This is a genomic window from Glutamicibacter sp. (assembly GCF_032154645.1).
Taxonomy (GTDB): Bacteria; Actinomycetota; Actinomycetes; order Actinomycetales; family Micrococcaceae; genus Glutamicibacter.
In genome coordinates this window covers 1-57,671 of the sequence record NZ_JALDXV010000017.1, presented here as the reverse complement: position 1 = coordinate 57,671, position 57,671 = coordinate 1, and the positions used below count along the sequence as shown (strand labels likewise).

Sequence of the window (57,671 nt, the reverse complement as noted above, 5' to 3'; positions counted from 1 at the left end):
GGTTGCGTAGGAGGTGCCTGCCGCGGTGAACGCGGAAACTGCGCCAGCTTCGTTGATGCCCGGGTGGATCAGCTGACCCTGTGGGGATTCCTTGTACGCCAGTACCAGATCGCGGTCCACGGACAGGTAGTTCTGTCCGCCAGGGTTGTAGATCTTGGCGGTCGGGAAGAACGCATCCATACCGAAGGTGCGGGACTCATCAGGAACGATCGGCACAATTCGGTGGCCGAAGTCCTTGTCGCGCATTAGGTCCTTGAGCAGGCGAACGAAGGCCATGGTGGTGGCTGCCTGCTGCTTGCCCGAGCCGCGCTTGGCGATGGCGTAGGACTTCTCACCCGGCAGGGTGATCTGCGCATCGGACTCGCGGCGGCGGGTCGGCACAGCGCCGCCCAAAGCGTCGCGGCGCTCCATCAGGTACTTGTACTCGGCCGAATCTTCGGCTGGGCGGTAGTACGGTGGCAGGTAAGGGTTGGCCTCAAGCTGCTCGTCGGTGATCGGGATGCGCAGGTGATCGCGGAAGCCCTTCAGGTCTTCCAGGGTCATCTTCTTCATCTGGTGGGTCGCGTTGCGAGCCTCGAAGTGTGCACCCAGACCGTAGCCCTTGACGGTCTTGGTCAGGATGACGGTCGGCTTGCCCTTGAACTCGGTAGCTGCCTTGTAGGCTGCGTAGACCTTGTGGTAGTCGTGGCCGCCGCGCTTCAGGTTCCAGATCTGGTCGTCGGTCAGGTCGGCAACCAATTCCTTGGTCTCCGGACGCTGGCCGAAGAAGTGCTCGCGAACGAACGCACCGGACTCGGCCTTGTAGGTCTGGTAGTCGCCATCCGGGGTCTGGTTCATGATGTCAACCAGGGCGTTGGTCTTATCCGCTTCAAGCAGGGAATCCCACTCGCGGCCCCAGACAACCTTGATGACGTTCCAGCCGGCACCGCGGAAGAAGGCTTCCAGTTCCTGCATGATCTTGCCGTTACCGCGAACCGGGCCGTCGAGGCGCTGCAGGTTGCAGTTGATGACGAAGGTCAGGTTGTCCAGCTTCTCGTTGGCAGCAAGCTGCAGGAAGCCGCGCGACTCCGGCTCATCCATTTCACCGTCGCCCAGGAAGGCCCAGACGTGCTGATCGGAGGTGTCCTTGATGCCGCGGTTGTGCAGGTAGCGGTTCAGCTGCGCCTGGTAGATGGCGTTAGCCGGGCCGATGCCCATCGACACGGTTGGGAATTCCCAGAAGTCAGGCATCGAACGTGGGTGCGGGTAGGAAGGCAGTGCGTGGCCTTCCTTCGACTTCTCCTGGCGGAAGCCGTTCATGTCCTCTTCGGACAGGCGGCCTTCGACGAAGGCGCGTGCGTACATACCTGGTGAGGCGTGGCCCTGGAAGAATACCTGGTCGCCGCCGCCTGGGTGGTTCTTGCCGCGGAAGAAGTGGTTGAAGCCCACTTCGTACAGGGTCGCGGCACCAGCGTAGGTGGAGATGTGGCCGCCGACGCCGATGGATGGCTCCTGGGCGCGGTGCACCATGATCGCAGCGTTCCAGCGCATGAAGGCGCGGTAACGACGCTCGATGATTTCGTCGCCGGGGAACTCTGGTTCCTGATCGACGGGGATGGTGTTGACGTAGTCGGTGGTGGTGACCATCGGAACACCAACAGACTTGGCACCCGCACGCTGAAGCAGCGAACGAATGATGAACTGGGCACGCTCGGTGCCCTGGGTCTCTACGAGGGAGTCAAACGAGTCCAACCATTCCTGGGTTTCCTCGGGATCCCGATCGGATAGCTGGTAAGTCAACCCACTACGGATCTGGGAGATGTGTTCCTCTACAGCCACTGAAGCTCCTTGATTGAATTTGCGGCTCCGTCACGGCGCAGGCAGTTACCTGCATTGCGACGGTATTGGGACATCGGGTGCGCAGACACTGGTGTGATGTGTTCTGCTCGGTTCACTGCCTACTCTAGTGAATAAATCCACCCCGAAATGACGAGATTTTTGGGCAAAATAGCATTAAACATGTTTTATTGAGTGACTTGTACAACATTGTGCAGGAGCTATTATCTAGTTACTCCTGTCGCTGGGTGTTGGCTCACTTGGCGGCGGGTAATTTTGTTCGGCGTGTTATTGCCTTAGCGCTTGAATGGAGCGACGAAACCGTGTTTCGTTGGTACTAACGCTTTGCACCATCAGGAGGAATGAAGTGAGCGACGCCGTATCGGCAAATCTGGAACCCGCTAAGAAACTGGGGTTCAAGAATGAAGACCTTATTCAGGAACTGGGTTACGACGATGACGTTGATTACGATCTTCGTGACTCGATCGAGGACCTGATCGGTTCAGAGATGCTCACCGAAGAGGACCACGACGTAGTAGACGCAGTCGTTTTCTGGTGGCGCGAGGGTGATGGTGATCTAGTCGACGCCCTCATGGATTCTCTGAACTGTCTTGAAGACGGGGGAATCGTTTGGCTGTTAACCCCCAAGCAGGGGCGAGATGGGCACGTATCCCCAGCACTGATTCAGCAGGAAGCCCCAAGTGCTGGATTGCATGTCACGACCACCGAGGGCGTCTCGGCTGATTGGTCAGCAATTCGTCTGGCGCCTCGCAAGAAGAACTAATGATTCAAGCAGGCTCACCCCTGTTCGAATTTTCGCTGGAAAATCAACACGGCGAAACGATTACCAGCGCCGGACTCTCAGTGGGTCGGGTGCTGGTTGTCTTTTATCCTTGGGCGTTTTCGCGAGTTTGCGGCTCTGAACTAGCCGAACTTCAACAGAATTATGCATATCTCAGCGATGCCCAGGTGCGAGTGATCGCGATCTCTGTAGATCATAAGTTTGCGCTGCGTAATTATGCGCAGCAGCTGGGCGCGGAATTTGATCTGTTGGCTGATTTCTGGCCACATGGCCAAATCGCGCGGTTGGCAGGAGCGTTCGACGAACAACGTGGAGTGGCGACACGGTTATCTTTGTATGTAATCGATGGCCTAGTGCAGGACGTCTTCATTAGTGCAATGACTGAACCTCGCGATTTTCAAGACTACGTTCGAGCAATTGAGCGTGATCGCGCCTGAATAACTGTCGTGTCTTCAGGGCCGTTTCCAATGACGTGCGCGGGATTTGCATCGGTCAAAGAATCTCTGTAATGTAGTTCCTCGTTGGCCCACAAAGCCAATGTGGTTAGGGCCTTTAGCTCAGCTGGTAGAGCGTCACGTTTACACCGTGAATGTCATCGGTTCGATCCCGGTAGGGCCCACCAATCACGAATTCGCCTCGATTCTCCTGCGAGAATCGAGGCGAATTTTTTGTGTATTCGAACTCTTGGCTGCATGTTCTTGGCCCTGCCTGAATCTTTTCGTGATGTTTGTTTAAGCTTTTCCTAAAACTTGTTTTTGATCCCGCGACCTACTCGTGAATCCCTTCGCTCGGTAGTGCGATGCCTTCTTAATCGTTTGATTTCAATCGTAGTCAATCAAGAAGGTGCCGAGAATCCGAATGCTCGTATCAGGGCCGTGACCTTGCGCTCTAAGTCCTAGTTGACTTGGTTTCTTAGAGAGATGTAAGTCACTAGCTTTCAATTTGTGCTCCCGGGAAAGGTCAAGTAAAGTTATTTCCTGTTGGCGAGGAGAAATTCAAAAAGCCAATGTGGTTAGGGCCTTTAGCTCAGCTGGTAGAGCGTCACGTTTACACCGTGAATGTCATCGGTTCGATCCCGGTAGGGCCCACCAAATTTGAGATCCGCATCCATAGGGTGCGGATCTTTTCTATTTTGCGATTCGATTATTCCCAGTTGGGCAAGGAAAGTCAGCTGCAGATCTACCGAGTCCCCTGGAAAAGAATAAGGGGGATAGGGGGGCGCATTAGGTACGAGACCGGCAATTAGTTTTGCAACGAAACGTAGCTTTGCGTAGTGCTAGATGCTTTCGGTTTGATAGGCAACATCAAAACAGCAGGGCGGCAACACAATTGACCCTCAAGAGTTTCTGACATGGAGAAATATTCGGGTAGTACGTTCCATAGATGTGAAACCATGGTCAACAAGTGGCTCAATTCGGATCTAAGGAGTAGACATGGCCCAGCCGTCAGAAACAACCATGAGTCGCATAAGTGACTTGGTAGCTCTGGATACCACCAGTCGGGATTCAAACTTGGTTTTGATCGATCATGTGGAAGGTTTGTTGGGGGAGCATGGCGTAGCGTCGATACGCATTCCCAGCCCAGACGGGAATAAAGCAAACTTATTGGCGACGATCCCAGCTGCGGATGGTAGGCGCCAAGGTGGAATCGTGCTCTCGGGGCACACCGACGTTGTGCCGGTTGATGGTCAGAAATGGGCCAGCGATCCATTTGCCGTTGAGGTCCGGGACGGGAGGGTCTATGGACGCGGTACGTGTGACATGAAAGGTTTCCTAGGCGTTATTCTGGCGAAGTTGCCGAAGATGGTAGATGCAAAACTTCGCGAGCCAATCCATCTGGCTTTTTCTTATGATGAAGAAGTCGGATGCGTGGGTGCAGTCTCACTGGTCGACCGAATGGTGAAGGACGAACTGTCTCCCGGGGGCTGCTTTGTGGGCGAACCGAGCAGTATGAGGGCAATCCGAGGCCACAAATCAATGAATGTGTTCAAGGTGGAGTTCCATGGGATTGCTTCGCATTCGTCGTTACCCAGTGAGGGACTAAACGCGATTTCTTATGCATTGCGCTTTGCTTCGTTCGTCGAGGAATTAGCCAAAGAACTTCGAGTCGAGGGCCCATCGGATGACGCGTTTATCGAGCCTACGACAACTATGAACGTTAATCGCATCGACGGCGGAATTGCGGTAAACACCATCCCTTCTGAATGTGTAGTGTACTTCGAGTACCGCTCCCTGGCAGTCGTTGATAGGGAGGCACTGACTCAGAGAATCCGACAGTGTGCAGCCGATCTTGAGCAAGAGATGAAACATCGCAATAACGCTGCGTACGTTACCTTTGAGCAGCAGGCGGGCGCGCCAGGGCTGGAAACCAGTAAGGATGAACCCTTCGTCGGATTCGCGGCTGATTGTGGAGCCATCGCAACGGACGAGAAAGTGACTTATGGGACCGAAGCCGGGCTATTTTCGGCAGCTGGTATTCCCACGGTTGTTTGCGGCCCTGGCGATATCGCGCAGGCTCACGCTCCGGATGAATTCATTGAGCTGGATCAGCTTGTTGCCTGCGAAGAGTTCGTTGAAAAACTAATCGTCAAACTGAGCGACTAGCGGTCCTGCGCCAAAAACCGGCCGGGGACGGGGTATGGCGTTCTGAACATGCAGTGCGGTGCAAAAAAGTTGGTGCTTTTATGCGCCGCACTGTGATGCGCGCAAAGAGCTAATTGATCGCGACCAGAAGTACCGCTGTCCAGTGGCACAGAAAAGCGATGATGGTACATGAGTGAAAAAGTTCATGGAATCCGAAAACTTTGGGCAGCGGATTCGGTGACTTGGTTGCGTAGAATATAGCCCCCACTGTGTAGGCAAGCCCTCCAAGCACAATGAGAATCATTACGGCGGGATTGGCGGCCCAGAAAGCCGGAAGATACATGACTGCGCCCCAGCCGAGTAACAAATATAGGGATACACCGATCCATCGAGGAGCCCACGGCCACAGCAATTTCACTGCAATGCCAGATAGGGCCCCTGTCCAAATGATTGAAAGTACGGTGATCGCCTGTTTGGGCGCTAAAGTCAGTGCCGCGACGGGTGTGTAGGTGCCAGCGATCAGCAGAAAGATGTTTGCGTGATCGGCGCGGCGAAATAGCCCCATAACTTTATCCGTCCAGCGGCCGCGGTGATATAGCGCGGAGGTCCCGAACAGCGCAATCGAACTTAGTGCGAATACTGCGGTGGTCCATTCGGCTAAGTGGCTCTCGGCTAGGACGATCAGCAATAATCCCATGACGATAATTGCCGGCGTCGACCAGGCATGGATTAGCCCGCGCCATCGGGTCCGTTCGGTGCCTTGGATGTCAATTTTCCGACGCGAAACGCGTGGAGGGTTCTCTGTGGGCACAGTCGAGGAGGTCATCGGGTTCCTTTGGTCCTGCCGGGATAGCCACCCCTGCAGTTTGAAGCTTACGCCACTATGCTGATGGCCTACTGTGTCCGGGCGGTACAAAACTTACCGTTTCTAGGGAACGGGCGGGCTGCATACTTGCACGCTGACGATTGATGATTTTGGGTGTAGGGCAGTGCCTAGGCCACCACTATTTGTCCTTGTATTGGTGCAGTCGGAAGCTGATTTCTTCGTGCTAAAACCTACTGCCCTGTTTGAATTCTTCAACGACGCGTGTCATTAACCATGTAGTGGGGGAACGCTCCGCCCAAGCTGACGGGCACACCAGCTTGTTGTCTGAATGGCGCCAAGCTGACTTTCCCCAATGTTCGATGGGTGCGTCGGGTCTTGGAGCTTGTTTGCTGGGCAGCCTGAGCTGGTGAGGAGCGATGGTGATGAAACATTGATGCACATCGCGGACAATTCGTTCGTTTTGAGGCGCGGTATGGGTAGAAGCGCTGACCTTGACAGTGCAGGCGACAACTCATAGCCTTTTAAATATGATTTTATGAACATCTGGTTATCTAAAATCAGATAACAGAGTTCATGCACAACGGAGTGAAACATGACCAATAAGATTCCTCCCATCGTGGTGATGGGCGTTTCGGGAAGTGGCAAATCGACGATTGGAGCGATGCTCGCCTCCGAGCTTCGCTTAGAATTCATCGACGGCGACGCACTGCACCCGCAGTCCAATCGAGACAAGATGGCATCGGGGCAAGCGCTAAATGATGCCGATCGTAAGCCCTGGTTGGAAATCATTGGTGAGACATTGGCCGAGGCTCATGGACACGACCACTCGCTGGTGGTGGCATGCTCGGCCCTCAAGCGCTCATACCGTGACTTGATCCGCTCTCTTGAACCAACAACATTGTTCGTTCACCTTTCCGGTGGAAAGTCCCTGCTCAGTGATCGCATGGCGGGACGAACCCACGAGTTCATGCCCGTTTCGCTTCTCACTAGTCAGCTGGCAACGCTCGAAGAGCCTGATAGCGACGAACGTGTCCTCACGGCAGATATTTCGATGACGCCTCAGCAAATCGTTCGCAAGCTAATTGCTGAACTGCCTGCGTAAGCAGGCTGACTCGAATCCCATTTCGCTCAAATTGATCAAGGACGACAATGACACCTGAGCTTGAATTAAATTGGACGCTTGGAACCCCGGCGCTCCTTGGTATCGCGGCCGCGGCAATTGCCCTGCTCCTGGTGCTGATCATCCGTTTCCGGGTGCACGCATTCCTGGCATTGGTGGCGACGAGCCTGCTGACCGCGATTGCCGCAGGCATCCCTGCAAGCTCAGTGATCTCCACAATGACGCTTGGCTTTGGCAGTACGCTGGCAAGCGTGGCATTACTGGTGGGCCTCGGCGCGATGCTCGGACGCATGCTGGAAACCAGTGGCGGCGCCGATGTATTGACCAATTGGCTTATCAATAAGTTTGGCGAAGATCGCGCCCCTTTGGCTCTGTCTGTGGCATCTCTATTATTTGGTTTCCCGATCTTCTTTGATGCTGGCCTTGTAGTGATGCTTCCAATTATTTTCACGGTCGCACGCCGGCTCGGCGGCTCGCTGCTCTTCTACGCTATTCCTGCTGCTACCGCATTCTCGGTCATGCACGTCTTCGTCCCGCCGCATCCGGGGCCGGTGGCTGCTTCCGGACTGCTCAACGCCAATGTCGGGCTAGTGCTGATTCTGGGTCTATTAGTAGCCATTCCTACCTGGTTCTTCGCGGGCCAGCTTTTTGGAAAATTCATCGGCAAGAAGTTCGACGTTCCGGTGCCGCATATTTTGGATGCTGCATTGGGTGGCGCTGAAGGCGGACCGAAGGATCCGTTTAAGTCATCTCCTTCGGTCGGCACGGTATTCAGCCTGCTCTTACTGCCGCTGCTGTTGATTTTTATGAACACGGGCTTGAATATGCTGGGGTCTGCCGGTGTGGTGGATCCCGACGCAGGCTGGGTGCAGTGGTTGAGGCTGCTGGGTGAAACCCCCGTGGCTCTATTGCTCACGGTCTTCCTCGCCATGATTTTGCTGGGGTTCCGCAAGGGCAAGTCCAAGACCCTGATCGAGACAGTGGTTGATTCCGCTCTGGGTCCAGTGTGTTCAATCATTTTGATCACCGGAGCAGGTGGCATGTTCGGCGGCGTACTGCGTGCCAGCGGCATTGGACAGGCCATTGCCACGTCTTTGGATGCATTGGGCCTTCCGCTGATCATCGCCGGATTCCTCATCGCTGCGATTGTTCGCTTGGCCCAGGGGTCCGCGACGGTTGCATTGACCACAGCCGCTGCAATTATTCAGCCTGCGGTGCTGGCTGACTCGACGTTGACAGCTTTTCAGGTTGCCGCGATGGTTCTGGCTCTGGCGGCCGGATCGGTCTTCGCGGGGCACGTCAACGATTCCGGATTCTGGCTGGTGTCGCGCTTCTTCCAAATGGACGTTTCAACCACGCTGCGTGTTTGGACCGTTGGTCAGGCACTGGTTTCCGTCGTCGGCTTTGCCTTCGTGATGGTGCTTTACGGCGTGGCCACGGCGCTTGCCTAGCGTGAAGTTACCTGCATAAAAAGGAATCCCGTCGGATGCTTTAAATAGCATCCGACGGGATTCGATGATTAATTCAGCGTTGATACAACTCGTTGCGCGAAGGTTGAAGATCGAGGCTATTTTTGCTTCGCCGCGTCGACGAATAATCGTGGCTCGGCGTCCCATAGACCGGAAATTTCATTGTGCGTACGACGCATGATGCTCTCCATATTGCGCCGGGCCGCCGCCGGATCCGAGTTCGAAATCGCGTCGGCCACAGATTGATGCCACAGCAGTGCTTCCTCGTGGGGGCGCTCCGGCATTAGGCCAAGGTCTGTACGACCGCGGAGGATTGCTCCGATGGGAGTTGCCAGATTGGCGAACATTTCATTGCCTGACGCGGCCAGTACCGCCGAATGGAATCGGATGTCCAATTCTAGGAATCGGCGCAAATCGCCCATGCGTCCGTAGTGGTTCATTTGGGCCGACAACAGCATGAGTTCCTTGCGCAGCGACTCCGGGGCAACCTCCGCAGCCAGTTCGGCGGCCATCGGCTCGACGGCGATCCGCAGCTCGGTCAGGGATCGCAACTGGGCGCCCCTGTGATCGCTGGCCAGCCGCCAGCGGATGACATGGTCGTCGTAAGGGTTCCAATGCTCGGCGCTGAGGACCCGGATGCCAACGCGTTTGGTGCTGTTGACCAATCCGCATTGCGCCAAAACGCGTACGGCTTCGCGGATCACCGACCGAGATACCTGAAGTTTTTGCTCTAAATCGGCGGCCAAAATGATCGAGCCGTCGGGGATTTGTCCACTGACAATGCGAGAGCCGAGATGCTCAACCACATGAGCGTGCAGACTAGTTGCCATACGGCTAGTTTAGCCACAGCGTGGGCGTACTTCAGAAACTTGATACTTAAACAACAAACTAAAATCAGATTTATTTCGGCCCGAGGTCTGGGAATCGCGGCGTGAACACGAGTAGGATGGAATGGTCACGTGGTCGTGATCAGGGGCCGTGACTTTCCGGTCTCTATTGCGCCTCAACTCCCCGTAATTGATGGAGACTTATTTTTATGCCTGCACAGATTGGTGTCACAGGTCTGGCCGTGATGGGCGCGAACCTCGCACGGAACTTCGCCCGCAATGGATACACCGTAGCTCTGCACAACCGTTCGGTTGCCAAAACCGACGCATTGCTTGCAGCCCATGGCGATGAAGGCGATTTCATCCGTACCGAGACCCTGGAGGAGCTCGTAGCGAACCTTGAGTCCCCGCGTCGCGTGATGATCATGGTGAAGGCTGGCGGCCCGGTCGACTCGGTCATCGACCAGCTGGTCCCGCTGCTGGATGAGGGTGACATCATCATCGACGGCGGCAACTCGCACTACACCGATACCCGCCGCCGCGAAGCTGCCCTGGCTGCCAAGGGTCTGCACTTCGTCGGCGTCGGCGTCTCCGGCGGCGAAGAAGGTGCCCTGCTGGGTCCATCGATCATGCCGGGCGGCTCGGCCGAGTCCTACAAGGCCCTGGGGCCGCTGCTGGAGAAGATCTCCGCCAAGGCCGACGACGGCACCCCCTGCTGCGCCTGGATCTCCACCGACGGCGCCGGCCACTTTGTCAAGATGGTCCACAACGGCATCGAATACGCCGACATGCAGGTCATCGGCGAGGCCTACGACCTGCTGCGCAGCGCGGCAGGCCTGGAGCCGGCGGCACAGGCAGAAATCTTCTCGCAGTGGAACGAGGGCGAGCTCTCCAGCTTCCTCATTGAAATCACCGCCGAGGTTCTTGGCCACGTGGATACCGCCACCGGCAAACCGCTGGTCGACGTCATCCAGGACTCTGCGGGCCAGAAGGGCACCGGACGTTGGACCGTGCAGTCGGGCCTCGACATGGGATCGCCGGTATCCGCCATTGCCGAGTCCGTGTTCGCCCGTTCGCTGTCCTCCCAGCGTGATATCCGCGCCGTGGGCCAGCAGGTGCTGGCGGGCGAAACCACCGACGTCGCCCTGCCGGAGAACTTTGTTGAGGACGTCCGCCAGGCGCTATTCGCCTCCAAGCTGGTGTCCTACGCACAGGGCCTGGACATGCTCACCTCTGCCGCCGGTGAATACGGCTGGGAGCTGAAGCTCGATGAGATCGCAGGTTTGTGGCGTGAAGGCTGCATCATCCGTGCAGCGCTGCTCAAGGACATCATGGCCGCCTACAAGGGAGAGGCGCAGCCGGCGAACCTGCTGTTCACCCCCGCCTTCACCGAGGCGATCGCCAAGGCGCTGCCTGCATGGCGCCGAGTGGTCGCGGTGGCGGTACAGCTGGGCATCCCCGCTCCGGTCTTCTCGTCGTCCTTGGCCTACTACGACGGTCTGCGTCGCGACCGCCTGCCTGCGGCACTGACCCAGGGTCTGCGCGACTTCTTCGGCGCGCATACCTACCGCCGCACCGACAAGGAAGGCACCTTCCACACGTTGTGGAGCGGCGACCGTTCCGAGATCGCAGCGGAAGACACCCACTAGGATCATTCCGCGCATTTAGCCGGCCGCCTCGTTAGACAACGGGTGCGGCCGGCTTTTTCTCTGCCTAGATAACGCTGTGAATCTCAGCTCGGTCATAGTGCCGCCTAGGGCCGGGCATGGAACGGCAAAAAACGCACAGCAACGATTTATCCCCGGGAATGCGCGCCGATGCCCGGAATTCAAAAGCTCTTCAAACCTCTACACCCGCTGGGCCACAGGTGACGGTCATAGAAAATTTGCATGACCAAATTACCCGATGCCCCACTCGTCAAAAAGAAGCCGTCGCGGCGCACCTTCATCGCCGGTTCGCTCGCACTGTTGGCCGGAGCCGGTGGCACAGCCGGCTGGGCGCTGGACCGATTCGTCATCGAACACGTCGAACAGACCGACGTGTCAAGCGGCGAATCCTCCCCACCTACGACGACAGACAGCGGCAGCCACGGTGCTGATGCGGCGGTCCTCGACGAGAACAGTTACACCTCGGACCTTGCAACCATCACCATTACCGAAAAAACTATCGGAAGCGGTCAAGCAGCTGTCGTCTATTTTGTCGCCGACCTGAAACTCAGTGAGGCGAACGTTCTTCGATTGGCATTCGCCAAGGACAGTTTTGGTGAAAATATCATCGAAACCACCAGCCAAATTGCCCAAGAGCACGACGCGGTCTTCGCGGTGAATGGAGACTACTACGGTTTCCGAGACACAGGAATCGTGATCCGCAACGGCAAGGCCTACCGGGACAAGGGGGCGCGCGAGGCGCTGGCCTTCTATGCCGACGGATCGGTCAAGATCTACGACGAACGGCAGACTAACGCGTCAGCACTTGTGAACCAAGGGGTCATCAATACCCTCTCCTTCGGCCCCGCGATCGTCGCCGACGGCAAAGTGATCGACGGGATCGACTCGGTAGAGATCGACACGAACTTCGGAAACCACTCGATCCAAGGCAAACAGCCGCGCACCGCGGTAGGCGTGCTTGGGGACAACCATGTGGTTTTCGTCGTGGTGGATGGTCGTGCCGCGGGATACAGCGCGGGGGTGAGCATGCCTGAGCTCGCCTCGATCATGACAGATCTGGGAGCGAAGACCGCCTACAACATGGACGGCGGAGGATCGTCAACCATATACTTCAATGGGCGTCTGGTTAACAACCCTCTGGGCCGGGACAAAGAGCGTGGAACCTCAGATGTGTTCTATGTTGCGAAGCAGGGGCAGCAATGATCATTCTGATTCCTGCCTATCAACCCGACGCGAAAATGCTTGACCTGGTTGCCTCCCTGAGAGAGCACCTGCGCGACGCTCAGGTGCTTGTCATCGACGATGGAAGCGGAGAAAAATACGACGAAGTCTTCGCCGCCGTACAAAAGCTCGGTGCCGTGGTGCGGCGCTATCCGATCAACCAAGGCAAGGGAGCCGCGCTGAAACGCGGGTTCTTGTTCATCGAAGAGGAATTTCCCGGTCAAATTGTGGTCACGGCGGACTGCGACGGCCAGCACTGCGCCGCCGACATCGCCAGCGTTGCCTGCAGGGTCCTCGAATCCGGGAACCTCACGCTGGGGCAGCGCCGCTTTGGCGGAAAAATTCCATGGCGCAGTGCCCTGGGCAACAGGGCCACCACATTGTTCTTCGCCCTGTCCACCGGCAGCTGGCTGGCCGACACCCAAACGGGATTGCGGGCGTTTCCGCCAACGGCACTTCAGTGGCTGATACAGGTCCCCGGCGAGCGCTATGAGTATGAACTGAACATGTTGCTCGAAGCGCGGCGCAGGTCCCTGTTCATCGACAGTGTTGCGATCGAAGCGATCTACCTTGAGGGCAATAGGTCGTCTCATTTCAGGCCGATCACGGATTCGGCCCGAATTTATGCGCCCCTGCTGAAATTTACCGCCGCGTCTTTGGCAGGATTCGTCGTTGACACCGCATTACTCTTTGCATTCAGCTTAATCTCCGTCAACCTGCTCGCTTCGGTGGTGTTGGCACGGATTGGCAGCGCGGCGGTGAACTTCTGGATCAATCGTCAGTTGGTGTTCAGCGGTGCCCGCAACACCGAGCTGAAGTCCACCGCGTGGCGTTATGCGCTCTTAGCGGTGTGTCTGTTGGCGGCGAACTACGAGCTTCTGAGGTTGATGGTGCACACGGGGGTGCCACTGATCGCGGCGAAAATTCTGACGGAGATGGCCCTGTTCCTCATGAGCTACGCGGTTCAGAAACGATTCCTATTTAGTCGGGGTGCAGCTCTCAACAACCTCGCGAGTGGCCTGCCGCCGGGCGCAGGCCAGATAGCGCGCTCGGCGCGGTTGCGAGGCAAGGGGTAGGGCCCTTCGTGCCGGCCGCTGTTCAGTTCTAGCCGCTAGTGATCTGCTTCTGGTATTTCTGGTCCTTCATTGAGGTGGGAAAGCGTTTGGGCCGAACGGATCAGCTCTGTAGCTTCAGTAGGGCTGATGCGGACAAGTGTCAAGGCGGCAATGACCAATCCTGTGATCGATTCGGCGAGCAGCCGGTGTCGTGTTGCCGAAAGCGTTGGGTTCGCTGCCTGCAGTCCACGGGAGAATGCGGCATGTAATTCGGCCCTGTAGGCGGTGATTGCGCGGGTCACCTGCTCGTCGCGTGCTATTGGCGCCGAGGCGCTGTTAATGAGCAGGCAGCCGTGGGCTGCCGGGAGCGATTGGGGCTGATTGAAGGAGCGGATGATGGATTCCAAATATTCATCCAGGGCATCCGGTGCCACCTGGGGTTCCGTAAGTGGACGCAGGCGCGGTCGGATCAGCTCATCGAGGTAGCTGTTGACCGCGGCATCGAAAAGTCCACGTTTTGAGCCGAAGGAGTTGTAGATGCTTGATCGGCTTAAGCCGGTGGCGGATTCAAGTTCGGGAACAGATGCTGATTCGTAGCCGCGTTTCCAGAATACGGCGCGTGCTTGGCGGATTACCTCGTCGCGGTCGAAGGCCAATGTTCTAGCCATCACAGTCCTCCCTCTTTTTGTAATGACTATTTCAGTATATATTGGAAAGGTCGTTACAGAAACGGTATGCGACAGTTCCGGAGAGCTAAGGCGGACATCATGCTTATTGCAGCACAGTTGCTGGCACTGATTGCGGCGCTGATTCACTGCTACATCTTCCTCATGGAATCCCTGTGGTGGGAGAAGCCCAGTACCCGTCGGGTGTTCGGGATGAGTGTGGGTGAAGCGCGGACCACCAGGGCGCTGGCGTTCAATCAGGGTTTCTATAACCTCTTCCTCGCGCTGGCGGTCCTTGCTGGACTGGCATTTTTCCTCGCCGATCAACCACTGATCGGGTCCACGCTGCTTTACACGGGCCTGGGGTCGATGGCATTGGCGGCCCTGGTCTTGATCATTTCCAGCCCGGACAAGTCATCGGCGGCGATCAAACAGGGCACAGCCCCATTGCTCGGCCTGCTGGTCCTTGCCCTGGGGCAAGCTCTTTAAGCCGCGCCACGGAACGACCCCCAATTGATACAGCCATAGAAAGGCAAGGCATCCTCATGACCAACAACAGCACTCAAATTCTGCTGTCCTCCCGACCAGTAGGATGGCCCACCAGCGAAAACTTCGAGGTGCGTACGGTAGAGCTGCCCGAGCTTGAGCCCGGTCAGGTCCGAGTGCGCAACGAGTTCGTGTCAGTTGATCCGTATATGCGTGGCCGCATGAACGACACCCGCTCCTACGTGGCTCCCTACCAAATCGGTGAGCAGATCAGCGGGGGCGCGGTGGGACGCGTCGTTGAATCGAGGTCTTCGACCCTGCCTGTAGGAGCGCTGGTGACGCACCAGCATGGGTGGTCGGACACGGTGCAGGCCGATGCCGCGAGCTTCAACTCGGTCCCCGAAATCAAGGGCCTTCCCAATTCGCTGCGGCTGCACATGATGGGAATGACCGGCTTGACCGCATGGGTGGGCCTCACGGTCATCGCCCAGCTCAAGCAGGGTGACACCGTGTTCATTTCGGGTGCAGCCGGTGCGGTGGGCACCGCCGCCGGACAGATCGCCAAGCTCCTTGGCGCCAAGCGTGTCATTGGCTCGGCCGGCAGCGATGCAAAGGTTGCCCTGTTGCAGGACAAATATGGCTACGACGCAGCATTCAACTACAAGAACGGCGACGTGGCGGGCCAGCTGAAGGCGCTGGCTCCAGAAGGAATCGACGTATTCTTCGACAATGTCGGCGGCGAACACCTTCAGGCAGCATTGGATGCCTTCAACGACGGAGGCCGGGCTGCGCTGTGCGGGGCAATTTCCAGCTACAACACCACCGCATCGGTTCCAGGCCCCAATAATATGGCAAACCTGATTACCCGGGGCCTGAAACTTCAAGGTTTCACGCTCGCCAATTATCTGGGACACGCCTCCGAATTTTCGGCGCAGATGGGCCAGTGGTTCGCCCAGGGGGCCATCTCCTATGACGAGACCATCGTCGACGGCATTGAGCACACCGTTGATGCGTTCATCCAAATGATGCAGGGGAAGAACGTCGGCAAAATGCTTGTGCGCATCTAGCCGAACGCCAACAGAGCAAGGACCGTGCGTGAGACACTGGGGGTCATGAACGGACCAGAAGAAAACAAGTGGCTGGCGGCGGTGCGCGCAGACCCGCAGCATTCGAAGAACTTCGCCCAACGCTGGCGCACCCTTGAAGCGGAAGGCCACGATATCTACGGCGAGGCCAGGATGGTCGACGCCATGGCCGAACGGGGCAGCCGCATCCTTGATGCAGGATGCGGCACCGGACGGATCGGCGGCTGGCTCGCAGGCATCGGTCACAGCGTTGTCGGCGTCGACCTGGACCCTCACCTGATTGAGGTAGCCCAGCAGGAGCACCCCAGTGCGCGGTGGGTCGTCGGCAACCTCGCCGATTTCACGCTTCCCCAGACCGGCGGCGCACCACAGGAATTCGACCTGATCGTCAGCGCCGGCAATGTCGTGACCTTCCTGTCCGCCGCGGAGCGGATCCCGTCATTGAAGCGACTTCACGACGTACTTGCCACGCAGGGGCGGCTAATGGTCGGCTTCGGTGCCGGCCGCGGCTACGAATTTGAGCAGTTCCGGCAGGATGCGGCGGAAGCGGGGCTACGTATTCAGGGGGAGTATTCCACCTGGCAGTTGCATGAGCCCAACGACGAATTTCTGGTAGCGGTCCTCAGCCGCGCCTAGGAACCTGTGCCAGCAGACATTCATACACAGAACTGGCAGGGGAAACAGGGTAAGCACAGCAGGGGGCTCGAAGATTAAAGGGTCCATCAAAGCCCCCTGAACGTTACAAGGAACTACCCGTGAGTTCGTCCTCCCGCCTGCGGGCCGCAATTTCTGCGGCGGCCCTCATCCTCGCAGTTTCCCTCACGGGATGCGCCGCGGGGCCCGTCCAAACGGTCGCGGACGTGACAGGCAGCACTACCGTGCAAAGCGAGGCGCTGACGAGCCCCACCCCGGACCGCAGTTCCGTACCCCTGGCCCGGGTGGCTGAACACACCGGATTTATCGACGCCGATCTGGCATCGGATGCTGGAAAGCAGACACGTGTCACGCTAGATGATTCGCGCAGTTCCGCTTCGGGAAATGATGCATCATCGGTGGTCAGTAATGGACGTACCACGAGCATTACCGGGGCCGGGACCTATAAAATTTCGGGCAAGCTCAGCGACGGCCAACTGCGGGTGGATGCGTCGGGCAAGGACGCGGTGCGGCTGATCCTAGATGGCGTGCAGATTTCCTCGTCTCAGGGCCCAGCGCTGAGCATCCAAGGTGGACAAAAAGTTGTCGTCGAACTTGCCGCCGGCAGTCATAATTCATTAACGCAGGGCACCGAAGCGGCGCCCGGCGGTCCACCAAACCACGGCGCCGCCCTGTACTCCCAAACAGACCTGGCTATTACCGGGCGCGGGTCGCTGGCAGTGGGCGCAGATTACGGCGATGGGATTCGCAGCACCCAGGGTCTGCTGATCGCCGGCGGGCAGGTCATGGTCCGCGCGGCAGGAGACGGGCTGACGGGTGACAAGTTCGTGGCGATGACCGGGGGAAACTACACAGTCACCGCCGCCGCCCGCGGTGTGCACTCGTCCTCCAACGCGGAGCACGATTCGGGATGGGTGCACCAATATGCAGGTCAGCTAAGCATTTCAGCAGGAGTGAGCGGAATTTCTGGAGCGACGAACCTGACCCTGAGCTCGGGCAGCGTCATGGTCAGCGAGTCGGTGCAGGGGCTGCAGGGCCCCCGCGTCCAGATTACCGGGGGCCGGCAGACGATCTTCGCCAGCAAGCACGGCATTGAAGCGGAACAGCAGCTGTCACAGGCCGCCGGCGCGGTGCTGGAGAAGACCGACGGTCAACCCGAATTTCCGGGGGCAGAGGTCAGGGTCTCCGGTGGGCAGGTAGCGATCCTCGGCGCCGAACAGGCGATCGACAGCGATGGCGACATCTACCTGGACTCCGGCGATGTGTTGATCGCAGCACCCGAGGCGCGAATGGGTCAGCCACTGAGCTCCGATGGAACCATTCGCGTTGACCGGGCGGTGCTGGCACTGGACGGCGCGCAGAACCCAGCAATGAACTTGGGACAGAACTTCGGGCAGAACACGATCGAGGCGAGTTTCGACGTCCCTCCGCCGGCAGGGAACTCGCTGCAGATCATCGACGAGGCCTCTACCGTCATCGCGTCGTTCCCCATTAACAATGCGGTGCACAACCTGCAGGTGACCAGTGGACTGCTGGAGCAGGGCGAGAGTTATCAGCTCTACGCCGGAGCACCAAAAAAGCCCGGAAGCCAGCTGAGTGCCGAAGACTCGGGCTCGCAAACCTATCTGGCCACCTCAACGGCGCACCGGTGACTCGGATAGCGGACGCGGCTAGGAGCGGACCATGCGAGCATCGATGATCTGCGGGACGCGGGGGTCGTTGACCTGGGTGCCGTCGAACTCGAAGCCGTTGCGATGATAGAACGCGATGGCCCGCGGGTTATCCCGGGCAACCCAAAGCACCGCAGGTCCCGTCCCCACGGCGCAGTCAAGCAATTGCTGACCCAACCCGGTGCCGTGGTGTTCCGCTAGGACGTAGAGGCTGTACAGCTGGAGTCCGGCTCTGTGCACCTCGCCGCGGTGGGCATTGGGCGGCCCGGCAAAGACGAATCCGCTCAAGCTACCCTCGCCATCTTCGGCTACCTGCAGGCGCAGCGCGGGATTGCCATCGGCGATCGCGCGGGTCCAAAACGTCATGCGGGACGCGTAGTTCTCCGCACTGAAGTAGTCCGCTGGCAGCAACCGGGCATAGGTTTGCCGCCAGCAAAGCCAGTGCAGATCGGCCAGGGTCCGGGCATCTCCCGGCAGCGGGGTGCGCAGCCGATGGTTCATTGGGCTCCGGCATAATCGGCCAGGTGGGTGCCGGTCAGCGTGCCGGAGGCGGCCAGCTGCCTCGGCGTTCCTTCAAAGACAATGCTGCCCCCGTCATGACCCGCCCCCGGTCCCAGATCGATCACCCAGTCCGCGTGGGCGATGACCGCCAGGTGATGTTCGATGACAAGCACCGTATTTCCCTCGTCGACCATTTCATCCAGCAATGCCAGCAGGCGCTGCACGTCGGCCAGGTGCAGGCCGGTCGTGGGCTCGTCCAGGACATAGGTGCCCGCTCCCTTGCCCAGATTGATGGCAAGCTTCAGCCGCTGGCGCTCGCCGCCGGAGAGCGTGTTCAGCGGCTGGCCGAGCTTCAGGTAACCCAGGCCCACCTGATTCAGGCGTTCGAGCAGGGCCTCGGCCTTTTTGATGTTCAACTGCTCCATCGCCTGCTCGATGCTCAGGTCAAGAACCTGCGCGATATTCAGCCCGTCCAGGGTGTAGGCGAGCACCTGGGACTTGTAGCGTTTGCCTTCACAGATTTCGCAGGGCAGCGCCACACCTGCCATGGACACCAGGTCGGTGTAGGTGAAGCCGACGCCGCCGCAATGTTCGCAGGCGCCGTCGGAGTTGGCGCTGAACAGGCCGGGTTTCACGCCGTTGGCCTTGGCGAAGGCGGCGCGGATGGGGTCCAGCAGGCCGGTGTAGGTGGCGGGGTTTGAACGGCGCGAGCCGCGGATGGGGGATTGGTCCACCACCGCTACGTCTTCACGCTTGGCGATCGTCGAATGGATCAGCGAGGACTTGCCCGAGCCGGCGACGCCGGTGATCGCGCAGAGCACACCGGTGGGCACATCCACGTCGACGTTCTTCAGGTTGTGCAGCTTGGCCCCACGGATTTCCAGCGGCTTGCCGGGTTCGCGGACCGACTGCTTCAGCGGCACACGCGTGGAGAAATGCCTGCCGGTGGCCGTGTCGGACTCCAGCAGCCCCGCGACGTCGCCCGAATAAGTCAGGGTGCCTCCGTGGACGCCCGCGCCGGGGCCGAGGTCGATCACGTGGTCGGCGATCTTGATGACCTCCGGCTTGTGTTCGACCACCAGCACCGTGTTGCCCTTGTCGCGCAGCTCCTGAAGCAGCCGGTTCATGCGCTGGATGTCGTGCGGGTGCAGCCCTATCGTCGGCTCGTCGAACACATAGGTGACATCTGACAGGGCGCTGCCCAGGTGGCGGATCATCTTGACGCGTTGGGCCTCGCCGCCGGAGAGCGTGCCTGCCGGACGGTCAAGCGAAATGTAGCCCAGCCCGATCTGCACCATCGCGTCGAGCACCGCGCAGAGGTTCGTAAGCAGCGGGGCCGCCGGGGGAATCTGAAGCTGCTTCAGCACCTCCATCAGGTCGGAGACCTGCAGCGCTGTCATGTCCGCGATGCCCAGATGGTTGATTTTTGAGGCCCGCGCCTTTTCACTCAATCGCGCCCCGCCGCAGACGGAGCAGGGGGCGGTGGTGGAGATGCGGGCGATCCAGTCGCGGATATGGGCCTGCTTGATCTCGCGGCCCGAGTGGATGTAGGTGGTCTTGATGCGGGTGATGAGCCCCGAGTAGCTCATGTTCGCGCCGTTGAGCTTGACCTTGCCGGTTTCGGCATAGAGCAGTCGGTCAAGCATCTGCTGTGGCATGTCCTTGAGCTTGATGTCCAGATCCGCCCCGGTGCCGGCGGTCAGCGTCTGCCAGAGCCAGGCGCCGGGAGTGAAGTTCGGTGCCTTGATGGCTCCCTCGTTCAGGCTCAGCTCCCAGTCAAGCAGTTCGTCCAGATCGATGCTCGCCTCCGTGCCAAAGCCTTCACAGGTTTGGCAGGCTCCTTCACCGAGGTTGAAGGAATAGGCGCCGGCCCCTCCAGCGCTCGGTGTGGAATAACGCGAATAAAGCACGCGCAGCAGCGAATAGGCATCGGTGGCGGTGCCGACGGTGGAGCGCGAGTTCGCTCCCATGCGCTCCTGGTCCACGACGATGGCCGCCGACAAGTTTTCAAGCACCTCCACATCGGGGCGCGGCATCGAGGGCATGAACGTCTGGACGAAGGAGGTATAGGTTTCGTTGATCAGGCGCTGGGATTCGGCGGCGATCGTGCCGAATACCAGCGAGGATTTGCCCGAGCCGGAAACACCGGTGAAGGCGGTAATGCGCCGTTTGGGAATGTCGACGTCTACGCCCTTGAGATTGTTTTCCCTAGCTTGGCGGACGTGGATGATGTCGTGGCTGTCTGCACGGTGCTGGCTCATGGACTCAAGCCTACGCAATATGCGTCGCTGACTGCAGCAAACGTAGTGATGAAACTTTGCAGTCTGGTGCTACAGCGAATCACGGCGGCTTGTTGGTGCACCGACGTCCTGAATCGGCCGCGCCGCATCTTTGGCGTCGGTCAGCGTGTGCGGCGTGGTGGGTGCCGAATGAAAAATTTAACAGCGGTCAACCATACTGTAGCTATAGATTATTCGGACTTTTTGCGCATACATGAACGGTGGTTCTGACCAGCGTGTTCGTTTTCGCAGAATTCCTCGAACCAGAATGTTAAGTATCCGCTTCATTTTTATCTGAATCATTGTGCCCACACAGGATTTCGGTGTAACGCAGGTTACGCATATCATGGACAAGTCGTGCGCTGCGACACAAAACGCAGCCACGCGCTGACGCCCTCAGAATTCAAAATCCTAAAGGACCTCCATGAAGCTGCTGAAAAAGTTCCCACTGCTTGGCTGGATTGTCATAGCCATCGTGCTGGGCGTACTGCTCGGACCCGTGATGCCAGTTTGGTTGGGAAGCGCATTCCTGACCTACAACTCCCTGTTCTCCGGCTTCCTCGGCTTTGTGGTCCCGCTGATTATCTTCGGCCTCGTCGCGCCCGCCATCGCCGAATTGGGTAAGGGAGCAGGCAAATGGCTCGGCATCACCGCGCTGATCGCCTATGGCTCGACCATTGCGGCCGGCCTGCTTGCGTACTTTGTATCCCGTTTGATGTTCACCCAGTCGCTGTCCGGCGGCGGTGTAGAGTCGATTACCGAGGGCGACGGCTCTGGTTTCGAACCTTATGTCACCCTGGTTTCCTCTGCCACCGGTTCTGCCACTGAAATCGTGCTGCCTCCCGCACTGGACGTCATGACCGCGCTGGTGCTTGCCTTCATCATCGGCATTGGCATCACCTCCTTCCACTCCAAGGTGTTGTTCCGCGGAGTCGTCGAATTCCGAACCATCATTGAAGCAGTGATCCGCCGCGTCGTGGTTCCTGCGCTGCCGCTGTTCATCTTCGGCATCTTCCTCGACCTGTCGGCCAGCGGCTCCGCCGTCGTCGTCATCACCAAGTTCCTGCTGGTTGCGGTGGTTTCCTTCGCGCTGACCCTGGTTGTGCTGCTGGTGCAGTACACGATCGCCGGTGCCATGAACAAGCAGAACCCGCTCAAGGCCCTGTGGAATATGCGCGACGCCTACTTCACCGCTCTTGGCACCTCGTCCTCCGCCGCCACCATCCCGGTGACCCTCGCCTCAACCAAGAAGAACAAGGTCGCCGACGCGGTGGCAGGATTCGTCGTTCCGCTGTGCGCCACGATCCACCTGTCCGGCTCGATGGTGAAGATCACCTGCTTCTCGATCGCAGTGCTGCTGCTGACCGGAGGCGACGTTTCTTTCGGCGCCTACTTCCCATTCATCCTGATGCTCGGCGTCATGATGGTGGCGGCTCCCGGCGTTCCGGGCGGCGCCATCGCAGCAGCGGCTGGCCTGCTGGCGCAGATGCTGCACTTCGGTGAGGTCGAGGTGGGCCTGATGTTCGCCGCCTACATCGCGCTGGACAGCTTCGGTACCGCGACCAATGTGACCGGCGACGGCGCATTGGCAATGATCATGAACAAGCTGACCCGCGGCAACCTGGGCACCCAGGCGCAGAATCCAGAAGACGAGATCGTCGAATTGGCCGATGGAACCGAAACCGGATCCAACGCACTGGCCTAACAGTCCTTGGGCCTGACAGGTCAAGCAACACAAGATAGACGTGCAGTTAACCACTGCACGTCTTTCTTCTTGGCGTCGAACTCAACGTCTCATGAATCTTGGTGCGCCCAGATCCTTGTTCATGCACATGACCTGCGAGAATCGCGAAACAGCCTCAAACCCATTCGACGTTGACAACTGATGTTAAAAAGACGGCAGGCGGGAACACTCCCGCCTGCCGTCCTTCGGGTCTGCTAGATCCACATCGCAGGATCAATGTATTCGGCAGGATCCACCGCCGGCTGACGTTCTTCAGGCTTGCGCGGACGGTTCTGCGCCGGAATGCCTGTCACGATCGAGCCTTCCGGTGCGTCCTTGACTACCACCGCGTTGGCACCGATCGCCGAATCCGCACCGATGTAGATCGGCCCCAGCACCTTGGCTCCGGCGCCGATGACTACCCGGTCGCCGATGGTGGGATGGCGCTTGACCTTTGCCAGCGAACGGCCGCCCAGGGTGACTCCGTGGTACAGCATGACGTCGTCGCCGATCTCAGCGGTTTCGCCGATGACGATGCCCATGCCGTGGTCGATGAAGAACCGACGTCCGATGGTAGCTCCGGGATGGATTTCGATACCGGTGATTGCACGGTTTGCCTGAGACAACAGACGGGCCGGCCACCTCAACGAAGGGTTCTGCCACATCTTGTGAGCCAAGCGGTGAAGCCAGATGGCGTGCAGGCCGGAATACACGAAGAAGTTTTCAACGTCGCTGCGTGCCGCGGGGTCGTGAGTACGCGCATTTGCGAGGTCTTCACGTAGCCGGGAGAAAAAACTCATGAGTACTACCTTAATGGTTGGTTGTTTCATGTGCGGAATATTGCGTAGTCACACAACAAATCGGCGCGAGCTGCACCATGGGTTCCATTAAGACCCAACGGTGGCTCGCGCCGATTTATTCGGTGCGGGGCGAATAATTTTTCAAATTCTCCACCCCGCACTTTTTGCTAGCCGCGAATATCGTCGAAAAGCAGGGTAGAGATGTAACGCTCACCAAAGTCGGGAACGATGGCTACGATCTGCTTGCCAGCGTTTTCCTCGCGGGCGGCTACCTGCAGTGCGCCCCAGACTGCAGCACCCGCCGAGATGCCGCCAAGGATGCCTTCCTTGACGCCCAAGGCGCGAGCGGTGGCCACCGACTCTTCGAGGCCCGCGTCGAGCACTTCGTCGTACAGCTCGGTGTCTAGAACCTCGGGGATGAAGTTTGCACCCAGACCCTGGATCTTGTGAGGGCCCGGCTTGCCGCCGTTGAGGATCGGCGAATCCTTTGGCTCCACGGCAACGATCTGCAAGTTGGAGTTCTGTTCCTTCAGGTAGCGTCCCGCGCCGGTGATGGTGCCGCCGGTACCGATGCCTGCAACCAGAATATCGATCTTGCCCTCGGTGTCTTCCCAGATCTCTGGGCCGGTGGTGTCAGCGTGCACCTGTGGGTTTGCCGAGTTAGCGAACTGCTGAGCCCAGATGGCGTTTTCGGTGGTGGCCACGATCTCCTTGGCCTTCTCCACCGCACCGCGCATGCCGTCAGCACCCGGGGTCAAGATGATTTCCGCACCGAAGGCGCGCAGCATGACACGGCGTTCGGTGGACATGGTCTCAGGCATGGTCAGGATGACCTTGTAACCGCGTGCTGCGCCGACCATTGCCAGCGCGATGCCGGTGTTTCCGGAGGTGCCTTCAACGATGGTGCCGCCCGGCTTCAGCGCGCCAGATGCTTCGGCGGCGTTGACGATTGCTACGCCAATACGGTCCTTGACCGAGTTAGCTGGGTTGTAGAACTCCAACTTGACAGCGACGTTGCCTGGCAGGCCCTCGGCGAGGCGGTTCAATTTGACCAGTGGGGTGCCGCCGACGACTTCGGTGACGTTGTTGTAGATCTTGCCCATCTTGAATGCAATCCTTACGTGGCTTAGCGCCCTCGCCATGACAAAGCGAGGTGATTCTTGTGGATGACGGCAGGCGGTAACCCCCGTCATCCAATTGGTTCGTATCTAACCCTAGTAGCCGGAAATCAAGCTCAGACCTCGTTTAGCCATTCAGCGTAATATTTCCTGATCTTTGCGAGCTTTGGGTCGATGATGACCCGACAATATCCGACATCTGGGTTCTCAGAGTAATAATCCTGATGTATTTGCTCTGCCGGGTAGAAATCTTTCGACTCTTCAATTGTCGTCACCAGCGGATTCGGGTATATGGTGCCGAACTTACCCAAGGCTTCGTCAAACAGGTCCCTCTGGCGCTGATCAAGCGGGAACATCGCCGATCGATACTGCGTTCCGGTGTCATAGCCCTGCCGATTCAGCGTCGTAGGATCGTGCACGGTGAAGAACATGTCCAAGATGACCTCGGCTGGGACGATGCTTTCGTCAAAAATGACTGCGGTGGCTTCTGCATGCCCGGTGGTGCCGGTGCAGACTTCCCGATAATGAGGATCCTTGGTGTGGCCGCCGATATATCCGGAGATGACCGCGGCGACGCCCTTGGTGCGCTGGTATACAGCGTCGAGGCACCAGAAACACCCGCCAGCCAAGACGAAGGTGGTGAACTGTCGACCGTCAATATCAAGGTTCGCAGTGAATTGATGCGGGGATTGAATGCTGAGAGTAGTCACAGTGTTCACAACGTTGCGGCGTTGCATTCTGTTCCATCCCCGCGGGCAGGACGTAGTCTTGAGGTATGCAGAGCAAGGCAAATAACTCGCAAGATCCACAGAAGAAAGAATCTTCTGTGGAGCCAGCTGCGCTCAAGCCCGTGGGCGATACCGTCGCCGAACCACTTCTTGAAGACCCCAAAGAGGTGGCTGCCACCCTAGGCAACGTTCTTGAAGCAGCTGAAGAACTCTGGCCAAAGTCCCTAGCGGAAGACTGGGATGCCGTCGGACTAGTGACAGGTCGGACCGGGCAGGAAATCAAAAAGATCATTCTGGCCGTCGATCCGACGCTCGAAGTGATCGAGGACGCGATTTCCCGTGAAGCCGACCTGCTGATCACCCACCACCCGCTGCTGCTGCGTGGAGTCACCCAGTTGGCGACGACGAACTTCAAGGGCGAGGCAATCCACCGCCTGATCGAAACCGGTACGGCGCTGCTGACCGCCCACACCAATGCCGACAGCGCCATCGGCGGTGTCAACGATGCGCTCGCCGACGCCTTTGGCCTCAAGGACTGCGTCCCGCTGATCGAGTCGAAGGACGGCCTGCCGGAAGAAGGCCTCGGCCGCGTCGGCTTCCTTGAAAAGCCAATGAAGCTAGAAGATTTTGCGCAACGGGTATTTACCGTTCTGCCTGCCGTTGCCGGCGGCGTCCGAGTTGCAGGGGACAGGCATGGGCTGGTGCGCAAGGTCGCCTTATGCGGGGGAGCTGGCGATTCGCTGTTTGACGCGGTGCGCAGCCACCAGGCTGATGTCTACGTCACCGCGGATCTGCGGCACCACCCTGCCAGCGAGGCGAAGGAAGCTGCCAACGGCGGTTTCCCTTTCTTGGTCGACGTGTCGCATTTCGCCTCTGAATGGGTGTGGCTTTCGGCGGGGGCCCGGGCCTTGGAGAACGTGCTGAAAGATTTGGGCCATGACGTTCAAATAGAGGTGTCCCAAATTAACACGGACCCCTGGGACTTCTTGTTGACGCCCTAAGGGAGCAACAGGTGCTTCATCATCTTGAACTATGGGTTGCTGACCTCGGCGCCAGCCGGTCGAGCCTCGGCTGGCTGCTGCTGCAACTGGGATTTGAGATCGAATCCACCTGGCCCAGCGGGATCAGCTACAGGCACGGCGAATTCTATATCGTCTTGGAATCGGGGTCCGACGTGCTGAAAGGACAGCATGAACGATGCAGGCCCGGGCTGAACCATCTGGCATTCCAGGCAGGCAGTGAACAAGACGTCGACCGTTTGACCAAACGAGCCCTGGCCCACGGCTTTGAACTAATGTTCACCCAGGAGCATCCGCATGCGGGTGGTCCACAGCACTATGCGGCCTACCTGGAAGACGCATCCGGGTTTGAAGTAGAACTCGTCGCTCGGTAAAACGCGGCCACAGATAAAGCCGCGGTGCAGCAACCGGTTGATTTGCTACACCGCGGCTTTGCCTCAATTTTTAGACTGCGCTCATTTCCGGCGCCTTTTTCAGCGTGGTGAACTGGTGGTCTTCGGGGAGCAGGATGTTCAGGGCAACGCCTTTTTTATCTTCTACCAGGCTGGCGTCCCATCTGCCCTGCACGAGATCCAATAGTTCCTGCGCGGTAGCGGGTTCTACCGTCTGCTGCAGGAGGAATCGAGCTACCTCGCCTCGAGTGTGTTTGGCGAAGTGCGACACCACTTTCGGGGTGCCATTGCGAAGTTGGAAGACGTTGACGGCTACGACATTGCCGTTGGCAGGCTTGTAGGCCGCCGAATAGGTGCTGGATCGAGCATCAACGATGAGCTGATTTCCGGCCGCCTGGTCGAGGACCGCGCTCATCCGCTTTTTCCACCACGATGCCAGTTTGCCCAGCTCATCGAGCTTCACCGACATCGAAAGCCGGTAGGGAGGGATTCGGTCCTTGAATTTCACCGCGCCCCACAACCCGGAAATGACGATGACGCTCTCGTCGGCGAGTTGCTGCTGCTGCGCGGTGAGGGTCGAGTAGCCCAGGGCCTCGTACAGTACGCCCGAATAAATATCGTGCGCCTTGGCAGCTGGTTCTTGCTGCAGGTTCAGGTTGCGCTCAACCTCTCCCGCCAATGAGGCGCCGACAGCCAACGTGTCCATGGCATCCGACCGCGCCGACACCTTCTGCAGGGCGGCGAGGACTTCACTGCGAAACTCGCCGAGTTCCGGGAAGGAGAGCTCGTTGAAGCTAAACGGGGTGCCGCTGGTGTGAGCGGTCTTGCCTTCAGAGGGTGGGAGGAGAATAAGCACGTCTTTCAGCGTAACTGAAATGCACCGCGACCCGCAGATCAATGAGCTGAACATGACACCGGGCAAAACGTAATGAATAAAGTTTTGTTCAAGATTGACTAGAATAGTAGTGAATGGGATGGCCAGACGGTCGCGTGGCAAGCAATTGCCCCGAGGAACGTCCGGGCTCCACAGAACAGGGTGGTGGGTAACGCCCACTCGGGGTAACCCGCAGGCTAGTGCCACAGAAAGTAAACCGCCAGGATTTCCTGGTAAGGGTGAAACGGTGGTGTAAGAGACCACCAGCGTCTTGGGTGACCAAGATGGCTCGGTAAACCCCACTCGGAGCAAGGTCAGACAGACTACGGTATGAGGGCTGTTCGCCCCAGTAGTCGGGTGGACCGCTAGAGGCTGTCGGCAACGGCAGTCGTAGATAGATGACCGTCACCGTCTTGTGCGGGACAAAACCCGGCGTATCGGCCATCCCATTCACCACATTGTCACGGTGAGATGATTCACAAGAAGAACTCGCCGCAAAATCACAGCACCGATTAGAATAGAAGACGTACTTACGGGGATGATCCTGCTACCCCGTGCCACCGCAAAAGCAATGGTGCTTCTCTCGGTGCCAACCGGCTTTATGGATCTGCAAGCCGGCTGAATTGGAAGGATTCTCTGTGACCCAGCAGTCTGTCGTTGCCCAGGAAGAATGGAGCGGGCGCGAAGAGCTCGCCGAGGCCATGATTCCGCTGATCGGACGTCTTAACCGCAAGAACAACGTGGTGACCTCCGTCTACGGCCGCAAGCTGATCAATCAGTCCGCCGTCGACATCATCAAGGCCCACCGCGTTGTGCGCCGCATCGAAGGTGCCGAGCTGGATCTGAACGCCACCAAGGCAATTCTTGATGTTATTGAAGAACTGAACGTTGGTTCAGTTGCCGTAGACCTCGGCCGACTGAACAAGAAGTTCATCGAATCCGGTGCGGCAGATCTGAAGGAATTCATCGCCGCTGAACTGGGCGAAAAAGTCGGACAGGCCGGAGCCACCGATGCAGATCCAAAGGACGTCGTCCTCTACGGCTTCGGCCGCATCGGCCGCCTGCTGGCACGCATCCTCATTGAGCGCGGCGGCTACGGCCTGCGCCTGCGCGCCATCGTGGTCCGCAAGGGTGCCGCAAATGACTTGGTCAAGCGCGCCTCCCTGCTGCGCCGCGACTCGGTGCACGGCAAGTTCGATGGTGCGATCACCGTTGACGAGGAAAACAACACCATCCTCGCCAATGGCACCCTGATCCAGGTCATCTACTCGAATGACCCATCCACCGTTGACTACACCGAGTTCGGCATCGACAACGCGATCGTCGTCGACAACACCGGCATCTGGCGCGATGAGGCGGGTCTTTCCAAGCACCTTGAAGCCAAGGGCGTGTCCCGCGTACTGCTGACCGCACCGGGCAAGGGCGAGTTGAAGAACATCGTCCACGGCATCAACGATTCATGGATCACCGCAGACGACAAGATCCTCTCGGCAGCATCCTGTACCACCAACGCCATTACCCCGGTACTGAAGGCACTGAACGACAAGTTCGGCGTTTCCCACGGCCACGTTGAGACCGTTCACTCGTTCACCAACGACCAGAACCTGATCGACAACTTCCACAAGGGCGAGCGCCGCGGCCGCTCGGCGGCGCTGAACATGGTGATTACCGAAACCGGTGCAGCCAAGGCTGTTGCCAAGGCGCTTCCGGAATTTGCCGGCAAGCTGACCGGCAACGCCATCCGCGTACCAACCCCGGATGTCTCCATGGCAATCCTGAACCTGAACTTGGAGAACGAGACCACCAAGGAAGAGCTGAACGACTTCCTGCGTGAAACCTCGCTGACCTCCAGCCTGCACAAGCAGATCGACTACATCGATTCGCCTGAGGTTGTTTCCACCGACTTCGTCGGCTCGCGCCGTGCCGGCATCGTCGATGGCCTTGCTACCATCGTTTCCGGTAAGAATGCCGTCGTCTACGTCTGGTACGACAACGAGTTCGGTTACTCCTGCCAGGTTGTCCGCGTGATTGAAACCATTGCAGGCACCCACCCGGTAGCTGTTCCAGCTCTGAAGGCTGAAGAAGTCAACGCCTAATAACGCGTTAGCGCTTAAACGTCTGGACCCCAACCTTGCGGTTGGGGTCCAGACGTTTAAGCGCCCCTTGTCGGTGGTGCGTTGATGGTGGAATACTCGGCCACAACCAGCGAAACAAATCGGCCAGTGGAGGCGGCAGAGCCAATGAGATCCTCGAAAGGTGCAGTTCATCAATCCTCATGGCCCGAAAAAATGGTGTTGCAACTGGATCTCATGCCGCGTCCCATCCTTGAATTGCTGTACCTGCGCCGTGCATGGCGCATCGCCGTTGATATTGATCTTCCAGGTTTAGACCCGCTGCCGGAGATCGGAGCGTCAACACTTCCAGATGCGGCCGACAGGTTCCTGTGGGAGGTTCGTTGGAAAAAGAAGTGGAAGCAGGCATGGAGTGCACAAACCGCCGGCCAGTACCGTGTCCCTGGCACCGATATCCTGGCCTGCGGCACAGGACATGTCCAAGAACAGGAGGATTGGACTTCAGAATTCGGCAGGGCGGGTTTTGACGGGGCGGCATTGACTCGGTGGGAACAAAAGATCCTCGGTACCTACGAGCGGGAATCGCTGCGCGCCGCACATCAGGAGCAGGTCGAACCGGTGATCATCGCCGCCTGGGAACGCGGGCTCGAACAGGTCACGGCGCTGCCCTGGGTAGGTTTCGTCTCCCAACGACTGGGCGGCTCGCAACTGGTGACTTCCCTGAGCACACTCAACGATGCGCAGCGGTTCCGCACTGCCTTGGCCCAGTGGATTAAGGACAGCCCACAATGAAATATCACAGCACCCTTCAGATCAATGACGTCGACTATCCAATTTTTCTTTTACTCTATGCACGCGAGATCAAGGGGATAGCCACTCAGATTCAGCTGCCGCCACTCAGCCCCGCACCGGGGCCAGAGCATTTCCTTCCTGCAGCTGACGAACACCTACATGCGCTGAGCGCCACATGGATGGATCTGTGGTTTCACGCGTGGGCGGCGAGCAGTAGTGAATCCCTCGCCGTGCCGGGAACAAACCAAAGGATCGAACCAGCTGACGAAGAGTTTGAGGAAGGCACACCGATTCAGTGGTTGTGGACCGCGCGGTCCCCAGAAGAAGCAATCAACATGGCTTCATTTGAAAAATGGTATGACCAGGTCCTATCGCGGCGCCAAGTGGTCGATTGGCGTGCCCAGGGCGACAGGATGAACGAAGCCCTTGACGCGGGGTTGGATACAATTTATGCACTGCCGTTGGAGGGCTACTTCCAGTACAAGGTGAACCAGCGGTGCCTCGTGATTTCAGCCCAGGTGCTTCGCCGGCCTGATTGGCTGTCGAAGGCGCTGCAACAATGGTTGGCTGCCAAGTAGCCGGAATGAACATGTCGAGAAACACCGAAGCATCCCAGCTGCTGCGTTGGAGGATGAGCAGCCATCTTCTTCTTGAACCATCGGGGGCCATCGGCACCACGATCAACCAGATGCTGGCAGTTCAGTCCCAAGACCTGGCAGCAGGCAGATATGCGCTAGCGCAGCGCGCCGGACCGAACTATTCGCGCGAAGACATCAACTCACACTTCAACAATGGTGTACTAGTTCGCGCCTGGACGATGCGCGGCACCCTGCATATCTGCGCTGCAGAGGACTTCCACTGGCTGATGAAGGCCACTCGAGACCGCACACTGGCGGCTCTTGCCACCCAGCGAAGGAACCTGGGCATCACGAACCAGGACATCGAGCTTGCAGAAAGGTACATAGTCGAGCACCTGAAGTTACATGCATCCGCAAACCGGACTGAACTGGGAAGGCGGCTCCACGAACACGGCGTCAACGTCGACGGTCAGCGGGCATATCACCTGCTGATGGCGGTAGTACTCAACGGACTGATCTGCCTGGGTCCCATTCCTCCCGCCTCGGGAATCACCGCCCAGGATTTCGTCCTGGCTGAGAACTGGATCCATCATCCTCGCACGGTGCAGTACCCGATCCCGGAATTAGTGCTGCGCTATCTGCTCGGTCATGCGCCTGCCAGCGCCCGGGATGCTTCCTGGTACACCGGGCAAACTCTGACCAGCATTCGCCGCGCCATCGCGGAACTGGGGGATCGGCTGCTTGTCGTGGCACGAGATGAACGCGGAGAGGAACTTTTCGCCACCACCAGCCAGGTCGAGCAATGGGATGCGCAGGAACACCACGATGTGGCGCTCCCATTGCGTCTCCTTGGCCCCTTTGACGAGTATTACCTCTCATATTCAGATCGAAGCAGGGTTGCCGACGACGAATTGCGTGCCCAGATCGGGCCGGGCAGCAACGGGATGGTGAAGGCGTTCTGGCTGCGTGCAGGCCGGGCAGAGAACCTCTGGAACGCAAATGCAGCGCCCACCGATTCGATCGGTGCGGCGCTGCATCAGCGGTATCTGAGTTTTAGGAGCTAGTGTCCGAACGGGTCCTCATCGGTCCCGGGCAGCCAGGTATTACCTGGAACGCCCCAACCCAGTGACTTCTTTGCCTTGTTCCACCGCTTGTCCCAGCGAGGCTGCAGCTTGTCCACGTAGAGGAACCCGTCCAAGTGGTCGTATTCATGCTGCATGATGCGGGCAAACCAGCCGTGGGCCTCGAAAGAGATCGGGGTTCCGAACTCGTCGAAACCTTCCACCTTGGCGTACTCCGCGCGCTTCAGTGGGTAGTTCAATCCGGGTACCGACAAGCAGCCCTCTGACTCCTCATCAACGTCCGGGGCCGCCTGCGACACCTTGGACAGGGTCAGCTTCGGATTGATCACTACACCGCGTTCCGGAGCATCGTTCTGATCTGCGTAGACGTAGGTGAACAAACGCAGCCCAATGCCGATCTGCGGTGCAGCAAGTCCCACGCCGTGTGCGGCGTCCATGGTCAGGTGCATGTCCGCGACCAGCTGGCGCAACTCGGCGTCAAATTCAGTCACCTCCACCGCGCGACGATGCAGTACTGGTTCTCCGTATACGGTGATCTGCCGAATAGGCACGTGATCGGGTCCTTTCGAAAGTGCTTAGAGTCCTCGACCAATAGTTTCACGCATGATCTCACTTGTGCCACCGAAAATGGTGAGCAGCCGAGATGCCGTGAACGACTGGGCGATCGGGTACTCCATGATGTAGCCATAGCCACCATGTAACTGTAGCGCCCGATCGGTCAGCCTTTTCGCACTTTCACTAGCCCAAAGCTTAACTTCTGCCGCTTCCTGCTCAGCCAGTTCACCCTCATTGAATGCCAGCACCGCGCGGTCGACAAATGACTGGGTGACATGCGACTCAGTTTTCAGGTCAGCCAGCTCAAAACGGGTGTTCTGATACTCGGTGAGCACCTGGCCAAAGGTAGAACGGTTGGTGGCATGCTCGAGAGCCTGCTCAAAAGCAGCGGTGCCGATGGCCGCCGCGGCCACGGCAATGGCAAGGCGTGCCTGCGGTAGCTGCGCCTTGATGTAGGCAAGACCCTGGCCAACCTCACCGATGCGGTCTGCATCCGATACACGAACCTCGTCAAAGAACAATTCCGCTGTATCCGAAGCACGAAGCCCCATTTTGTCGAAAGGCTGACCGTTTGAATAGCCTTCGGACCGCTCAACGATAAACAGGCTAAATGATTCGGCCCCGCCGCGAGAAGTCTCCCCGTCGGTGCGGGCTAAGACCAGCGCTGCGTCACCGTAGGCTCCATTGCCAATAAAAGTCTTCTGGCCACTGATCAGCCAGTCATCACCATCGCGTACGGCCTTCGTGCGCACCCCACGTAAATCAGAACCGGCACCCGGTTCGGTAAAGGCACATGAAGTGACCGTTGATCCGTCGACGAATCGCGGAAGCCACCGGGACTTCAGGTCCTCCGAGCCGTAGGTCAGAAGGTAAGGCAGAACCAGATCATCGTGCAGGTGCAACGCCAGCGCAACAGCGAGGTGGCCCGAACGGACGAACTCCTCATCAAGGACTACGCGGAAGCGGTAGTCATCGATGCCCATCCCGCCGAACTCTTCAGGAACAGCCAATCCAAGCAGGCCGTTTTCGCCTGCAGCCTGCCAAACCTCTCGGGGGATCTGGTGGTCCTTCTCCCACTGAGCGTACTTGCCAGCAATCTGCCGTGAGTTGAACTCGGACGCCAGTTCGCGGAACTGTTCGTGATCTTCTTCAAAAAGCGCGCGCTTCACAGGGTCGTACCTTTCGGGGTTTGGTTAGTGGACGTTGCCACTTCGAAAAATAGAACTTCTACAGTCGCTGACGGGGTCATTAGCCTGCTGACCGACTACATCCCATTATGGTCTCAATTGGCAACCCACGCCTATTTACCGTGCGCTGAGCCGCTCACACGTCATTTTTGAAGTATTGAGTCTCAAAAAACACGGGGTTAGACCCAAATCAACACACCATTCGAAAATACGTTCGAATGCTGGTTGCCATATATCGCAATATAACTTAACGACAAGATGCCAGCGATAACGCTGGCATCTTGACGGTATCGGCCAAGAAAATCTATGCATCGTTGCGAGTGAAACAAAGATTCATTCCCGACTAGGCCCGACGGCTACTGGGATTCCCCCAAGAACCCCTTCGCAGAGCTTGATCGAACAACCTAATTCTAAGCACTGGGTCCGACAGGTACAGAGAAAACGACCTGCTTAGGTAGCGCACTACCTAGAAATAGGTACTGCGCTGTTCAGGCACTAGCGCTGCCCGACCTTCAAGTCTGGAATCAACTGTCGACGGTCGGTAATACCCAGCTTGGTGTAAGAGCGCTGAAGGTGGCCCTCAACCGTGCGGGTAGAAAGAAAGAGCTTCTCGGAGATTGCCTGGTTGCTTGCGCCGGCAGCAGCGAGGGCGCACGTTGCGTATTCACGCTCAGTCAATACGGACTGGTCAATTCGCCCCCTGCCAAGTGCAGCCGTATTCACTCCGATCAACGGTTGAGCCAAATCCAGAGATAAATTCAATAGGTGTGCAGACACCGAACGCCTGCCCAATGCCCTGGCTCGCTCAGCACCCTTATTTGCCAGCTGAGCAGCAAATAAAACGTGCTCTGCCTCAATATGCCCCTTTACCAATGAACCAATACTCTGCTCGGAAGGATCGCACAGCGCGGACTCGTACCCAGCAAGCAGCTTTGCAAGAGGACCCTGCACTTCAGCCGCTGCCGCAGAAATCATGGAGAGATCCTCAGATAAACCGCACTGCCAAGCCTCAAAATGCAACCTCATCATCAAATACTTACGTCCGAAGAGCCTGGCTTGGGCCATCTGACGCTCGAACTCACGTAGTGCGCTGTCCCTGCCTTCCAAAAATGCCAAAACCGAAACAAGTCCCACCTGGACCGCCGGTCGAACAATCTGCCCGGAAAACGCAGGTTGTGCACGCGAGAGTTCAAGGTAGCGTTTAGCCCGATCCTCATCGCCAAGCATTGTTGAAGCCCTAGCAGCTAGTAGGGCGACAAATCCCTGCAACAGATACGTATCGTTGACAGACGTGAAGCTCAGCGCCTGTTCAAACACGTCCAAAGCCTGGGCACCATAACCGCATTCCAAAAGACTCAAGCCAGAACTGATCATGACATTCCCATGATTCGGCGCAGTCTGATCAGCCCCCAGCTCGCCAGCCACCGAAATCATACTCGAAGGGGCAACGCCCAAGGCAAAAGTCAACGACGGCAAAGAAAAGATCAATTCCGAACGAACAGATGCCGGCAGAGCAGACCACTGAGCGCCATTGGCGCAACCTAAGAACTCGGTCATGGAATCCTCGGCGTTTCCACCATAGGCTCGCTCAATCAGTAAATGTGCCAAGAACGCCATGCGCCCCTCGGCGCTCAACTCGCTCAACTGTGAATACCTTTCCAGCGCAGAAAGGTCAACCACCTGGTTGCTACGGGAACGAATCAGCAGCAAATATGCTTCAACGGACACCGGGTCGCCAGATCGAGGTGCAAGAATTTGCTCGGCTGCTTCGGTCTTACCCAAACTCGCATACGCGATCTTCGCGGCTACAAACCTAAGCTCCGGCCCTCCAGAATCTAAATGCTCCTTCAACAACGCCAAAGCTGCCTCAGGCTGCCGCAGCTCGTACAGAGCATCCGCTCGCGCGATCAGTAACTGCTCCAATAAATCCTTGGACTCAAACTTCTGGCGTCCCAACAAGTCTGTCAGTGCAAGAACCCTGCTGAACTGCCGCGACTGAGCTGCCTGTATGGTATCGGCAAGCAACTCCTTGGGGGGAACCTCCAGCCCCATTTCCAAACGATGCCGAGAGTACCTGCTCCTAAACGACGCATCAAGGCACGCCCAAGGCAAGCGCTTCTCAATGGTGATTAAATGACGGCGCAAAGTTGGTGAATCGAGTGTACTCAGAACGAGTTGAGGCGATAGACCCGGTCCCAGCTGTACCAACGATGAGCGCTCGCCGGTAGCCGGATTCTCTGAGATGAAATTTTGCACAGCCAACCCTGAGTCGAAGGCATCGAAGACTACATCTCCAACCAGTTCTAGCGCCATGTCCATCTGGAGGGGGCCGGTGACCGCCAGCTGTTCAATGAACTCGCGGACGTTCCCGGTCTGGCTGTTGAGACGTGAGTCGACAAGATCCGAGGTGCGGGAGCCATATGGCAACCACTGCAGGTCCAACGTCCAGTAATTGCCTTGAAACGACAAGGCTCCGGCGTTTCTGGCATCTAGTGCGAGCTCTCGAAGGAGCAATACATGGCCTGTAGACATTTCCAATAATGCGGCAGTGGTGCTGGGGGTAACCGGACCGCCGAGCAGCTCGGTCAACAGCAGATCGGCATCATTTGATGTCAGTGGCTTAAGGTCGATTCGAAGACAATCTGGAAACGTGAGCATGGAGCGCAACTCTTCAGGTAGTGACTTCACTGAGGTCGTTCCAAGGATCAATTGGATGTTGCGCGAAGCGGAAAGCTGCTTAATCACGGCAGCGCTCTGTTCATCGACGAATTCAGCGTGGTCGACAAGTATCCGAAATTGAGAATTTTGTGTGACTTGTCCCAATCCTGTGACAAGTTCAATGGGTGAGGCTCCGGTGGGTCCATTCGGAATCTGGGAAGCAATGAGGCTAAGAGTCGAAAAAGCTACGTCCTTCAATGCTCGGGCGGCAAGAATCCAATGAAAATTTTCCTGAAGCCTATCGATTAACTGCAAAGTAAAGGTAGTGCGCCCCAGACCGAGATCACCAACGATAAATATCGTGCCGCCATGCTCAGAAGCCTCGATGGCTTGATTTAGTGCATCTTGCCGCGAAGGAAAGATGGGTTTATGGGCGGGCGTGAAACCGGTCATATTTCTAATGATCGACTTTTCAGGTGAATCTGGTCAAGTATCGAACTTCCACAATCTAGGTACCCCGAGAGGTTTACACGAATCTCGAAACCGTAAATAATGCGCTTCTTTTGAAGGTATGTGCCGTGAACGCTTCGACTACGGTATAGGAATTAGCTGGGTACAGCGACCCATGGCGTTCTCAGGGTGCTGTGACCTTCCGCATGCCAAAATCATGGACGAGGAGTTCGCGGCTGGCGGCAATACGGGGTACTAACCGAGCAAGGTGGGCATCTCATGCAATGGATTTCCCGTCAGAAATAGGCCCACCGCCCGAGTGCTCCGGAACGGCGAACACGCAATACATCGATGTGTATGCCACGCAATATCCAAGGCAGGGTGCCGCTGATGGCTATGAACTGGTCGCTCTGGCGTGCCTCATATGTTGGCCGATAGTCACATGTGATGCGTGGCCCAAGCGGCTCCTTATGATGCGCAGCCGTCTTCTATGACGCAGTTGATCTTTCGTTGCTCGAGGCAATAGCTCTCGTGGCAAGAAGTCGCGAGGCTCAACGGCAATTCAATAACGCATAGTCTCCGTGTTCTTCGAGAACGCTTTGGAGGCCAATACCTAGGATTTGCCGTTGAGATTCAAGCTCTGAACAGCAAAGTCTCGTGCGTTCTTTTCAAGCGTGGGGGAGCCGGAATCCAGGTACGTCGACGGCCAGGTGAAACCCCAGATGGTGTTCACCTGGCTGGATGGACGAACGGTGTGAGCGACTGTAGGCCATGCCCTGAATTCCGGTGCCTCTCACTTCACGGAATCGATTTTCGTGAGGCGGCAGGAGTCGTGGCGGGCTAGAGCATTTCCAGCGGTGTCTTGCGTGAAGGTGCTGAAAATGCTTCGTCAATCATTTCAAGATGTTCCGGCGTCAAATTGAGCATTGCAGCCTGGGCATTCTGCTCAACGTGGGCAATCGACGAAGATTTGGGAATAGCAATCGTGTTGGAGTCGCGGATTGCCCATGCGACTAGTACCTGCGATACAGCGACACCGAGATTCTGGGCGACAGTAGCAAGAGCTGGGTGATCTAAAAGCCTGCCTTGTTCAATAGGGGAGTAAGCCATCGTCGTGATCGCGGGCTCAGAAGCCGCGTGGGCAGGCAAGAGGTCGAACTCGACACCACGTCGGCTGGGGTTGTACAACACCTGATTGACCAGCGGTGGGTAAGGAAGCTCGGGAAGTTCGTCGGAATCGAAATTGCTTACGCCCCAGGCCCCGATGAGTCCGCGTTCAATGAGATTTTCGAATCCACGAACCGTCTCTTCTAACGGGTGGGACCCAGGCCAGTGCAATAGCAGCAGGTCAATGTAGTCGGTGCCCAGGCGATCCAATGAGCCTTCGCAGGATGCGATAGTTCCACGGTACGAAGCTTCGTAGGGCAATACCTTGTCGACAAGGTATACATCGTCCCGAAAAGGGGTGATTGCCTCTCCTACGAGTTCTTCTGCAAGCCCATCGCCGTACATCGTCGCGGTATCAACCAAAGTTAGTCCAAGTTCGATTCCTCGACGTAGTGTGGCGATTTCTTCCTGGCGCCTGGATGGATTCTCGCCCATGTACCAAGTTCCTTGGCCTATCGCTGGCACGCTGTGACCATTGGCTAGTTCAATCTGTGGAATGTTAGGCATGTCCGAAGCCTAAAACATGAATGACTTGGAGGAAAACTTCGTGAAGCGGGCATCAGGCCCCATGGCCTCTAGTCGGGGAAAATGAGGAAGAGACCCACATCTTTCGACGTAGGTCTCTTCATTGGGGTGAGTAACGGGGTTTGAACCCGCGACCTTCTGGACCACAACCAGACGCTCTACCGACTGAGCTATACCCACCATGTTTGTTTTGATCCAAGTCAAAGCCGAATTACGACTTGGCCCTGATTTCAGCAACGAGAAAAACTATACACTACGTTTGGCGGCGAAATCCAATCGGGCAATTTGACTCGAATCTGGCGGCCATCGTGGGATAAAAAAATCCGGTTGCAAGATGAAATCTCGCAACCGGACCTTTATTCCGGGTGAGTAACGGGGTTTGAACCCGCGACCTTCTGGACCACAACCAGACGCTCTACCGACTGAGCTATACCCACCATGTGATGCTTGGATCCTAGTCAGAAGCATTTCCGCTTCAGATTTCGTATCTGGCAACGAGAAATACTATACACATACTTTATTCAGGAATGCCAACCGAGCGCCCCTTAGGGCGCTGTGTGGTGCATCACTTGGTTTTTGAAGGGTAGATATCACTCGGATTTCGGCGAAGAGATAGCCGCTGCAATCTTGCGTGACGCGTCAGTAGAAGGTCCCGGGGCGGGAACCATGATGGAAGCGCGGTAATACCGCAACTCATCGATCGAATCTTGGATGTCACCCAAGGCACGGTGATTTCCGGTCTTTGCTGGAGCCGCATAGTGAGCCTTCGGGAACCACCGGCGGCTTAGCTCCTTGAGGGTTGAAACGTCGATGATGCGATAGTGGAGGTGCTCAATCACTTCTGGCATGTCGCGCATCAAGAAGTTTTTGTCGGTGCCTACCGAATTGCCGCCAAGCAATGCCTTCTTGGCTTCCGGCACGTGCCGCTTGATGTAGTCGAGAACGATTCGCTGAGCCTCGTCCATGCTGATGCCGCCGTCGAGCTCGTCGAGTAGGCCGCTGACTTGGTGCATGTTGCGTACAAAGTCGTCCATCTGTGCCACCGCTTCTGGAGCAGGTTTGATGACCACCTGGATTCCTTCGTCGACGACCTTCAGCTCGGAGTCGGTGATGAGCACTGCAACTTCGATCAGTGCGTCGTTGACGAGATCAAGCCCGGTCATTTCGCAGTCGATCCAAACAATTTTTTCTGAATTACTAGCCACGACCCTAATCTACCGCCATCGGAGGTGTGGTGCAGTCCACTGTGAATTCAACACGGTGCAGACCGGTGTCTACCGCATTGAGCGCAGGTGTCAATGCTAAAATCGAGGGAGATTTTGGGGCTCTCATCTAGAAAGTTTTCTTCCAACTAAACGCTGCGTTTTGAGCTCTGACTATGATTATTGTTCCCGATTCCGTGAGGTGTGATGGTGTCAGCTAGAGGTCTCGGGGCGCAGGAAACTGTACATATCCCCGGTGTTTCCGTGACTTTGCTCAACGGCATTATCGGCTCATCGCTCATTCTCTTTGGGTCTTTCGGCATCGGCTGGCTCGCCAGCGTTTCTCCGTTGAACCGCGATGCGTTCTTCATCGTCATGCGCACCGAACCTTCGGCTGTCATTCTCTCGGTGATCGTTTTGACGCTCGGATTTTGGGTGCTTTTCCGCGCGTGGTGGGTTCTAGGGCAGCAGCTAAAAAAATGGGAAGCCGGAACACTTCGGATTGTGCGCAAGGCTGTGTGGCTGTGGAGCATTCCCTTGTTGGTGGCACTACCCATTGTCAGCCGTGACGTCTTTGCCTATATAGGCCAGGGCAGGCTGGTTGAAGCCGGACAGGATCCCTATATTGACGGCATCTCGTCGCTGAACAACTGGTTCCAGCTTGGTACCGACACCATGTGGGCGCAAGACGGCACCCCCTATGGGCCGCTGTTCCTCACCATTGAGTACCTGGTGGTCAAGCTCGTCGGCGGTTCCACCGATGCGGCGATTCTCTGCTTCCGCGCCATTGCGTTCGTCGGTGTTTTGCTGACCTTGCGCTACCTTCCCAAATTGGCGGAACTGCATTCGACCAGTGGTGCAAAGGCGGCCTGGGTCGTTGTTGCCAACCCATTGTTCTTGATCAACTTCGTTGCCAGCGCCCACAACGATTCCCTGATGGTGGGCCTTTCGGTATGGGCTGTCTACCTCGCCTGCAAGAGACAGGGCGTGCTGGCTGTCATCGTGCTGACGGCGTCCATCGGCATCAAACCGATCACCCTGGTTCTGCTACCGTTCATCGGCCTGCTGTGGGCAGGGAAAGATGCAACCTGGCCGCGCAAGATTCTCTACTGGTTCTACTCAGGGATGATCCTGTTGACGCTGATGGCCCTGGTCGGGTGGCTGAACGGTTACTGGTTCGGCTGGCTGAAGGTCATGCTGTTTACCGGAACTGGATTCTCAGTGTTTGCGCCGGTGGGCATGATCGTAATTCTTGCCAGCACCTTGGTTTCCTCCTTCGGGCTGAGCACCGACTGGATCCTACCGGTGGCTAAACTACTGGGTCGGTTGATCGGTGTTGCCTTGGCCTTCGTCGTGATCTTCCGCGGAAGGTATGAGCGTCTGGTGCTGCGCCTTGCGGTTGGTTTCTCCGCCATCGTGGTGCTGTCCCCAGTGATCCAGCCCTGGTACCTGCTGTGGTTGCTGCCTTTCTACGCTGCAGTGGGAATCAAGGAAAACTGGCAGATGCTTTGGGTTTACCTGACAACAATGTTCTTCGTCGCCTACCAAGCGGCAGACCAATTGTTCATTTGGCAGTTCCTGCAGGAAGACTTGGTCCCAGCGGTTCAACTGACCTCATGGGCAGTATCTGCCGTCTGCCTTGTTGTTCTATTGTTCATCGATCCAAAAACCCGAAATATCGTGCCGGAGCTGCTGCTATCCATCAAGTGGGTGCGTGAAAAGTGGGACCGCAAGTCCGAGCGCAAGAAGCGCGCCTAATGAAACGCCGGGACAAAGCAGCGCTGTCGGGCCGATTGGGGTTGCACCCGCTGGCCTGGCATGGCTTCTTCGCCTCGACATTAATCACCTTCGGGTCTTGGGGCGTTGGCTGGTTCCCGCGAAACCAACTGTCTGCCTTGGCACGATCCGGCTTCTTTGTGCAGTTCCGCACCGACCTGTTCGGGGTATTGATCTGCATCGCTGCCATGGCCGTAGGAATTGTATGGCTGATGCGGACCTGGCTGATGGCCCGTCCATGGGTGGGAGGATCAGCCGACCTTGATGCAAAGCAGCAGGGAAAGCTCATTGCCATGTGGGCTGCTCCGCTGATGCTCAGCTTCCCGATCCTCAGCCGAGACGTGTACTCATATCTGGCGCAGGGAAGAATGCTGGAGGCAGGACTGTCTCCGTATACGACCGGCATTTCGGTACTTCCGGGATGGTTCGACGGGGGAGCAGACGGTCTTTGGGCGCAGTCTCCGTCACCCTATGGACCATTCTTCCTTGTACTGTCCCGGTGGATCTACGTAGTCTCCGGCGGAGTTCCGGAAATCGGCATCGGCCTGCTGCGCATCGTCGCTGTCATCGGCGTCATCGGCTGTTATTTCTTTACGGTTAAACTTGCTGCAAAGCTGAAACACAACACCCACTGGGCGGTCTGGGCAGTGGTGGGCAACCCTCTGTTCCTGCTGACCATGGTCGGCGGCGTTCACAACGACGCACTGATGATCGCCGGGGTCTTTTGGGCCTTCTTGCTCGCCTTTGAGAAGAAAACCATCATGGCAACACTCGCCTTGAGCCTCGCCGTTTCAATCAAGCCAATCGTGCTGGTGCTGCTTCCATTTATCGGATTGGTGCTCATCGGCGTGGATGGCACGATGCGCCAGCGCATTCTGATCTGGGTGAAAACATCCTGCTTCAGCGCGCTGTGGCTGCTGATCATCGGCGCGGTCACCAACCTGTGGTTTGGTTGGCTCCCCGCCATGTTCACTGCGGGCGACGCGGCATTCCCCTATGCGCCAGTGGGCCTTTTGGGCTGGAGTCTGGGCAACTTGGCGCAACTGCTTGGTGGATCTTTTGCCCTAACCCAGCAGATTGTCGTCCTGGCGTTTCAACTTCTCGCCATGGTTCTGGTAGCCAAATTTGCCTTGGCCAAAGATATATCGAATCCGATACGACTCTCGGCTTGGGCGCTGAGTGCGGTGGTGCTGCTGTCGCCATTAATCCAGCCCTGGTACGTGCTGTGGCTGATTGCGCTCTTCGCCATTTCCAAGCAGCTTTCGGCGGGCTCTGAGCGCTTGATGATTTGGGCGACGTCGGTCATTCTGGTGGCAGTCTTCGTCGATCAGCTTTCCATTGAGCAGTGGTACACGGTATGGCTGTTGAAGCTGGCGGCCGGGGCTCTGATGGTCGGATTGATGCTGGTGATGTACCGCTTCGACGAGCGGGTGCGACGGGTGCTGCATCTTGGCAGCGAGTCATCACAGTCTTCTCCCTGATCAATTTCACATTTCATCACATGGCCAGTCGCACAGGGAATGTACTTAAATAGGGATTATGAACAGCGTTACTTGGCCTGGGGCGATCGCCATCCTCGGCTGCATACTCTTCCTCGGGGTGGCGGGGGTCTTCCTGCTTGCAGTCCAGTACCGTCGCCATGGCAGATTGTCATGGCGCCGCACGATCACCACAACTGCTGCGACGCTCTACGGATTTGGGCTGTTCAGCTACACGATGCTCCCACTACCGGATTCGCAGAACTTTGTCTGTCAGCCAACACAGTTAAATCCAGGACATTTTGTCGGGGACTTTGCCCGTGCTTACGAGTACGGGACCAGGAGCTTCCTGACCGGGTTTACGCTCTGGCAGGTCTTGTTCAACATCATCTTGTTCATGCCATTGGGCATCCTCGCGGTGCGCTGGCTGCGCGGCAACGTGTTCACCGGCGTACTGCTGGGATTCGCAGCGAGCCTCGCCATCGAGCTGACCCAGTACACGGGCATGTGGGGGCTCTACCACTGTGCCTATCGGGTAGCGGATGTTGATGATCTGATCATGAATACGCTCGGAGCCCTGATTGGCGGCATCATCGCCTACCTTCCCATTTTCGCGTTCCTCTCCGGACCGCGTGAACCTCGCGCGATCAACGCTCCGGCTCGCCCGGTGACAAGGCGCCGTCGAGCCTTGGCGGATTTTTTCGATTCTTCATTTGCCGGTGCTGCAGTATTCGCCGTCAGTGCCGGGCTCCAGCTGATTGCTACCATGGGTGGTCCGCAAATTGAGGACCGGCTGCTGAACTTCGCGCTGCCGGCAGTTGTGGCGCTGGCGGTGTTTTTCATTCCAGCAATTGCCCCGGGGCGGGCAACTTTGGGGCAGCGCTGCGCCTGGATTCGAATCAGCTCGACACAGCGCAAGTATGTTCCAAGCTGGCGTGCGGGATTGCGTACGATTCTCGGTTTTGGAGGCATAACGTTCCTCTTCCAGATTTCGACGAGCCTCAACGACGAGCTGGACATGCCATGGGTCGGAACTTTCACCATGCTCTACGCCCTGATCAGTGCGCTCTGCCTGGTTGTGATTCCGAAAACTCGCGGCTTGGCGGGCATATTGACGGTCACGAGCTTCACCGACAGACGGAGTTCATGACCCCTTTGGCACTTGTTGGTGTTCGCTGAGGCTAAAATAGATCTGGTGCCTGGTGTTCGGATAACGCTGGACAGCCCAACTCGCGTCAACCGTTCGTCCCCAAATTTACGAGAGTAAAGGTCTGCAACGCAGTATGGAAGATAATAAGCCAGTCGTCCCGAATGAACCTCATAAGGCAGTACTCGGCACCGCAGTAGGCGCAACTGTAATCATCGCCATCGGTGCATTCATTCTCTCGTTTGCAGCGCTGACCGATCTTGCTGAACGTTCCGGCATCGATCCGAGCCTTGCCTGGATCTGGCCGATTATTATCGACGGCATGATCGTGGCTGCAACGGTGGCAATCGTTGCACTGAACGGCTTCAACCGTCGTGCAATGGTCTACCCGTGGTCGCTGTTGTTCTTCGGCGCCATCGTTTCGACCGCTGCGAACTCCACCCACGCAATCTTGACCGTCGACTCGATTGAAAACGGTGTCCCACCGTTGGTCTCTGCACTGGTGGCAGCCATGCCGCCGATCGTGCTGCTGGCAATCACCCACCTGACTGTCCACATGTATCAAAAGAAGTCCGAAGCCGCGAAACTGCGCGCCGAGCTGGACTACGACGAAGAACGAGAAAACGCCGAAAAGTACGGCGTGGCCTACGATGACGGCTACAACGCAGCGCTCAACGATGCGAAAACCGCTGAAGACGAACGCTTCGCCCAGTTGGAACAGGTGCACCAAGACGACTTGGCCCGTGCTCGCGCCGAAGCCATCGCGGCAGCACGCAATGACGCGAAGGTCACTCCAATCAAGGCAAACCCTGCACCGGCTCAGGAAGCCAAGAAGCCAGCGGCCAGCAACAACGACGACAAGACTCCGTTGTACGAGGATATGGCCAAGCAGCGCCTGACCCGCCCATAACTCAGGGTTTTTCCTCTCTAGGACAAACCTCACGTAAAGTCATTCCCGAAGGGGCACGGCCCACGGGCCGTGCCCCTTTTAGGCTTCTTTGCGGTTAAGCACCGCACCCAGCTGCCGAAGGAGGCATCTACAGATGGATCCACAAAAGAGCGCGAAGGACGACGAGTTCTCCGAACAGATTGCCGCCGCCGTGAGCCACTACGGCAAGGTTACCGGCGAGCTCAACACCGTGCTTTCGGCGATGAAAGCGAAGATTCGGCGCCTCTTCGCGCAGTCTGATGTCCAGCCGCTCTTCGTCACCGGACGAGTGAAATCAAAGGACTCCTTCCAAGCCAAGGCTTCCCGCCGGTTGCAGGAGAATCCAGACAGCGACCCGGTGCTTGAATTCCCGAATCCACTGCGCGAGGTCCACGATATGGTGGGGCTTCGCATCATCGTGATGCTGCCCCACGAAATCCAGCAGGTTGCCAGCCTGATCAAATCGCATCGAGAAGCTTTCGACTGCCGCAGCGACCGGGAGAAGGACATCGGTTCGGTGGAATCAGGGACCTACGGATACTCATCGCGTCATCTCCTACTTAAAACCCGCAACGAACCAACGGTGCGCAAGTTTCAAGAAGCCCTGGGCAAAAGTGTGGTGCCCAGCGGGAACTTCGTGTTTGAGGTGCAGATTCGCACCATCCTGCAGCATGCGTGGAGCGAAATGGAACACGACATCCGCTTCAAGCATCCCGGCGAAGCCGCCTGGAACCCTCAGATCGACCGGCATTTCACCGCAACAGCTGCGATGTTGGAGACGGTGGAAGACTACTTCACGGACATCGACGAGCTGTACCACCGGCTCAACGGCTACCATGACGAACACGGTGCGGGCGCCGAAAAACTCACCGGCGAGAAGATCGGGGAGATCTGGCAGACACTGCTGCCGCACGTCGACCGCAAGCGCGACGATGATTGGTCGTGGGCAGCAGAATTGCTTGAAGCCCACGAAATCGATCAAACCTGGCAGCTTGCAGGACTGTTGGACGCGGAGGTCGTTCGTGATGTCCGCGCGGCTCTAGATCACCGTTACTCCCCAGGCCCAGACCGGCTGCTCGACGATGTGCTGCTCTGGAGATTTGGCAAGGAACACATCGAGAAGACCAGCGGCTCAGACCTGCGCCGGCAAGGCTCGCTGCGCCGACGCCTGATCCAGATGAACGATTACCGCTCGTCGCATGATCTTTAAGCGGCGTGCTGGCCGTGGCCGCATGCGAGCACCGCTGTCGAATCAAACACAGTGTTGTTCATAACGCACATTTCACCGATAAGATAGATGAGTTGCCCATTTTCTGGGCTCAATTGATCTACCTGCACCCGTGTGAAAGGGCCACCACATGATTTCCGTAGCCAACCTTGAGCTACGCGTCGGCGCCCGCCTGCTGATGGACGAAGTGAACTTCCGCATCGACAAGGGCGACAAAATCGGATTGGTGGGCCGCAACGGTGCTGGCAAAACCACCATGACCAAAGTGCTGGCCGGTGAATCTCAGCCCACCGTCGGCGAGGTGACCCACAAAGGCTCCATCGGTTACCTGCCGCAGGATCCGCGGACCCCTGACATGGAGCAGCTGGCACGAGACCGCATCCTCGCGGCTCGCGGGCTGGATGTGGTCCTGAATAAGCTGGCCAAGGCCCGAGAAGACATGGCCAGCGAAGATGCCGCAGTAGCTGCCAAGGCCATGCGCCGCTATGACCGTTTGGAAGCCGAGTTCATCGCGGCCGGCGGCTACGCTGCGGAATCTGAAGCCGCCGCCATCTGTTCAAACCTCGATTTGCCTGAGCGCATCTTGAACCAGCCGCTGCGCACACTCTCGGGCGGCCAGCGCCGTCGCGTGGAGCTAGCCCGCATCCTGTATTCGGATGCCGAAACCCTGCTGCTTGACGAGCCGACCAACCACCTGGATGCCGACTCGATCATGTGGCTGCGCGACTTCATCAAGAACTACCCGGGCGGCGTACTGATGATCAGCCACGACACCGAGCTGCTGGACCAGACCGTCAACAAGGTGTTGTACCTGGACGCAAACCGTGCGGTGGTGGACGTCTACAACATGAGCTGGAAGCGCTACAAGGTGCAGCGCGAGACCGACGAGCGCGCCCGCAAGCGCGAGCGTGCAAACATCGAAAAGAAGGCTTCGGTCTTGCTTGCCCAGGCTAACAAGATGAAAGCCCGCGCCTCGGGCGCTTCGGCAGCGCAGTCGATGCTCAAGCGTGTTGACCGCATGCTCTCGGGCCTGCAAGAGGAACGTGCCAGCGACCGCGTCGCGGCGCTGCGCTTCCCGGACCCGGCTCCCTGCGGCAAGACTCCGCTCATGGCTGAGGGCCTGTCCAAGGCCTACGGTTCGCTGGAGATCTTCACCGATGTGTCGCTGGCCATCGACCGTGGCTCGAAGGTGGTGATCCTCGGTTTGAACGGTGCCGGCAAGACCACCCTGCTGCGTATGCTTGCAGGCGTTGCCGAGCCTGATACCGGAAACATCATTCCAGGCCATGGTCTGAAGATCGGCTACTTCGCGCAGGAACACGACACCCTCGATCCAGAGGCGACGGTGCTGGCGAATATGCGCCGCAACGCACCAGACCATCTGGGCGATGCCGATGTGCGCTCCATCCTCGGCTCGTTCCTCTTCGTCGGCGACGATGTGGACAAGCCCGCCGGTGTTCTTTCCGGTGGTGAAAAGACTCGTTTGGCGTTGGCGACAATCGTCGCGTCCAGTGCCAACGTGCTGCTGCTCGACGAGCCAACCAACAACCTGGACCCTGCCTCTCGAGCCGAGGTGCTCGGCGCATTGTCGACATTCCCAGGCGCTGTGGTTATGGTGTCGCACGATGAGGGCGCCGTCATGGCGTTGAAGCCCGAGCGCGTTGTGATTCTGCCCGACGGCGATGAAGACCTTTTCAGCGAAGACTACCTGGAATTGGTCAGCCTGACTTAAAACCGCGCAATTTGCGAATCATCGGCCAGCAAAGAAACTTTGCTGGCCGATGTGCTTTAAGATTCTTAAGTTTCGCGCCGCACCAAATGCCTCGAGTTCTGCGGCGGCGCCAAGGTGTTCTCAGGCGACGATGCCGCGGCGTGGAACCTGGGTCCTCCATTTCTGGGGTCGGACTGCTAGCCGTCAATCGGCACAATCAGCGTCGTACGCGTCAACCGTCGGCGGCTGAAGGTTCGCCCCTCGAATGGGCATCCGAATTCCCTAGGTAACCGGATCATTGGCAGCGACGTGGGCAGAGGGCGCTAAATGCAATTGAAGCCGATGAAGAATCGTTCATCGGCTTCAACAGTGTGGATAAGGTTTAGCTGCCTGGGTGGGAGGAAGACTTCTCATCCTCGTCCCACATGGCGTCCTCAACGGCTTCATCGGTCAGCGACCCGTCGCGGCGGAATTTTTTGGCTTCCTTGACGCGAACCTTGCGCACCTTGTGCACAGGTTCGTCGTATCCCATGGCCTGAGCCTCGGCGAGTTCCGCCGCGTCTTCTGCATTGATTTTCTTCTGTGTACGCGCTGCGTACCAGAAACCGACAAATGCCAGGACGCCAAAGATGTACCACTGGATCTCGTAGGACAGATGCGGGCCCTCGTCCATGTCCGGTGGATCAAGCTGCTGCGGAGCCGATGCCGACGCCGGGGTTTCCTCGTACATGATTCCGTAGGAGCCCTGCGCCACTGGATATCCCACTGCGTTCTGGAAATCCTCTAGGTTGATGGTTGCAAGCTGTCCCTGAGGTGCACCGCGGTCCAAGCGGATCTCGCCGGGCTTCAATCGCGCCTTGACGGTGACTTCGCCGGTCGGGGCCGCAGGCACCGTGTCCGGATGTCCTTGCTCGTTATTGCCGATGGGTAGGTACCCGCGGTCGATGACAACTGTTTCACCGTCGGTGGTGGTAAACGGAACAAGGACTTCGTAACCTGGTTGACCGCTCTTGATTCGGTTGCGCACCACCAACGTGTCATCGCCCACGTACTTACCGGTCAATTCGACGGTGCTCCACGTTTTGTCTTCGGGGAGGCTTTCAAAGTAATCGATGGCATCCTTGCCGGTCAGGGGATCGGCAAAGTAATTTTGATTGACGCGGCTGATGCCTTCGAGCACCTCGGCGCGGCGGCTGGCCTGCCAATTGCCCAATGATACGCAGGCCACGGCAAAGAGAATGACGAGCGCGAGCCACCCAAGCCAGCGTGAGCTCGCTAGAAAACGGTACATCTAGTGGCCGGCTCCTTTGGAAGCGTCGAAGGGGAGCGTTTCTTTATACAACAACCGCTCCTTGAGATAGCTTTCAAGCCATTCTCGGTGTTCTGCACATGCTAGCCAGATCTTGCGGCGATCCGGAGTATGAATTTTCGGATTGTTCCACAAGATTTGGTATGCGGCGACAGCCTTGCATCCCTTGCGGGAACATTGCACCGGAGCCGGCGTTAATTGAGTTTCGCCGCTGAGCGAACCAAGCAGATCCATTAATCCTCTTTAGTTTCGGTGGACTCGTCGCTGTTTCCCGTCGCTGGGTTTGCGGGCTGTTCATTCGTTTCCGAATCTTCTGCCAGCGTGCCGTCGATAACTTCCGAATTTGCCGGCGGCTCTGGAACTGCTGAATCCGATGCGTTCAGCTGGCCTGGCTCGTCGGGACGGTAAAACTCCGCAGGGGGTTCACGTTTGGTGATATCCGAACCGCCGTTGGCTATAACAACTGCAACATAGGGAAGGAAAACTGCACCGATAAGCAACGCCCAGCGAAGCCAACCAGAAGCAAGGAAAGCAAGGATGAAGCAGATAACGCGGATCGTCATCGTGATTGTGTATTTGCGTATACGAACATCACGCTCCGCGGTGTGCGACTCGCGCGCGTCGGTAATGCGGTGCACCTGGGGGTCGTTAGATTCAGGGTGCGCATGGTGCTGAGACATCAGGTAAATCTTTGCTTCATGGACATTGGTTCACACCTGATTATCTCACTCAAGCCTTGAAGAATCGAATTTCTACACACTGTCGAAGCGGTAAAACCCGGTGGTAACAAATAGGATTGATGACGGAGTAGCTACTTACCTAAGTAAAGTGCACAAAAACTGCCTGCTGAGCCCAGCTTGGATCCGGCAAAATTCCGTGCACGAATGGAGATTTACATTGACTACTGAATCATCGACTGGCCGCAGCGTACTAGTCACTGGCGGCAATCGAGGAATCGGCTTGGCCATCGCGCGGGCCTTTGAAGCAAACGGCGACAAGGTGGCCATCACCTACCGCAGCGGTGAAGTCCCCGAAGGCCTGCTGGGCGTGAAGGCCGACGTCACCGACGCGCAGTCTATTGACGAAGCCTTTAAGGAGGTTGAAGCGGCGCATGGGCCGGTTGAAGTCATCGTCGCCAACGCAGGGGTGACAAAAGACACCTTGCTGCTTCGGATGAGCGAAGACGATTTCACTTCGGTGATTGATACCAACTTGACCGGTGCCTTCCGCGTGGTCAAGCGGGCTGCCAAAGGCATGCTTCGTTTGAAGCGCGGCCGTGTAGTTCTGATCTCTTCAGTTGTCGGTCTTTATGGATCACCCGGCCAAATCAACTATTCGGCCTCCAAGTCGGGTTTGGTGGGCATCGCTCGTTCGCTGACCCGTGAGCTAGGCTCTCGCGGCATCACCGCCAACGTGGTTGCGCCAGGCTTCATCAATACCGAAATGACTGCGGTGCTGCCCGAAGAGACGCAGAAGAATTATCTTTCAACGATTCCTGCCAATCGATTCGCAGAGCCGGAAGAAGTTGCCAATGTCGTCCGTTGGATCGCCAGCGATGAAGCGGCTTACATCTCCGGCGCAGTTATTCCGGTCGACGGGGGATTGGGCATGGGGCACTAGTAGCCCGCGCCGTCCACAAGTTTTCTTCAGGCGAGCCAACGCTCTGGCCTGGTGTTTTCAATAAAAGGAGTAAGTGAAGTTGAGCGAATACAAGGGTGCGATCGTCACCGGTTCATCGCGGGGCATTGGGTCGGTAACCGCACAGTTGTTGGCCGAACAGGGCATCGGTGTTGTCATCAACTACCGTGCCAAGGCACCACGCGCCAATAAGATCGTTTCAGCCATTGAGGAAAAAGGCGGCAAGGCAGTTGCCATCGGTGCGGATCTGACCACGGCAGAGGGGCCACAGGCTCTCGTCGACGCTGCAGTCGAGAATTTCGGCTCGCTCGACGTACTGGTTCTCAATGCCTCGGGCGGTATGGAGACCACCCTGGGAGAAAACTACGCACTGCGCCTGAACCGTGACGCGCAGGTGGCGATGCTTGAGGCAGCTCTTCCGAAGCTGAGCGAGGGCGGCCGCATTGTTTTCGTCACCAGCCACCAGGCTCATTTCATCCATGAAGTTTCAACCATGGATGCCTATGTTGCTGTTGCCAAGTCGAAGCGTGCCGGTGAAGACGCATTGCGTGAATTCATCCCGCAGCTGGCAGAGAAGAACATCAAGTTCATCGTGGTTTCGGGCGACATGATCGAGGGCACCATCACCGCTACGCTGCTGAACCGGGTTGAGCCGGGAGCTATCGAGGCACGTCGTGAGGCGGCTGGCAAGCTGTACTCGGTAGAAGAGTTCGGAGCCGAAGTGGCAAAGATGGTCTTTGCAGATGTCGAATCCGGCCACACCGAACTCGTTGGCGGCGCCGAAGACTTCCTGAAGCAGGCTGGCAACTAAGAGGCCAGCGGTCCGAAGGGGCCGGCTGCCGTCATCTTCAACAGCAGCCGGCCCCTTGGTCCGTCGGCACGACAAAGGCCAGTTCATTCATTGAATAAACTGGCCTTTGCTGTTGCAAATTACTTGTTGTCGCAGACGATCTTATTCCATGGGCTGTACGTCCAGGTTTTCGTTTCGGCGGGCAGTTTCTTCGAGCCGTCGACGGTTTCGCGGTAGCGAGTCACATCGATCGTGAAGCCCTTTTTGCCGCCCGATTCGGAGATGCACTGCTTTGCCTTGTTGTGTACCGTGGTCGGATCGGTCTGGTTGTACTTGCCCGAGGTGTCCTGTGAGACCTTCCAGTACTTGGTTGACCACAAGCGGGTATGTACGGCATCGTCCGAGACCCACGCCTGGATCATGACGCCGTAGGGGGTGTTGTTCTCCCAAATCATATCGACCTGGCCTTCCCACAAGGTGGCCTCGCGGCCCGCCGGGTAGCGGTCGAACCAGCGTGAATGAGGCTTGTGGGTGATGTCGTCGTAACCGGCGAGGAAGCCGACGTTGTACATCTGGGTGGAGATCTGCGAGAGCCCGCCGCCCACTGCCTCGGCGCTGAACCCGTTTTCAACTACGCCCGATGAGTAATATCCATTGGCGGTGGTAATTGGGCCCAGGGCCTGCAGCAGGGAGAAGCGTTCGCCTGGCTTGACGATGATCCCATTGACTCGTTCGGCGCCTGCGCGAAGGTTCTTGGTACGCACGGTGTCCGATGCTGGGTAGGGCGTGGAGAAGTCCACGATCTCTTCTTTGATCCCAAGCTTCTTCGCATCTTCGGTGCTGAAATCGGCCTCGGATTCAGCCATCGTCACCTCGGCCTTGCGGTCATCGCTTTGGCTAGCGGTCAAGACCTTGGCGCCAAGGTCCTTGGTTTCCAGCGATACGCCCTTTACAGAGTCTTCAATGACGGGCTTGCCATTCTTCAGGACGATCTTGGCGTCCTTGGCAGTGCTGGATAGATCCGAATTCTTGGTAGCTGCCTTGTAGAGCTTTTCATCGTCGAGGCTGACGCTTGGTGCGCCATCCTTCACCGCATAGGTGGCTGCGGCCGCGATTGACGAAGGCGAAATCGAGGCGGTCTTGTCGCCGGAAACGAGTGTGACGCCCTTCTTCAATAGTGCGGCGACCTCGCCGTCGTAGAAGGCTTGCAGTGTCTCTTCGGAGACTTCTGGCTTGCTCACCTGTGCGGGCAGCTCGACGGCTGGACCAGCGATCTGCCATTCGTTGGCGATGGTCTTTGCCGCACCGTCGACATCCAGAGAGACGCCGTCAACAGGCTCGGTAAGTGTTGCCCTGCCGTCCTTGAAGGTGATACTACCTTCCTTGACCTTGTTGTCGGCCTTCTTGGCCAAGTCGGCCAGCGCGGCGTTGAGCTTGTCCTGATCGACGTCTATGGCCGCCGTAGCCGAGGCGTCGCCGGTGACCTTCTCGTACAGTTTCACCGGGTTGATTTCATAACCAGTCAGATCGGCCACGGTCTGATCGACGCTAAGCGTCAGACCAGCTACGGTCGGATCGAGCTCATAAGATTTCCCGTTGACTACGACCTCGATCGGTTTCTGAGACAGCGGAACTACTTGGTCTTGCAGTGCCTGACGCGCAGCATCCTGATTCATTGATCCGATGTTGACCCCGGCAATCGACGCATTCGACGGTACCTGCGAACTAACATAGGCGGCTCCACCGAAGTAGACGGCCGCGACAGCAACTACGCAGGATCCGGTGATGATCCACGGCTTAGCACTGCGCTTTGGCTTTTGCTTTTCCGGCGTAGGGTTCGGAGCATAGGGATTGGACGCAGACGAAGAACTATCTGGTTTTGGGTTCTGCACAGGACTATTGACTCTTTCAACAAGCGGTCAGTTGATGGCGCTGTGACCAGACTCCCGTCAGGGTCAACGATTGCGTCAGTTGAAATACTATCGGCTGGAACAACCAGCAAATCACCGTAAAGCCATAAATCAGCGAATCGTTATCGAGTTGTTGGATTTCTCCTAGTTGAGATCGTTGAGTACGAGATCTGCAATGACGTCCAGTCGAGAGAAATTTATTTGGACGTCCGCCTGTTCTCGAAGCGCCGGCTTGGCATTGAAAGCAACACCCAACGCTGCAGCGGTAACCATATCTAGGTCATTGGCTCCGTCGCCGGCGGCGATGGTCGAATGCATATCAATGCCATGTTCAGCAGCCCACGCGCGCAACATCTTCTCTTTGGTGCTTCGATCTACGATGTCACCGTGGACAGTCCCGTCTAATACTCCATCTGCAATTCCCAAGGTGTTGGCCAGCGCGTGGTTGAGACGAAGGTCTTCTGCCAACGGATCGAGGATTTGCTGGAAACCACCAGACACAACGCCCACCTTGTGACCCGCCGCATGGAATCGTTGTACCAAGTCACGTGCTCCGTCGGAGAAAATGATGCGCTGCCCAACCTCATCGAGAACGCTGACGGGAAGGCCTTTGAGTGTCGCCACGCGTTGAATCAAGGACTGAGCAAAGTCCAACTCGCCGCGCATGGCGGCCTCGGTTACGGCAGCAACTTCGGCCTCGCGTCCGGCATGTGCCGCCAGCAACTCGATAACTTCCTGCTTGATCAGAGTCGAATCGACATCCATGACCAGCAGCATCTGCGGAGACTGGGTTAGGTCAGAATCGATTGCTGCCACACAGACATCCGATTCCCTGATATCACCCGCCTTGATCGCTGCAGCCACGAATTCATGCGCGGCCTGGCTCAAGGTCTCATGTTCGATGTCCAACACGGGTGACTTGGCCACGAGGCGGTCAGAGCTATTGCGGATCGAGACGCGGGCGTCTGCTGGGATCAGCCCCTGAGCTTTTGCACGGTCCAAAAGCTCGGTCAGCTGGTGATGCGCAAATGCCGGGCGGGAAACAAACACAAGAGTTGAGGCCATAAACTTATTTTCTCGTTTAGAGTGCTGTGCGACCAAACATGACGGAGCCCCTGCTGCGCGTATGGCAGTAACAACTGTCTGAAACGACGCATTATGTATATTCGCGCCCAACAAAACATGCACATAAAGTCGCGTCAATTAGTGAATCAGGGGTCATAAGTCTAGGCTTAAAAACCATGAGCGAAGTGCTATCTTTCAACGATGTCAGCGTGGTACGCGGACGTAAAGACCTGCTAAAGGACGTTTCCTGGGAGGTTAACGAAGGCGAGCGGTGGATCGTGCTTGGACCAAATGGGGCCGGCAAATCAACCCTGATGAACATTGCGGCGGCTCGTCTGCATCCGACCCGTGGAACCGCACAAATTCTCGGGGAGACCCTGGGCCGCGTGGACGTTTTTGAATTGCGTCCGCTGATTGGTTTGAGTTCCGCCCTTGTAGCCAATTCGATTCCTGGTAACGAAACTGCGCTGAATGTCGTCCTGACTGCAGCTTATGGCGTGACCGGACGCTGGCGTGAAAAGTACGAAAAGCTTGATGAGCGACGTGCTTTCAATCTGCTGCACGAGTGGGGAATGTCCACATTCATGAACCAGGCGTTCAACAAGCTCTCAGAAGGCGAGCGTAAGCGAGTCCTGATCGCCCGCTCGTTAATGACGGATCCAGAATTCCTGATTTTGGACGAGCCCGCCGCAGGCCTCGACCTTGCTGGCCGAGAAAACCTTGTCGCGAAGCTCAGCGAACTCGCAGTTGACGAGTACGCACCAGCCTTGGTGCTGGTGACGCACCACCTTGAAGAGGTGCCATTAGGTTTCACTCATATCTTAATGATGCGCGACGGTCAGGTAATAGCTGCAGGCGAAATAGAGCAGACCTTGACCGAAGAAAACCTTGAAGCGACCTACGGCATGCCTCTGGCACTGCGACGTGAGGGCGGACGCTACTCCGCATTTGCGCGTCACTAAGCATCAGGCGAAGAACTCTTTAGGAAAGAATTAAATAGTGATCGAATTTTGGCGTGAAGCCCTCGTCTTCCTTGGCGGATTATGGGCAGGAACTATTAATACAGTTGTTGGCTCCGGCACTCTGGTTACCTTCCCAATCTTGGTTGCGCTGGGTGTTGCTCCGGTTAATGCTGTGGTTTCCAACGCCATGGGTTTGGTCGCTGGTGGATTTTCCGGTGCCTGGGGTTACCGGCGCGAGGCTGCAAGCGTCAAGCGAACGCTGCTGAAACTCGTGCCGGTCTCCCTTGTGGGTGGACTGATCGGTTCGCTGCTCCTTCTGAACCTGCCGGAAGCGGTGTTCGGAGTAGTGGCACCCATCCTTCTAGTCTGTGCGTTGGTGCTGGTGATCTTCCAGCCGCGACTTTCTAAGTGGGCTAAAACCCGGCAAGCAGAGCGCGGAAGCACCGACCCTGATGACGCTGACAAAGCTAAGATTCCGCTAATTTTGTACATCTTGGTTTTTGTTATCGGAATTTACGGTGGCTATTTCACTGCTGCGCAGGGCGTGTTGCTCATGGCAGTCTTCGGAGTCTTCCTCCAGGCCTCATTGCAGCAGTCAAACGCAATTAAGGTGATTCTGTCCTTGATCGTGAATTTGATTGCCGCCGCCATGTATTTGATCATCGCCCCCGAGCGAATCAACTGGCTGATTGTTCTCTTGATTGCGGTAGGTTCATTGATCGGCGGCTTCATCGGAGCCAAGATCGGCAGAAAGCTTTCACCAGGGTGGCTTCGACTGGTCATCGTGGTACTTGGCCTGGTGGCACTGGCCAACATGCTTTACAAGTTGATGCCGAGTGCTTGATCCCGTGGGGCAGATCCTGAACCCCGAACGTATCCTTCCAATCCAAGATCTTGCGGATACTCGGTTGGACGAGTACTTACGACTTTCGGAAGCGCATCTACGCATGCGCACGTACGTTGAGAACGGCCTCTATATTGCCGAAAGCACCAAGGTGGTGCAGCGCGCAATCAATGCCGGACATCAACCGCGTAGTTTCCTTCTGGCAGAAAAACACCTCGGGCAGCTTGTTGATGAATTCAATAGGTTCCCAGAAGTCCCGATCTTTATCGGAGACGATCGCCAGCTTCAGGATTTGGTTGGATTCCACCTGCACCGCGGTGCCATGGCTGCGATGAATCGTCCAGAGCCACTGGACCTAGATGCGGTACTTGCGCAATGTTCTCGTATTGCAATACTGGAAGACATTGCCGACCACACCAATCTTGGCGCAATTATTCGTTCGGCTTCCGGCTTGGGCGTCGACGCCGTTCTGATTACGCCGAAATGCGTTGATCCTTGGTACCGCAGAAGCGCTCGGGTCTCGATGGGTACTGTCTTCGATTTACCTTGGGTACGGCTCGGCTCCTGGCCAGATGAGCTTTCGAAAATAAGAAACCACGGTTATCGGTTACTTGCAATGGAGCTGACCGAAGACGCAGTTCCACTGTCGGACATTGAAATTTCCGCGGGCGAAAAGGTCGCCATGATTCTCGGCAACGAGGGGCGCGGTGTGACGGCCGAAGCGCTGGACGCTGTAGATCAAACCGTCATCATTCCTATGCACCGAAACGTCGATTCGCTGAATGTCGGAGCGGCCAGTGCCATTGCGTTCTGGCATTTGTGCTCTTCGCCACGATAATTCGTTTTATCGACTGGTCAAGAATTTGATAGGATGGAATGTCTGTGTGCTGTGATTCATCTGATGGGTCGCTGCAGACGAATTTTCCGAGAAAGTAGCTGCTGGCAAAATCCAGTGGCCATAAACAAAAAGGTGTAAAGCTATGAAGGCTGATATCCATCCACAGTACGGCCCAGTTGTCTTCAACGACCTGGCATCCGGCGAAAAGATCCTGACCCGTTCGACCGCCACTTCGGACAAGACCATCGAGTGGGAAGACGGCAACACCTACCCAATGATCGACGTCGAAATCTCGGCTGCATCGCACCCGTTCTACACCGGCAAGCAGCGCATCATGGACACCGCCGGTCGTGTCGAGCGCTTCAACGCCCGCTTCAAGGGCTTCGGCGGCAAGAAGTAAT

51 protein-coding genes, 4 tRNA genes and 1 other RNA gene (1 of these 56 running past the window's edge) are annotated in these 57,671 nt (G+C 57.4%); 34 read left to right on the top strand and 22 right to left on the bottom strand.

Features of this window, described 5'->3' with window-relative positions; all coding sequences use genetic code 11:
- Positions 1-1,818: the 5' portion of a pyruvate dehydrogenase (acetyl-transferring), homodimeric type gene (gene aceE / locus RUH64_RS13345; RefSeq protein ID WP_313814024.1), read on the bottom strand. 927 nt of this gene lie to the left of the window's left edge; only the first 1,818 of its 2,745 coding nucleotides appear in the window; the start codon lies at positions 1,816-1,818; the stop codon falls past the left edge of the window.
- A 364-nt stretch (positions 1,819-2,182) separates the two neighbouring features.
- Here aceE and RUH64_RS13340 point away from each other — a divergent pair, with 364 nt between their 5' ends.
- The 5 genes from RUH64_RS13340 to argE all read left to right on the top strand — a co-directional run bounded on the left by RUH64_RS13340 (position 2,183) and on the right by argE (position 5,220).
- Entirely contained in the window at positions 2,183-2,599 is a 417-nt protein-coding gene (locus RUH64_RS13340; protein WP_313814023.1) for a DUF3052 domain-containing protein, read from the top strand.
- Complete coding sequence (locus RUH64_RS13335) at positions 2,599-3,054, top strand: redoxin domain-containing protein (protein ID WP_313814022.1); 456 nt, start codon at positions 2,599-2,601, stop codon at positions 3,052-3,054. The genes RUH64_RS13340 and RUH64_RS13335 overlap by 1 nt, the downstream gene beginning before the upstream one ends.
- 109 nt (positions 3,055-3,163) lie before the next feature.
- Positions 3,164-3,239, top strand: a tRNA-Val gene (locus tag RUH64_RS13330).
- A 393-nt stretch (positions 3,240-3,632) separates the two neighbouring features.
- Positions 3,633-3,708: transfer RNA gene (locus RUH64_RS13325), tRNA-Val, on the top strand.
- 342 nt (positions 3,709-4,050) lie between these two features.
- Complete coding sequence (gene argE / locus RUH64_RS13320; protein ID WP_313814021.1) at positions 4,051-5,220, top strand: acetylornithine deacetylase; 1,170 nt, start codon at positions 4,051-4,053, stop codon at positions 5,218-5,220.
- Positions 5,221-5,329: 109 nt separating this feature from the next.
- On the opposite strand, the gene RUH64_RS13315 is transcribed toward argE, so the two are convergent.
- Positions 5,330-6,025 carry a hemolysin III family protein gene (locus tag RUH64_RS13315; RefSeq protein ID WP_396276029.1) on the bottom strand — a complete coding sequence of 232 codons (696 nt, stop codon included), beginning with the start codon at positions 6,023-6,025 and terminating at the stop codon, positions 5,330-5,332.
- A gap of 592 nt (positions 6,026-6,617) precedes the next feature.
- Here RUH64_RS13315 and RUH64_RS13310 point away from each other — a divergent pair.
- Positions 6,618-7,127: a gluconokinase gene (locus RUH64_RS13310; protein ID WP_313814019.1), complete on the top strand. Its 510-nt coding sequence runs from the start codon at positions 6,618-6,620 to the stop codon at positions 7,125-7,127.
- A gap of 47 nt (positions 7,128-7,174) precedes the next feature.
- On the top strand, positions 7,175-8,596 hold the full coding sequence (locus tag RUH64_RS13305) for a GntP family permease (RefSeq protein WP_313814017.1): 1,422 nt from the start codon (positions 7,175-7,177) through the stop codon (positions 8,594-8,596).
- Positions 8,597-8,712: 116 nt separating this feature from the next.
- On the opposite strand, the gene RUH64_RS13300 is transcribed toward RUH64_RS13305, so the two are convergent.
- A complete protein-coding gene (locus RUH64_RS13300) occupies positions 8,713-9,444 on the bottom strand; it encodes an FCD domain-containing protein (protein WP_313814016.1) in 732 nt (243 codons plus the stop codon).
- 206 nt (positions 9,445-9,650) lie between these two features.
- Between RUH64_RS13300 and gndA the strand changes: the two genes are divergently transcribed.
- From gndA to RUH64_RS13285, 3 genes are all read left to right on the top strand, one after another.
- Positions 9,651-11,090, top strand: coding sequence for an NADP-dependent phosphogluconate dehydrogenase (gndA, locus tag RUH64_RS13295; RefSeq protein ID WP_313814015.1), 1,440 nt, complete (start codon positions 9,651-9,653; stop codon positions 11,088-11,090).
- Positions 11,091-11,330: 240 nt separating this feature from the next.
- The gene (locus tag RUH64_RS13290) at positions 11,331-12,311 is read left to right on the top strand and encodes a phosphodiester glycosidase family protein (protein ID WP_313814013.1); all 981 of its coding nucleotides are present in this window, start codon (positions 11,331-11,333) and stop codon (positions 12,309-12,311) included.
- The gene (locus RUH64_RS13285) at positions 12,308-13,405 is read left to right on the top strand and encodes a bifunctional glycosyltransferase family 2/GtrA family protein (protein WP_313814011.1); all 1,098 of its coding nucleotides are present in this window, start codon (positions 12,308-12,310) and stop codon (positions 13,403-13,405) included. Before RUH64_RS13290 ends, RUH64_RS13285 begins: the two co-directional genes overlap by 4 nt.
- Positions 13,406-13,440: 35 nt before the next feature.
- Here RUH64_RS13285 and RUH64_RS13280 read toward each other — a convergent pair whose 3' ends face one another.
- A complete protein-coding gene (locus RUH64_RS13280; protein WP_313814010.1) occupies positions 13,441-14,052 on the bottom strand; it encodes a TetR/AcrR family transcriptional regulator in 612 nt (203 codons plus the stop codon).
- Between the two features lie 99 nt (positions 14,053-14,151).
- Between RUH64_RS13280 and RUH64_RS13275 the strand changes: the two genes are divergently transcribed.
- The 4 genes from RUH64_RS13275 (at position 14,152) to RUH64_RS13260 (ending at position 17,926) form a co-directional block, all read left to right on the top strand.
- On the top strand, positions 14,152-14,538 hold the full coding sequence (locus RUH64_RS13275; RefSeq protein ID WP_313814008.1) for a DUF1304 domain-containing protein: 387 nt from the start codon (positions 14,152-14,154) through the stop codon (positions 14,536-14,538).
- 56 nt (positions 14,539-14,594) lie between these two features.
- Positions 14,595-15,602 carry an NADP-dependent oxidoreductase gene (locus RUH64_RS13270; RefSeq protein WP_313814006.1) on the top strand — a complete coding sequence of 336 codons (1,008 nt, stop codon included), beginning with the start codon at positions 14,595-14,597 and terminating at the stop codon, positions 15,600-15,602.
- Between the two features lie 45 nt (positions 15,603-15,647).
- Positions 15,648-16,256 (top strand): class I SAM-dependent methyltransferase, encoded by a 609-nt coding sequence (locus tag RUH64_RS13265; protein WP_313814004.1) that lies wholly within the window; start codon positions 15,648-15,650, stop codon positions 16,254-16,256.
- Between the two features lie 119 nt (positions 16,257-16,375).
- Positions 16,376-17,926: a carbohydrate-binding domain-containing protein gene (locus RUH64_RS13260; RefSeq protein WP_313814002.1), complete on the top strand. Its 1,551-nt coding sequence runs from the start codon at positions 16,376-16,378 to the stop codon at positions 17,924-17,926.
- Positions 17,927-17,944: 18 nt separating this feature from the next.
- On the opposite strand, the gene RUH64_RS13255 is transcribed toward RUH64_RS13260, so the two are convergent.
- A complete protein-coding gene (locus tag RUH64_RS13255) occupies positions 17,945-18,445 on the bottom strand; it encodes a GNAT family N-acetyltransferase (protein ID WP_313814000.1) in 501 nt (166 codons plus the stop codon).
- A complete protein-coding gene (locus RUH64_RS13250) occupies positions 18,442-20,706 on the bottom strand; it encodes an excinuclease ABC subunit UvrA (protein WP_313813998.1) in 2,265 nt (754 codons plus the stop codon). The genes RUH64_RS13255 and RUH64_RS13250 overlap by 4 nt, the downstream gene beginning before the upstream one ends.
- A gap of 442 nt (positions 20,707-21,148) precedes the next feature.
- On the opposite strand from RUH64_RS13250, the gene RUH64_RS13245 reads away from it, so the two are divergent.
- Positions 21,149-22,429, top strand: coding sequence for a dicarboxylate/amino acid:cation symporter (locus RUH64_RS13245; protein WP_313813996.1), 1,281 nt, complete (start codon positions 21,149-21,151; stop codon positions 22,427-22,429).
- 233 nt (positions 22,430-22,662) lie between these two features.
- Here RUH64_RS13245 and epsC read toward each other — a convergent pair whose 3' ends face one another.
- The 3 genes from epsC to msrA form a co-directional block, all read right to left on the bottom strand.
- Positions 22,663-23,247, bottom strand: a complete 585-nt coding sequence (gene epsC / locus RUH64_RS13240; protein WP_313813995.1) for a serine O-acetyltransferase EpsC — start codon at positions 23,245-23,247, stop codon at positions 22,663-22,665.
- Between the two features lie 167 nt (positions 23,248-23,414).
- A complete protein-coding gene (gene cysK / locus RUH64_RS13235) occupies positions 23,415-24,350 on the bottom strand; it encodes a cysteine synthase A (RefSeq protein WP_313813994.1) in 936 nt (311 codons plus the stop codon).
- 131 nt (positions 24,351-24,481) lie between these two features.
- Positions 24,482-25,102 (bottom strand): peptide-methionine (S)-S-oxide reductase MsrA, encoded by a 621-nt coding sequence (gene msrA / locus RUH64_RS13230; protein ID WP_396276028.1) that lies wholly within the window; start codon positions 25,100-25,102, stop codon positions 24,482-24,484.
- A gap of 38 nt (positions 25,103-25,140) precedes the next feature.
- Here msrA and RUH64_RS13225 point away from each other — a divergent pair, with 38 nt between their 5' ends.
- Both RUH64_RS13225 and RUH64_RS13220 read left to right on the top strand, forming a co-directional pair.
- Entirely contained in the window at positions 25,141-26,094 is a 954-nt protein-coding gene (locus RUH64_RS13225; protein ID WP_313813989.1) for a Nif3-like dinuclear metal center hexameric protein, read from the top strand.
- Positions 26,095-26,105: 11 nt separating this feature from the next.
- A complete protein-coding gene (locus RUH64_RS13220) occupies positions 26,106-26,486 on the top strand; it encodes a VOC family protein (RefSeq protein WP_313813987.1) in 381 nt (126 codons plus the stop codon).
- A gap of 70 nt (positions 26,487-26,556) precedes the next feature.
- Here the strand turns inward: RUH64_RS13220 and RUH64_RS13215 are convergent, their stop codons facing one another.
- Complete coding sequence (locus RUH64_RS13215; RefSeq protein ID WP_313813985.1) at positions 26,557-27,360, bottom strand: peroxide stress protein YaaA; 804 nt, start codon at positions 27,358-27,360, stop codon at positions 26,557-26,559.
- Positions 27,361-27,474: 114 nt separating this feature from the next.
- Here RUH64_RS13215 and rnpB point away from each other — a divergent pair.
- The 5 genes from rnpB (at position 27,475) to RUH64_RS13190 (ending at position 31,884) form a co-directional block, all read left to right on the top strand.
- Positions 27,475-27,831: RNase P RNA component class A (gene rnpB / locus RUH64_RS13210), an RNA gene on the top strand.
- A gap of 185 nt (positions 27,832-28,016) precedes the next feature.
- Positions 28,017-29,474, top strand: coding sequence for a glyceraldehyde-3-phosphate dehydrogenase (locus RUH64_RS13205; protein WP_313813984.1), 1,458 nt, complete (start codon positions 28,017-28,019; stop codon positions 29,472-29,474).
- A gap of 192 nt (positions 29,475-29,666) precedes the next feature.
- The gene (locus RUH64_RS13200) at positions 29,667-30,242 is read left to right on the top strand and encodes a hypothetical protein (RefSeq protein ID WP_313813983.1); all 576 of its coding nucleotides are present in this window, start codon (positions 29,667-29,669) and stop codon (positions 30,240-30,242) included.
- On the top strand, positions 30,239-30,820 hold the full coding sequence (locus RUH64_RS13195; RefSeq protein ID WP_313813982.1) for a hypothetical protein: 582 nt from the start codon (positions 30,239-30,241) through the stop codon (positions 30,818-30,820). Before RUH64_RS13200 ends, RUH64_RS13195 begins: the two co-directional genes overlap by 4 nt.
- Before the next feature lie 11 nt (positions 30,821-30,831).
- Complete coding sequence (locus RUH64_RS13190; RefSeq protein ID WP_313813981.1) at positions 30,832-31,884, top strand: winged helix DNA-binding domain-containing protein; 1,053 nt, start codon at positions 30,832-30,834, stop codon at positions 31,882-31,884.
- On the opposite strand, the gene def is transcribed toward RUH64_RS13190, so the two are convergent.
- The 7 genes from def to orn all read right to left on the bottom strand — a co-directional run bounded on the left by def (position 31,881) and on the right by orn (position 39,649).
- On the bottom strand, positions 31,881-32,453 hold the full coding sequence (gene def, locus RUH64_RS13185) for a peptide deformylase (protein WP_313813980.1): 573 nt from the start codon (positions 32,451-32,453) through the stop codon (positions 31,881-31,883). The genes RUH64_RS13190 and def overlap by 4 nt on opposite strands.
- Before the next feature lie 24 nt (positions 32,454-32,477).
- A complete protein-coding gene (locus RUH64_RS13180) occupies positions 32,478-33,626 on the bottom strand; it encodes an acyl-CoA dehydrogenase family protein (RefSeq protein ID WP_313813979.1) in 1,149 nt (382 codons plus the stop codon).
- A gap of 513 nt (positions 33,627-34,139) precedes the next feature.
- Positions 34,140-36,755, bottom strand: coding sequence for a LuxR C-terminal-related transcriptional regulator (locus tag RUH64_RS13175; RefSeq protein ID WP_313813978.1), 2,616 nt, complete (start codon positions 36,753-36,755; stop codon positions 34,140-34,142).
- Positions 36,756-37,592: 837 nt separating this feature from the next.
- Positions 37,593-38,426, bottom strand: a complete 834-nt coding sequence (locus RUH64_RS13170; protein ID WP_313813977.1) for an aldo/keto reductase — start codon at positions 38,424-38,426, stop codon at positions 37,593-37,595.
- Between the two features lie 122 nt (positions 38,427-38,548).
- Positions 38,549-38,624, bottom strand: a tRNA-His gene (locus tag RUH64_RS13165).
- Between the two features lie 184 nt (positions 38,625-38,808).
- Positions 38,809-38,881 (bottom strand) — tRNA-His (locus tag RUH64_RS13160).
- A gap of 153 nt (positions 38,882-39,034) precedes the next feature.
- Positions 39,035-39,649 (bottom strand): oligoribonuclease, encoded by a 615-nt coding sequence (orn, locus tag RUH64_RS13155; RefSeq protein WP_313813976.1) that lies wholly within the window; start codon positions 39,647-39,649, stop codon positions 39,035-39,037.
- 204 nt (positions 39,650-39,853) lie between these two features.
- Between orn and mptB (RUH64_RS13150) the strand changes: the two genes are divergently transcribed.
- From mptB (RUH64_RS13150) to RUH64_RS13125, 6 genes are all read left to right on the top strand, one after another.
- Complete coding sequence (gene mptB / locus RUH64_RS13150; RefSeq protein WP_313813975.1) at positions 39,854-41,404, top strand: polyprenol phosphomannose-dependent alpha 1,6 mannosyltransferase MptB; 1,551 nt, start codon at positions 39,854-39,856, stop codon at positions 41,402-41,404.
- Complete coding sequence (gene mptB, locus RUH64_RS13145; protein ID WP_313813974.1) at positions 41,404-42,903, top strand: polyprenol phosphomannose-dependent alpha 1,6 mannosyltransferase MptB; 1,500 nt, start codon at positions 41,404-41,406, stop codon at positions 42,901-42,903. The genes mptB (RUH64_RS13150) and mptB (RUH64_RS13145) overlap by 1 nt, the downstream gene beginning before the upstream one ends.
- Positions 42,904-42,961: 58 nt before the next feature.
- Positions 42,962-44,050 (top strand): VanZ family protein, encoded by a 1,089-nt coding sequence (locus tag RUH64_RS13140; protein WP_313813972.1) that lies wholly within the window; start codon positions 42,962-42,964, stop codon positions 44,048-44,050.
- Between the two features lie 133 nt (positions 44,051-44,183).
- Positions 44,184-44,957 (top strand): DUF2637 domain-containing protein, encoded by a 774-nt coding sequence (locus RUH64_RS13135; RefSeq protein ID WP_313813970.1) that lies wholly within the window; start codon positions 44,184-44,186, stop codon positions 44,955-44,957.
- 133 nt (positions 44,958-45,090) lie between these two features.
- Positions 45,091-46,185, top strand: coding sequence for a (p)ppGpp synthetase (locus tag RUH64_RS13130; RefSeq protein ID WP_313813969.1), 1,095 nt, complete (start codon positions 45,091-45,093; stop codon positions 46,183-46,185).
- 148 nt (positions 46,186-46,333) lie between these two features.
- Entirely contained in the window at positions 46,334-47,935 is a 1,602-nt protein-coding gene (locus tag RUH64_RS13125; protein ID WP_313813968.1) for an ABC-F family ATP-binding cassette domain-containing protein, read from the top strand.
- Between the two features lie 361 nt (positions 47,936-48,296).
- Here the strand turns inward: RUH64_RS13125 and RUH64_RS13120 are convergent, their stop codons facing one another.
- From RUH64_RS13120 to RUH64_RS13110, 3 genes are read right to left on the bottom strand one after another with little or no spacing between them, the layout of a single operon-like run.
- The gene (locus RUH64_RS13120; protein ID WP_313813967.1) at positions 48,297-49,205 is read right to left on the bottom strand and encodes an SURF1 family protein; all 909 of its coding nucleotides are present in this window, start codon (positions 49,203-49,205) and stop codon (positions 48,297-48,299) included.
- On the bottom strand, positions 49,206-49,457 hold the full coding sequence (locus RUH64_RS13115) for an acetone carboxylase (protein ID WP_313813966.1): 252 nt from the start codon (positions 49,455-49,457) through the stop codon (positions 49,206-49,208).
- Complete coding sequence (locus tag RUH64_RS13110; protein ID WP_313813965.1) at positions 49,457-49,903, bottom strand: DUF3099 domain-containing protein; 447 nt, start codon at positions 49,901-49,903, stop codon at positions 49,457-49,459. The genes RUH64_RS13115 and RUH64_RS13110 overlap by 1 nt, the downstream gene beginning before the upstream one ends.
- Before the next feature lie 217 nt (positions 49,904-50,120).
- Here RUH64_RS13110 and RUH64_RS13105 point away from each other — a divergent pair, with 217 nt between their 5' ends.
- On the top strand, positions 50,121-50,843 hold the full coding sequence (locus RUH64_RS13105; RefSeq protein ID WP_313813964.1) for a beta-ketoacyl-ACP reductase: 723 nt from the start codon (positions 50,121-50,123) through the stop codon (positions 50,841-50,843).
- Between the two features lie 79 nt (positions 50,844-50,922).
- The gene (locus RUH64_RS13100; protein WP_313814046.1) at positions 50,923-51,672 is read left to right on the top strand and encodes an SDR family oxidoreductase; all 750 of its coding nucleotides are present in this window, start codon (positions 50,923-50,925) and stop codon (positions 51,670-51,672) included.
- A 119-nt stretch (positions 51,673-51,791) separates the two neighbouring features.
- Here RUH64_RS13100 and RUH64_RS13095 read toward each other — a convergent pair whose 3' ends face one another.
- Together RUH64_RS13095 and serB are read right to left on the bottom strand one after the other, a co-directional pair.
- Positions 51,792-53,543 (bottom strand): VanW family protein, encoded by a 1,752-nt coding sequence (locus tag RUH64_RS13095; protein ID WP_313813963.1) that lies wholly within the window; start codon positions 53,541-53,543, stop codon positions 51,792-51,794.
- A gap of 162 nt (positions 53,544-53,705) precedes the next feature.
- On the bottom strand, positions 53,706-54,626 hold the full coding sequence (gene serB, locus RUH64_RS13090; protein WP_313813962.1) for a phosphoserine phosphatase SerB: 921 nt from the start codon (positions 54,624-54,626) through the stop codon (positions 53,706-53,708).
- Positions 54,627-54,802: 176 nt separating this feature from the next.
- On the opposite strand from serB, the gene RUH64_RS13085 reads away from it, so the two are divergent.
- From RUH64_RS13085 to RUH64_RS13070, 4 genes are all read left to right on the top strand, one after another.
- Entirely contained in the window at positions 54,803-55,588 is a 786-nt protein-coding gene (locus RUH64_RS13085) for an ABC transporter ATP-binding protein (protein WP_313813961.1), read from the top strand.
- A 40-nt stretch (positions 55,589-55,628) separates the two neighbouring features.
- Entirely contained in the window at positions 55,629-56,432 is an 804-nt protein-coding gene (locus tag RUH64_RS13080) for a sulfite exporter TauE/SafE family protein (RefSeq protein WP_396276030.1), read from the top strand.
- A 4-nt stretch (positions 56,433-56,436) separates the two neighbouring features.
- Entirely contained in the window at positions 56,437-57,270 is an 834-nt protein-coding gene (locus tag RUH64_RS13075) for an RNA methyltransferase (RefSeq protein ID WP_313813958.1), read from the top strand.
- Between the two features lie 142 nt (positions 57,271-57,412).
- Positions 57,413-57,670 carry a type B 50S ribosomal protein L31 gene (locus tag RUH64_RS13070; RefSeq protein ID WP_313813957.1) on the top strand — a complete coding sequence of 86 codons (258 nt, stop codon included), beginning with the start codon at positions 57,413-57,415 and terminating at the stop codon, positions 57,668-57,670.
- The last annotated feature ends 1 nt before the right edge of the window (position 57,671 follow it).

What these genes read in the sequence shown, in the direction of transcription:
- RUH64_RS13335 (WP_313814022.1), top strand. Translation starts at nt 2,599, where the DNA reads ATGATTCAAGCAGGCTCACCCCTGTTCGAATTTTCGCTGGAAAATCAA.
- argE (WP_313814021.1), top strand. Translation starts at nt 4,051, where the DNA reads ATGGCCCAGCCGTCAGAAACAACCATGAGTCGCATAAGTGACTTGGTA.
- RUH64_RS13315 (WP_396276029.1), bottom strand. Translation starts at nt 6,025, where the DNA reads ATGACCTCCTCGACTGTGCCCACAGAGAACCCTCCACGCGTTTCGCGT.
- RUH64_RS13310 (WP_313814019.1), top strand. Translation starts at nt 6,618, where the DNA reads ATGACCAATAAGATTCCTCCCATCGTGGTGATGGGCGTTTCGGGAAGT.
- RUH64_RS13305 (WP_313814017.1), top strand. Translation starts at nt 7,175, where the DNA reads ATGACACCTGAGCTTGAATTAAATTGGACGCTTGGAACCCCGGCGCTC.
- RUH64_RS13300 (WP_313814016.1), bottom strand. Translation starts at nt 9,444, where the DNA reads ATGGCAACTAGTCTGCACGCTCATGTGGTTGAGCATCTCGGCTCTCGC.
- gndA (WP_313814015.1), top strand. Translation starts at nt 9,651, where the DNA reads ATGCCTGCACAGATTGGTGTCACAGGTCTGGCCGTGATGGGCGCGAAC.
- RUH64_RS13290 (WP_313814013.1), top strand. Translation starts at nt 11,331, where the DNA reads ATGACCAAATTACCCGATGCCCCACTCGTCAAAAAGAAGCCGTCGCGG.
- RUH64_RS13285 (WP_313814011.1), top strand. Translation starts at nt 12,308, where the DNA reads ATGATCATTCTGATTCCTGCCTATCAACCCGACGCGAAAATGCTTGAC.
- RUH64_RS13280 (WP_313814010.1), bottom strand. Translation starts at nt 14,052, where the DNA reads ATGGCTAGAACATTGGCCTTCGACCGCGACGAGGTAATCCGCCAAGCA.
- RUH64_RS13275 (WP_313814008.1), top strand. Translation starts at nt 14,152, where the DNA reads ATGCTTATTGCAGCACAGTTGCTGGCACTGATTGCGGCGCTGATTCAC.
- RUH64_RS13270 (WP_313814006.1), top strand. Translation starts at nt 14,595, where the DNA reads ATGACCAACAACAGCACTCAAATTCTGCTGTCCTCCCGACCAGTAGGA.
- RUH64_RS13265 (WP_313814004.1), top strand. Translation starts at nt 15,648, where the DNA reads ATGAACGGACCAGAAGAAAACAAGTGGCTGGCGGCGGTGCGCGCAGAC.
- RUH64_RS13255 (WP_313814000.1), bottom strand. Translation starts at nt 18,445, where the DNA reads ATGAACCATCGGCTGCGCACCCCGCTGCCGGGAGATGCCCGGACCCTG.
- RUH64_RS13250 (WP_313813998.1), bottom strand. Translation starts at nt 20,706, where the DNA reads ATGAGCCAGCACCGTGCAGACAGCCACGACATCATCCACGTCCGCCAA.
- RUH64_RS13245 (WP_313813996.1), top strand. Translation starts at nt 21,149, where the DNA reads ATGAAGCTGCTGAAAAAGTTCCCACTGCTTGGCTGGATTGTCATAGCC.
- epsC (WP_313813995.1), bottom strand. Translation starts at nt 23,247, where the DNA reads ATGAGTTTTTTCTCCCGGCTACGTGAAGACCTCGCAAATGCGCGTACT.
- cysK (WP_313813994.1), bottom strand. Translation starts at nt 24,350, where the DNA reads ATGGGCAAGATCTACAACAACGTCACCGAAGTCGTCGGCGGCACCCCA.
- msrA (WP_396276028.1), bottom strand. Translation starts at nt 25,102, where the DNA reads ATGCAACGCCGCAACGTTGTGAACACTGTGACTACTCTCAGCATTCAA.
- RUH64_RS13225 (WP_313813989.1), top strand. Translation starts at nt 25,141, where the DNA reads ATGCAGAGCAAGGCAAATAACTCGCAAGATCCACAGAAGAAAGAATCT.
- RUH64_RS13200 (WP_313813983.1), top strand. Translation starts at nt 29,667, where the DNA reads ATGGTGTTGCAACTGGATCTCATGCCGCGTCCCATCCTTGAATTGCTG.
- RUH64_RS13195 (WP_313813982.1), top strand. Translation starts at nt 30,239, where the DNA reads ATGAAATATCACAGCACCCTTCAGATCAATGACGTCGACTATCCAATT.
- RUH64_RS13190 (WP_313813981.1), top strand. Translation starts at nt 30,832, where the DNA reads ATGTCGAGAAACACCGAAGCATCCCAGCTGCTGCGTTGGAGGATGAGC.
- RUH64_RS13175 (WP_313813978.1), bottom strand. Translation starts at nt 36,755, where the DNA reads ATGACCGGTTTCACGCCCGCCCATAAACCCATCTTTCCTTCGCGGCAA.
- RUH64_RS13170 (WP_313813977.1), bottom strand. Translation starts at nt 38,426, where the DNA reads ATGCCTAACATTCCACAGATTGAACTAGCCAATGGTCACAGCGTGCCA.
- mptB (WP_313813975.1), top strand. Translation starts at nt 39,854, where the DNA reads ATGGTGTCAGCTAGAGGTCTCGGGGCGCAGGAAACTGTACATATCCCC.
- mptB (WP_313813974.1), top strand. Translation starts at nt 41,404, where the DNA reads ATGAAACGCCGGGACAAAGCAGCGCTGTCGGGCCGATTGGGGTTGCAC.
- RUH64_RS13140 (WP_313813972.1), top strand. Translation starts at nt 42,962, where the DNA reads ATGAACAGCGTTACTTGGCCTGGGGCGATCGCCATCCTCGGCTGCATA.
- RUH64_RS13135 (WP_313813970.1), top strand. Translation starts at nt 44,184, where the DNA reads ATGGAAGATAATAAGCCAGTCGTCCCGAATGAACCTCATAAGGCAGTA.
- RUH64_RS13130 (WP_313813969.1), top strand. Translation starts at nt 45,091, where the DNA reads ATGGATCCACAAAAGAGCGCGAAGGACGACGAGTTCTCCGAACAGATT.
- RUH64_RS13125 (WP_313813968.1), top strand. Translation starts at nt 46,334, where the DNA reads ATGATTTCCGTAGCCAACCTTGAGCTACGCGTCGGCGCCCGCCTGCTG.
- RUH64_RS13120 (WP_313813967.1), bottom strand. Translation starts at nt 49,205, where the DNA reads ATGTACCGTTTTCTAGCGAGCTCACGCTGGCTTGGGTGGCTCGCGCTC.
- RUH64_RS13115 (WP_313813966.1), bottom strand. Translation starts at nt 49,457, where the DNA reads ATGGATCTGCTTGGTTCGCTCAGCGGCGAAACTCAATTAACGCCGGCT.
- RUH64_RS13110 (WP_313813965.1), bottom strand. Translation starts at nt 49,903, where the DNA reads ATGTCTCAGCACCATGCGCACCCTGAATCTAACGACCCCCAGGTGCAC.
- serB (WP_313813962.1), bottom strand. Translation starts at nt 54,626, where the DNA reads ATGGCCTCAACTCTTGTGTTTGTTTCCCGCCCGGCATTTGCGCATCAC.
- RUH64_RS13085 (WP_313813961.1), top strand. Translation starts at nt 54,803, where the DNA reads ATGAGCGAAGTGCTATCTTTCAACGATGTCAGCGTGGTACGCGGACGT.
- RUH64_RS13070 (WP_313813957.1), top strand. Translation starts at nt 57,413, where the DNA reads ATGAAGGCTGATATCCATCCACAGTACGGCCCAGTTGTCTTCAACGAC.